The sequence below is a fragment of the Actinospica acidithermotolerans genome, from assembly GCF_018139625.1.
Classification (GTDB): domain Bacteria; phylum Actinomycetota; class Actinomycetes; order Streptomycetales; family Catenulisporaceae; genus Actinospica; species Actinospica acidithermotolerans.
The window spans coordinates 1-52,364 of record NZ_JAGSOH010000042.1 but is presented as its reverse complement, the minus strand read 5'-3'; the positions used below and the strand labels follow the sequence as shown (position 1 = coordinate 52,364).

Sequence of the window (52,364 nt, the reverse complement as noted above, 5' to 3'; positions counted from 1 at the left end):
GGGTTAGTCGGGTTGTTCGGCGGTGGCGGTGGCGGTGGCGTTTTCGGTGAACGAGCCGATGCCGATCATCGAGAGGATCTCGGTGGTTTGGGTGCGGGTGGCGGTGACGGTCACGGTGTCGCCGTTGACGGTGGCGGTGCCGGTCTCGCCGTTGGCCGCGAGGTAGTTCTCGGCGGCGGTGACGGCGGCGGCGTTGTTCAAGATGGCGGCGCCGGTGGCGCGGAAGGTGGCCAGGTCGATCTGCTGGGCGCCGGTGCGGGCGGCCTCTTGGGCGTCGTCGAGGGCGGTGACCCGTGCGGCCAGTGCCCGTCCGCCGTCGAAGACGAGTCCGGCGAGCACGAGCAGGGCGACGACCATGATGACGGTGAAGGCGGTGACGAATCCGTCCTGTGCCGTGCCGGTCGCGATCGCCCGGGCGCGCAGCCGCCTGGCCAGGTCTCGTGTCAGGGTGTTCATCCGGTCGTCCCCGTGGTGGTGGATCCGTAGCGGTCTACGACGCTGGTGGAGGTGGCCGAGATCGTGTGTGCTCCGGGCAGGTCGATGCCGGACAGGTCCTGGTAGTCGACCGTGCAGGAGACGGTCACGCTGACCATCGAGCCGGGTGTGAGGTTGCCGACGTCGGCGGAGACGTTCATGGATCGGCAGGTGGTGCCGGATTCGGAGAGGGCTTGGGAGGCGGCCTGTTCGGCGGCGCCGTCGGCTGCACCCGGGTAGGTGGCGAGGGTTGCGGCGCGGGCTGCTGCGTGGGCGGCGTCGTGGACCTGGATGCTTGCGTCGGAGGCGCGGCCGAGCGCGACGATGAGCAGCATCAGCACGATGAAGATCGGCACGACGAGGACGAGTTCGACCACGACGCTGCCGCGCTCGCGTTCGGCCCGGACGTGCTCGAGTCGGCGCCGCGCGGCGCGCAGGAGGGTGTTCGACGGGTTCGTGTGGCGGGTCATGGCTGGGTGATGGTTTCGATCGGGGCGCTGATGTGCGCGGTGACCTGCGGGTGCCAGCCGGGGATGAGCGATTGGGGGTGGCCGGTGACCACGACGGTCGCGGTGGTGCCGGTGTAGGTGACCGAGACGCTCGCGTCCGGCAGTTCGGCGCCGGCGATCTGCTTGAGGGTCGCCTGGCCTTGTGATTGTCCGAGTCCGGGGTTCGCGCCTTGGGCGCGGGCGGCGTTGACGGCGGAAGAGGCGGCGGTCTGCGCGCACTGCTGGGCGAGCCAGATCAGCCCGAACTGGACGATGAACAGCAGCAGCAGGATCAGGGCCGGGACGGCGATGACGAGTTCGACGGTGGCCGCGCCGCGTTCGCGGCCGAGCGCGCGCACGCGTGTGGTCAGCGCGGCGCGTGCTGCGCGGAGCGTGGGCGTGGCGTGTGGCACGACAGGCTCCTTACTCGGGTAGGGCGTGTGGGATGGGACAGTGCGCGGGGCCCGGAGCACGGGCGGGCGTGCTGAGGCGGGTGTGGCCGGGCCCCGCGGCGCGGCGGGAAGCGATCGACAAGCCTTTTAGCTTCCCATCTGGATGTTGTTGGCGGCGCTCGTGGTCTTGTTCACGATGATCGCGACGATGGCGATGGCGGCGGCGGCCATCAGGCCGACGACGATGACGTATTCGACGATGCCTCCGGCTTCCTTGTCCTCGCGCAGGGCCGCGAAGCGGTCCTTCAGGACGCGGAGCATGAAGGCCAGGGGGTGGATCTCAGAGAACATGGGGTGGTGCCTTTCTCGTGGTGCGGCCCCGTTCGGCACAATCGCGCCGTGGGTTTCCCGCCTGGACGCTTAGGCCCGGGGGAAGCTGGTGTCCGCGCACATCCGGCGCGGGGAGGTCCGAAGTCCGGGATGCCGGCGGCGTTCGCATCGCCTCCTGCGAACCCGGACCAGTTCTTAGAGTGCTGACATGGCGTGGCTCATGGCGGGGTAGGCGATGAAGAGCATGAACCCGGCGAACATGCAGATGACCGGCAGGCTCATGCGTTCGGTGGCCTGCTGGCTGGCGGCGTCGGCGTCGGCCAGGGCCTGGGCGCGCAGTCCTTGGGCTTTGGAGGCGAGCGAGGCGCGGACCTTCGCGCCTTCGGCCCCGGCCAGTGCCATCGTGGCCGCGATCTCCTGCAGGGTCGCGACCTCGAGTTCGTCGCCGAGCTGGCGCAGCGTGGTCCACGGCGCGGTGCGCGAGAGCCGGGCTGCGGCAAGGGCCCGGCGCAGGGCGGAGAACGCCCAGCCTTCGCCGGTGCGCGCGGCTTCGGCGAGTGCCGCCTCGACGCCGGAGCCGCCGGACAGGGAGATCACGACCAGGTCGAGGTAGGCCGTCAGGGCGTGGCGGAACTCCTCGCGGCGGGCCCGGGCCTCGGACTTGACGACCAGGTCGGGCAGGTAGAACCCGGCTGCGGCGAGCCCGAGCGCGCCCCAGACCGGGATCACCCACGGCAGTTGCACACCGAGCAGGGCCAGCACGGTCCAGATCACCGGGGCGAACAGCAGCCCGAAGACGGCGAGCACGGCCTTTTCGGCGAGGTGGCGTTGCGGGGCGCGCTCGAGGACCGCGAGGTCCTTGGCGATGTTCGCGCCGGGCAGGTTCGCCGCGGCGAGCCATCCGGCCATCGGAGCGCCGAACCTGGTGGCCCACCCGCCCGTGTCCGCGCCCAGGATCGCCGGGGCCGCGGGGGGCCGGTTGAGCGCGTCGAGTGCCTCGGCCAGCGTGGGGGCCGGCGGGAACGCCCAGCGGCCGATCAGGGCGATCCCGAGGCCGAAGGCGGCTCCGAACAGCATCAGGTACACGGTCATGACACGCCCCTTCGTTCGGTCTCGGGCTGGGTCTCGACGCGGGTGAAGAACCGTGCCGGTGGCTTGCCGCGGGAGATCTTCGCCAGCCACACCGTGGCGGTACCGAAGAATCCGGCCACCATTACCAGCACCAGCTGCCCCTCGGGTGTGGCGTAGGGGCTCAGGTAGGCGCGGTTGAACAGGATGAGCCCGACCGCGAAGGTCACGACGGTGCCGATGATGATGCGCACGCTCGTGCGGGTGCGGGCGCGTTCGGCGGTGGCGCGCATGTGCAGCCCGGCCTGGGCTCGGGTGGCGGCGGCCATCTCGCCGAGCATCTCGGCGAGGTTGCCGGCCTGCTGGCGCGAGGCCTGGATGAGGGAGACGACGATCACATCCGCGTTCGGGTCGGCCAGATCGTGCTGGAACCGGGCGAGCGCCGAGTCCAGGCGCTCGCCGCGCCCGATCGCCTCGGCCAGGGCCGCGACCTCCTCGCGGATCGGGCCAGGCGCGGCGGCCGCGCTCGCCAGAATCGTCTGCTCGAGACCCGCCGCAGCCGAGAGCGTGTCGCGCATCATCTCCGCCCACGTCGCGATCGCCTCGATCCGCGCGATCCGCGTCTTGGCCCCGGCGTCCCGTCCGACCAGGGCCGGCAGGAACCAGGCACCGGCCGCGGCCAGCAGCGCGGCTACCGGCCAGCCGGTGAACAACCCCGCGAGCACCCCGGCGCCGAACGCGATACCGCCGCGGCGCCACACGCTCCGGTCGTACAGGTAGGAGGCGAACACCTCGGCCCGCGACGGGCCGTCGCTAGGCCCCGTGTCGTTCGCGACATCGCCGAGGGCGCGCAGGATCAGCAGCAGCCCGGCGGCGACAGCGAGCGCCGCGACCGCCAGGGCGATCATCGACGGGCTCATGCCGTCCACCCCCGCTGGAACGAGGCCGGATCGGCGCCCGCGTCGATCAGCTTCTCGACGGTCTCGGCGCGCCACCCGTAGGCGTACTCGGCGCGCCCGTCCGGGCCCGGCCGATACACCTCGTTGCTGGTGACCTGGGCGCCGTTGCACCCGGTGACCTCGCGCACCCCGGTGACGAACCGCTTGCCGTCCTTGCCCTTGGCCACGTGCACGATCACGTCCACGGCCCCGGCCACCAGCAGGTTGATCGCCTCCAGGCCGAGCTTCTCCGGCGCCTGGGCGGCATAGGCCTGGAAGCGCTGGAAGACGCCGGCGGTGGAGTTGGCGTGGACGGTGGTCATCGACCCGTCGTTGCCCTGGGACATCGCGTTGAGCATCGGCAGGATCTCATCGCCGCGCACCTCGCCGACGATCACCCGGTCCGGGGACATGCGCAAACCCATCCGTACACAGGCGGCCTGCGAGATCTCCCCGACCCCCTCGAGGTTGGCCTCGCGCGCCTGCAGCGGCACGACGTTCGGATGCGCCACAGGATCCTTATGCAGCCCGAGCTCGAAGGTGTCCTCGATGGTGACCAGCCGCTCGGACGGCGGTATCTCGCCCGCGAGCGCGTTCAGCAGCGTCGTCTTGCCCGCGTTGGTGCCGCCCGCGATCACGATGTTCAGCCGGGCGCGCACCGCCGCGGCGAGCTGATCGGCCAGCTCCGTCGGCAGCGTGCCGAACTCGACGAGCTTGCCCAGCGGCACGTTCGAGTAGCGGTGGCGGCGGATCGAGACCGAGGGACGCTCGGAGATGCCCATCACCGCGAACAGCCTTGAACCGTCCTTCAGCGCGAGGTTCAGGTGCGGCGAGCCGCGGTCGAACCTGCGCTCCTCGGTCCCGGCGCGCGCCGCGACCATCCGGATCATCTCGACGAGCTCCTCGTCGCTGGCCGCGACCGGCCCGACCTTTTTGCCCTTCTCACCGGTGGTGTCGATGAACACCACGTCGCAGCCGTTGGCGTAGATGTTCTCCACATCCGGGCGATCCAGCAGTTCCTGGAATCCGCCGAGGCCGAACAGGGCGTCGAACACGGCCTTGGCCACGCGCTGCTCGGCGGCGGAACTGAGTACCTGCGTGTTGGTGTTGATCGCCTCCGAGGTGCGCTCGGCGAGCGCGGCGTTGATCAGCTCGCGGCCCTTCTCCTCGCGTTCGCGCGCGGAGTAGGCCGCATCCCCCGCCCACCCGGCGAGCCGGTCGCCGACCTTGCCGCGCAGCTCGGCAATCACCTGCGCCTCGAGCGTGCTCGCGGTCGCCTGGTCGAATATCGCGGTCATGCGGCGCTCCTCACACGGTGCGGTGCCGGGCCTTTCGCGGCCTCCGGCATGTCTTCGGCAGGCGGCTCGGCGTCGTCGGCCCGGGCGTGGTGGGCGGCCAGTTCCGCACCCAGCGAACGGGCGGCCTTCGGCAGCGCCAGCGCGGCAAGGTGGCGCCGCTTGCCGGTCGCGCCGCCCAGCAACGCGGCCGCCTTCCGGTCGTGCGGTAGCTGCGCCCACACCCGCATCCGCATGTTCGCCTGCACCTGGTCGCGGTCGAATCCGGGCCCGGCGAGCACCAGGCCGAGTTCGGTGTTCGTCGCCTCGGCGCGGATCGCGAGCGCGTCCAGCGACTTGGCGAGCCGGTCGCACTCCTCCAGCGTGGGGCGGGCGAGGAGCAACGCGATGTCCGCGGCGGCGATGATGCGGTGGGCGTGCGAGCCTGCGTCCAGGCGCCCGCAGTCGACCACGGCGACGACCTCCGGGTCGCGCGCGAGGTTCGACCACAACGGCAACCCGTCCCCGGTCAGCAGTTCGAGCGCGCCATCGGCCTGCTCAGCCGCGGCGGGAGCGGCGATCACCGACAGCCCGCCGGGAAGCTGCTGCGCGTGCTCGAAGGCGACCTGCACGCGATGCTCCCGGCGCGCCGCGGCCGAGAGCGAGACCAGGCCCGGCTTCGGCTCCATGCCGAAACGTGCGGCCAGATCGCCGCCGGCCGGATCGGCCTCGACCACCAGCACCTGCTGCCCGCCCGGCCACAGCGCCGCGAGCGCGAGCGCAGCCGTGGTCACCCCCGGGCTGGCCTTGAGCGAGGCGAGAGCGATCAGCATCACTGACCCCCGGCCGACAGCACGATCAACTCGGCGCCGTCCGCGGGGATCGCGGCGATCTGCCCGGCCGCGGACTGCACGGCCTGCAGCGAGACCTCCACATCACCCGAGGAGTTCGCCGCCGCGGCCACCGACAGCACGGTCGCGGTCGGCAGACTCGCCACCTCGATCGAGGTCCCGCTCTGCCCGCTGGCCGTCACCGGCGCCACCGCCACCGTGGCGCCCGCCGCGAGCTGAGACGGATAGGAGCCGGGTTTCACCTCGAGCGCGACCAGCGCCTGCCCCGCCGCCGGTATCGACCCGGACCCCAAGTCGGCGGCCGAGAGCAGCGTCCCGGCCGGAAGGCTCACCCCGGCCCGGTGACCGATCACCTTCGAGGCGTCCGAGACCGGAATCAACGGGACCGAAGAGTCCGCGGCCACCTGCGCGCTGCGCAGATCGCTGAGGCTGATCACCTGCCCGGCGGTCACCGCCGAGCGCAGCTCGATCACCGACGTGCGTCCGCCCAGGTGCGAGTACGCCACCGCGAACGCTCCCGCGCCGGCTAGCACGAGGACGGCGCCGACGGCGAGGAACGGCCTAGTCCGCTTGCGCGGCGCGACCGCCAGCCGGGAGGCTCCCGGAGCGCGGTTGGGGCTCCGGGGGATGCGGCCGAGCCTTGTCGGGCGGGGTGAAGAGATGGGTGTAGCCATGTGCGTGCCTAACGGGTTGTCGTGCGGGATGGACGCGGATTCGGGGCGGCGGATCTAGCCCCCGGTCACTAGCGCGCGGGACTGCTCCACATGAACCGCCTCGGTCGCGGTGGTGGTCATGCCGTTGAACGCGCCGCTTTGACCGCTGCCTGCCCAGGTGACGTTCCAGGTGATCGTGGCGCTGACCGTGAAGTCACCTCTGCCAGAGTCCTTGGTGTAGGTGTGCCCGCAGGTTGGAGACGCAGTGTTCGCCGCGTCGGAGTTGGAGTACGGGGTGCCGGGACCGGAACAGGTTGTGCTCGTTTCATCGCCCCAGGACCAGGTCACCGAGACCGGTTTGGCTGTCGCGGTCACTGATTCCCCGGGCACCGATGCGGTCGCCGACTGCGCGGTGAACTGGCTGGTCGGCACCCAACTCCACATCGGCACTGACACCAACTGTGGATGGCCCGGAGCCGGGTTCGACTCGATCATTGGATCCGGCAGCTTCAGCTTCCGCTGCGCCTCGGCGGCCAGGACCGCAGGGGCCGGCAGCGCGGGAGCGGTCGGCAAGGTGCCGTTCGGCACCCACACCACCTGCGTTGTCGTGGACGCGATGTTGTTGGAGTTGATCGCATCTGGGCAGGTCATCAAATACCATGCGCCCGGCTTCTTACCGGGCGTCACCCCAGCTGGAGGCTGATAGCTCGGATCCGCCTGATATGTGCACGCTCCATTGACGATCGTCAACGTCGGCGATGCGGCGGCACCTCCAGATCCGGAACCCAAGGACGAGCCCGACCCGCCGCCGGCGTCACCGCTCTGAGGGGACGGTGAGGGGGTCTGGCCGGGTGATCCAGGAGAGGACGCGGTGATGGTGCACGATTCGACGGTGGGGTCACACTGTGTGCCGCCGCCGCTGTTGGCGAACGCGGCCTGGGTGCAGCTTGCTATGAGCGCGATCACGATCGCGACGAACAGGAAGCGACGGGTCATCAGCAGGTCCCAACGACTTCCATGACGAGCTTGCTCACCTTCCAGGTGCCGCCGTTCAAGGTGACCAGAGCCTGAGTCTTCTCGCGACCGCCTGGCACGTTGTTGTAGAGATGACCGTCAGTGGTGTACAGGAGCCAGGCGTTCGTTTGGACACAGTCATTGATCACGACTTGCGTCGGGTTGCTCGCCGGGACGGCTTGACTGACCGTGGGATTCAGTAGTACTGGCTTGCCATGTGCCACCGCGCCGTCGACGTTCGTGTTTACGTAGACCGCGCCGGTCACGTAGGAGAGAGCTGCGCCTGTCAGGTGGTTGGCGAGCTGCGGATTCTGATAGTCGGCCTTGTTGGGGATCGCCTCAACTGCCGTCCAGTCCGCGAATGCGCCGCGGTAAGCAGCCAGGGCCTTGGTTGCGGCCAGCGACGACGCCAATGCGGCTGTACCGGTGGGCGACGGCGCGCCAGACGCCGCTGGCGGTGTCGTTGATCCTTCGGGGCTCGTAGGGAGCGAGCTCGCCCCGCCCTGGCTGCCGCAGGCGGCCACCGACGCGATGATCGCACTGGCCAAAAACGCCGCTGCGACACATCGCCTGCTTCGAACGTGAATCATCGCCAACCTCAATGGTCTCTGTGCTGTGGGTGCTGCTGGGCCGCCCGACCTGACTGTGGGCCGTTCTCTAGGTCGCCGCTGTGAGATGGCTGCGGCGCGACGCCCAACGATCGCTACGGAATCGACCTTTGATCAGGCTTGATCCCGACGGGGCTGTGGGCGGCTTGCCCAGGACATGTCCCTCTGCGCGCCCGTATGCGCGTGGCCCCTGAGGCACCAGCAGGAGCGTCTAGGCACCGCTGCACGTGAACACGCGGCATGACAAAATCCCCCCAAGCTAGGGCTTAGAGTGCTCTCGTGAGCAAATGATCTCTTGCCCTAGATTTCTACATGATCACCCCCCGTAGTGGGCAAGAGGCGCGGCGTGGCTCATGTCCGATTGTTGCCGTATGATCAGCAAGCCGTTGTCATTCGGTTATAAATTCGGAGGCTAAGTAAGCGCGTAAGATGCGCGATTTCGGCCCGGGCAGCTGTGTGATCGTATGGAATACGGGCAGGTCAGAGGTATGATCGGATGAGTATGTGGATGGCCGTGGCTGCAGGAGGGGGCATCGGAGCAGCCTCCGGTATGTACGCGGCCCATCCGCTGGCCGGCCATTGCCGTAGGCGCGGCACGACAATGGCCGCTCTGTCGACGGTAGGCGCGGCGCTAGGGGTGGCGATCGCCGGCCGGATGCATCCGTCGGCACTGGCCGTAGCCTGCCTCGTTCTGCTCGCCGTCGCGCTGCCACTCTCGACGATCGACGTGGCCACCCGCAGGCTGCCCGACAAGGTGGTGCTGCCAGCCCTCGCCGGATGCGCCGGACTGCTCGCGATCGCGGCCGGTACCGCCGGAGCGTACGGACAGCTCTGGCGAGCCCTGGCCGCGGCGGCCGTCGTCTTCCTCGCCTTCACTGCTCTGGCGCTGATCATCATGGGAGGGCTCGGGTTCGGCGACTGCAAGGTGGCAGCCCTGTGCGCGCTGCCGCTCGGCTACCTGGGCTGGACTCACGTGCTGCACGGCGTTATCGCCGCGTACCTTCTCGCAGCGCTCTACGTCCTCGGTCGGCGCCTGGCAGGCAGAACGTCACGACATATTGCGTTCGGTCCGTTTTTGTTCTCCGGGGCTCTGCTCGTCCTCGCGGCCGTGTAGCACGCCACGCGTTTACGGCGGACGAACGGGGGACCCAGGTCGAACGTCGCGCCGAAGCAGTGCCTACGTAACGGCGAAGCGCACAGAGCGCATCACGCCGGGTCGCCTTCGGACCGTTCCTGTTCGCCGGCGCTCTGCTCGTGCTGCTGGCCGCGTAGTACGCGGCGCACCCACCGGGCAGCCTGGGTGGTGGCCACGGCGCAACAGAATCTCGGTGGACGGGGGACGGTCCGAACTGGCTGCCGCTGCGCCCCGCTGAGGTCTGGGATATGGCCGAGTCGACGCGCGGTCAAGAGGGCAGAGGATCAGGGGTGTCCTGGATGTGCCTGATCCAGCAGCGTCGTAGGGGCTTTCCGCTGGTGCCGGTTCAGGAGCGGAAGTGTCGTCTCGAAGTCCCGTTGGTCTTTGGGGCGGACGTCCTTCGCCTTGAGCAGCAGGACCGACTCGGGCCGCAGATACCGGATGCCTCGCGGTGTGCCGGATGATGTCGGTGTAGGATACGCGGATCGCTGGCTTACGCCGGTAGATCCGGCTGTCGCCGTCGTGCGGTTCGCGGAAACCCCGGCTGGCTTCACGAAGACCGAGGGCGGACGGTTGCCTACTACGCCGCGCTCGCGAATGGCGTCCAGGACGCCAGCCCGTCGGTGCCGTCCATCAGCGAAGCGAGCCGCTGGTTGAACTCCGAGCGGATGCCGGGGCTGGAGTCGAGAACCGGCAGGACTCCAGTGAGCACCATAATCTCGCGGACGGACTGAAGCACTGCCGCGCCGACCCAGGAGCGCGGGTCGAATCCGTAGGCCTCAACCAGCTGCTGGTACCCGGGTCGACCATATCGGACGGCTGCGACTAGCTCGGGGATTAGGTCCCATTCGGGCGGCCCGATGCACATCCCATCGAGATCACACAGGACGATGTGCCCCTCAGGGGCCCGTAGCAGATTGCCGACGTAGGCGTCTCCGTGGATGACGGATTGAGGGAGCGCGTACTCGAGGCTCGACAACTCCTCCTCGAGTTGGTCGAGGCGATCCGCGAACCATTCGTACTGCGCTGGGTCGAGAGCTGATCCATGCAGGTCGATGCGCATTCGACCCGTGTCGATAGGGGCGAAGTGCGGCAGTTCGAAAGGCGGCGGGCTCAATGAGTGCAGGCGTCGGAGCGGGGCGGCGAGCTCGGCACTGGACGGCTTCGGCGGTGTGGTCGGAATGTAATTCCAGAACGTGACGACGTGGTCGGATTCCTCGATCGGCAGCGGCTGGTCGATGTCGGCAGGCACCACAGCGGGTACAGAGTGCCTCTTGAGCCAGCGCGCGAGCGCGAGGACGCGGTCGACCTGAGGGAGTAGCGAGCGTGATCGCGCGATGCGAATGATCACTTCGGGCTGCCGTGTCTGGAACGTGGCGTTCACCGTTGTGTGGATCAGCTTGGCACCGGATGGGTCGAGATTAGCGTGCTCGCACGCTGCGGCGAGAGATCTGGCCAAGCGGGCACGGCTGAACGGGCCGTGCTCGGTCGTGGAGAGCATGGAGCCATTGTCTCCCACCTGGCCGCCTCGGTCACGTGCGTGGTCTTGGCAGAGCACTGCGGACGCGCTCCGCGAGGTCGTCGGCGCGCCGAGATGGGTGTCCTTGAATTTCCGAGATAAGCCTGCTGAGGCGCGCCTGGATTGTCGCGACGTGTTGGCTTCGGGGCAGCGCGAGCACTGGCGCGAGTGCCGCCTCGGCGCCGTCGTATTCGCCTAGGCGAATCTGCGCGGTTGCCACATCGATGCGGGCGCCGGCTAGATCCCCGAACCCGCGGGCCTGCACGACCTTGGTGTCGGTGTAGAGCGCGACAGCGAGTTGGGCATGGGAGAGTGCCTGCTGTGCGTCTTCGCCGGCGCCGAGCAGGCCCGAGGCCACATAGAGGTTTTGCTTCGCCTCGCTGAATCCGAATACCCCCACCATCAGCTCGCTGGTGGGGAGTTCCGCGACGTGTCTGCCGGTGTCGATTGCCTTGCGCATGTGTGCGAGATCGCCGAGTCGTCCGGCGGCGCGGGCGCGCAGTCCCGCGATGTAGAGCTCAGCTGCGCCGTCTCGGCTGAGCTGCTGTGCAGATGCGGCTAGTCGGGCGGACTGTCGCTCGTTGCCGGACCAGTAGGCGTTGCTGGACTGCAGGCCGCGAAGCCAGGCGACTGTGGGGTTGTGGCCGGCTACGGCTGCGAGGGCTGCCGCGGCGTCGGCGTGCTGGTGGGCGGCGGGATGCGCTCCCGTGTCCATGGCGGCGTTGGCCAATAGGGCGAGGCTGCGTGCCGCGGCCAAGAGAGCGTCCGAGCGTCTCGGACCTGGCGGCGTGAATTTTAGGAGGGTGCGTGCGTGGTCGAGCGCGTCCTGTGCCCGCGGGACGATTTTGGTGAGCGGCAGATCCAGGTAGTCCTTCGCCAGGCAAGACAGCTGGTGGTTGAGGTCCTCGGCGTTTGCGTTGCCGAGTAAGAGGTCGGAGGCGAGGCTGGTTGCGCGGTGGGCCGAACTGTTGAAGTATCCCGGTGTCAGCGAACTCAAGGCGTCGGAAGTTTCGAGATCGCGGTCTGAGCCGTCGACCGGTTCGGGTGTTTCAGCCGCGGTGAGGGCGCGTTCGAGTTCGTCCGGTGTCCAGTTAAGCTCGTTCGCGAGTTTCGGCCGCAGGTACGGGACGGGTGCTGAGTGCCCAGACTCCCACCGTCTGACCGTTCGCGCATCGACAGCAAGCTTCTCGGCGAGGCTCTCCTGGCTGTGCCCCACCGTGGCACGCCGTCGTGCGATCGCTTCCCTCCGTGACATGGGTAGCACCATGTCAGAACTCTCGGAATTGCGGAAGCGGATTGCGGTCGGTGGGCCCAATCTGACGCCGCCGAGGCACGGCGGCTGGCCGAGCTGCTGCGGCTGCGCTGCGAGGAGATGTTCCTGCCGATCTGAGCCGGGCGAACACCCGATCCGAGTTCCTCTCGAGTAGCGGTATACGGGGACGTTGAAGCGGTTCGGTCGCCGGAGTCCGCGGCGGACCCTGCCGTCTACATGCGCACGCTCCCGAGTGCCGGTCGGCGGGGTGCAGGCGGGCGATCTTGCGCATCAGATGAGCGTCTGACGGTTGACGTACATGGCCAACTGGGCCTCGTACATGCGCTGATACAGCCCGCCTTGGGCGACGAGCTCAGTGTGGGTTCCGGCTTCGACGATGCGCCCTTGGTCGAATACCGCGATATGGTCGGCGCCGACGACCGCGCCCAAGCGGTGCGAAACCAAGATGATCGCGACATCTCCGCGGTCACGAAGGCTCATGACGGTCCGGTAGGTCTCGGCCTCGGCCAACGGGTCCAGATTCGCGGTCGGCTCGTCGAGGATGATCATCGCGACGTCGGTGCGGTAGAGCGCGCGGGCGATCGCCGCCTTCGCGCGCTGGCCGCCGGACAGCTCGACCCCGCCGCGGAACCGGCCCGACAAGACGGTCTCCCAGCCGCGCGGCAACTCCTCGATCATCTCGGTGGCGCCGGCGAGCGTCACGGCGCTGCGAGCGCGCACCCGGTCGATGTGTTGCGGGTCGGGCTCGCTCACGGCGATGTTGCCGAGCGCGGTGATCGGGTAGAGCGTGGCGTCCTGCGGGCACATCGCGACCCGCGCGATCACGGACTCGGAGTCGAACTCGCCCGTCTCGCGCCCGTCCCACGCCACGCGGCCGGAATCCGGTTCGATCAGCCCGGCGAGGATCTTCACCAGTGTGGACTTGCCCGCGCCGTTCGAGCCGACCAGGGCGGTTACCTCACCCGCCTTGATCACCAGGTCCACGCCGGTGAGCGCGGGGCGCGGCGCGGCTTCGTTCTCGTCGTCGTCGCGGGCGCGCGGGTAGGTGTATTCGACCCCGGTCAGCTCCAGCACGGAGAACTGCTCGGGGCAGGAGACGCCGGTGGTGCGCGGCAGGCGGGCGCGGGCGGCGGTGATCGCATCGGTCAGGTCCTGGACCCACAGCGCCTGCTCGAAGAGCCCGTGCACCGAGAGCACGAGGGCGAGCAGCGAGGACTGGACGCTGCGCAGCGCCATCGCCGCCCCCAGCCCGCGGCTAAGCGGCAGCCATCCGGCGGTGAGCATCCACGCCAGCGCCCCGTAGACGACTCCTGTGCCCACCCCGGTCACGGCCCTTCCCGCCAGGGCGGTGGCGGCCTGCTCGCGGCCGAGCCGGATCCGCTCGTCGCGCACCGCGTCCGCGAGCAGCGCGTGCTCGCCGAACAGCCGCGGGCCTGCCGCACACGCCCGCAGTTCGCCTGCCTGCTCGGGGTCGATCAGGATCCACGCGAGAATCCATAGCCGCCGACTGATGCTGGAAAACCGCAGCCGGGAACGGAATTCCGCGCGCGCGGAGCGGACCGAGGCCAAACCGGTCGGCAGCACCGCCAGCAACAGCAACGGCAGCAGCACCGGATGCAGATAGGCGAGTACCCCGGCGGAGGAGACCATCGACAGGATCGAGGAGACCACCGCGATGCATCCGGGGACCGACTGCTGCAGGTAGCCGATGCCGTTGTCCGCGGCACGCTGGAGGTCGTCAGCCAGGTCCGCGTCGGCGAACGCGTCCGCCTTCACCTGGGCCATCAGCCCGTACAACTCGATCTCGGCGTTGCGTTTGATCCGGGGGGCTAGTTGCGCCTGGCCGTAGTTGATCGCGGTGTCGCTGCACGCCCGCACCGAGTACAGAGCCACGAGAACGAGCACCGACGGCAGCGCGGAACGGATGCGCGCGGCGGAGGCACCGGGCCCGAACAGCACCGCGAGCACGTGCACGCTCTCGACCAGCGCGAGGCCAGCCAGCACAGCGGACAGGACCGTGCACGCCACCACCGTAAACAGTGCGCGCGGGCTCGCCCGCCAGCCGAGCCGGGCAATCTGCCCGATCACCACCGGAATCCGCTTGGCGATCACCCAGATCGATACCTTCCCGGCCTCGCCAAGGTGCCGCAGCCAACTCGCCTCCTTCATCGCCTCATCCAGCAACTGCGCGCCGAGCTCCGCTTGGGCCGCGGCGGGCGTGCTCGGCCCGCGCCCGGCTACCGTTCTCCTGGCGGACCGGTTCCCGCCGCGTCCGACTCTCCTGACCATCTCTCCCCCTCGCATCGTGATGCCCGTCTACTGGCTGAGTGCCCTCGTATGTCATGTGTGTCAGCGCACGAAGTAGTGTTTCCCCGATCCGGACTCACTGCTGCGGTCTGTGAGTCCCGGCACGCCTGGCCCGCATCGGATGCCTGAACCTGGGCTCGGCAGGTCGCTTCTGAGGTTTTACGGGCTGTGGTAGCTCGCGGCGGGTGCCGGCGCGGGTATCGTCGCAAGGCTCTGCGACGCGGCGGCCGGCGCGGATTGCGCGTAGCACGAGGATGCCGTGAACCAGATCGAGGTGTCTTCGACCGACGTCGACGAGAGCCGGTAGGAGCCGCTGGTGGCGATGACCTGGTCGTCGGGCGTCGAGGCGTAGGCGGGGCCGGTCTCGAACGTGCCGGTCGTCACGGTGTATCTGTCCACGCTCCAGGCCTTGTGCGCCGCGCCGAGCACGGCTTGGGCTGCGGCGGGGGTGACCGGGTCGAGTTAGAGCTCGAGGGTGAGCTGTCCGTGCGCGCCGTCTGTGTTGCCGCACGCCGCCTCAATCCACGTGGCCGAATGCGCGCCGGACTGGTGGGCGTCGGCGAGCACCTGGTTGACCAGGCGCACCAGCGTGTTGCGCACGTCGCTGCGGGACGGGTACCCGCTCCCGCCCGTCGCTGCCGCCGCCAGTGCGCCGGCCACGGCGATGACGGCTGCCGCCGCGGCGATCCACAGCGCGCGCCGCCGCGTCGCCGGGCGCCGTTCCCGGCGCTCGGCGGGACGCGGACGGGCATCATTCAAGATCCTCACCATCGCAGACCCCGCAACTCGTCGACCGGCAGCGGCTGTGCGGCCATGCCGCAGCCAGGTCGATCGTTCGTGTGCTGGTTCATCCGCGCCCCTTCAGATGTCTGTTGCGTCGGCTGGGGCCGTGTCGACGGCGGCCTCGGATGCGGCGTGCTCGGGTGGAGGTTGTGCCTGGGAGAGCTGCTCGATGTGTCGGCGGGTGCGCTCTGCGCGCAGGTCGTCGCCGAGTTCGTCGTAGATGGCGCGCGCTTCGTGCAGTAGGGCGAGCGCGCCGCCCGCCTCGCCGTGGGCGGCGAGGATGTGTGCGTGCTCGATCAGCGGTCCGGGCAGGAACATCGGCACCTGCGCTTTGGTGGCCGTCTTGATCGCCTCGATGGCGGTTTGCTCGGCACGTTCGAGATCGCTTGCGTGCCGGTAGGCGGCGGCGAGATTCTCGAGGGCGTTGGCGAGGTAGGCTGTGCGTCCGCTGGCTCGTAGTGCGGTGATCGCGGCGTGCAGTTCTTTGACCGCGAGCGGGAGCGGGCCGGTGCGTGCGTGCACTGCGCCGAGGTTCATCAATGCGAAGGTCGCGAATTCCTGGTAGCCGGTCGTGCGGGCCAGATCGAGCGCCCAGGTGAACAGTTCGCCGGCCTCGCGTAGTGCCCCTTCGCGCAGGAAGGTCACGCCGATGGTGTTGAGCGAGCGCACTAGGCCGCGGCTGTCGCGGTCGGCGGCGCGGAGGGACAGCACGTGATGCTGGTGCTCGCGCGCGGCCGCGGGATTCCCACTGGTCAGTTCGAGTTTGCCGGCGGCTTCGGCGAGCGTCGCCTCCGCCGCGCGGTCTCGGTCTGCTCGTGCCGCGGTGATGCCGCGCTGGTAGACCTGCCGCCAGGTGGGCCAGGGGCCGGTGAAGCAGCCGATGCCCAGCATCAGCAGCGCCAGTTGCCACGTGTGCGTGTGCTCGCCGCGCTGGTCGGCGTGTTCGAGTTCGCGCTCGAGATGGTCGTGCTCGGCTGTGAACCAGGCCAGCGCCACGCCCGGGTTGGCCGGGGTGCGCGGCGGGCGGGCGGGGTCGGGCGTGATCCGTGTTCCCGCGGGCAGTGCGAGTGCGCCGAGCACGCGCGCGGCTTCGTACACGCACGCGATGTGCCAGGAGACGGCTGCGGCGTGACCGGCCGGTGTGAGCGTCGCCGGGTGCAATGGCGCGTGCCCGGGCGCCGCCGCGTACCTGTCCGGATCGGCCTTTCCCGCCTGTGCCAGCCCACAGCGGGTTAGATGTTGCAGGTGGCGCAGCGCGGTCGGGCTCGGCAGGTCCGCGTGGGCGGCGATCACAGCGACCTGCGCCTCCTTCTCGAGTGCCGCCAGGACCGCCGGGATCCGCCTGGCCGGCGCCAGCAGCGGGACGGTTCCTGCAGCATCGGTCCCGTTGTCCCGCGCCGGCATCGGCTCGGATTTCTTTGCGTGCTCGTTCACGGCCTGCTCGTGCCTCTCCTTGCTCTTCTCGTACGGTTCGCTGGTGCGGGTCGCGCGGTCATTGGGCGGGTACCTCTGCTTCCCACGGTGTGCGGGGCCGCGGTGCCGGTCGCCTGGGCGCGGCGCGCCCGGCGGCGCACTCGAGGCTGGGCAGGTCGTGCCAGCACCCAGCTTTCGCGCCGTCGGCCAGCAGGCGGGTGAAGATCTCGGTGGTGAGTTCGACGTCTGCCATGGCGCGGTGCCTGTCGGGCTGCGGCGGGATGCGGTAGTGCGCTCGGACGGTGTCGAGCTTGTAGGAGCTCAGGTGGGGGATGACGGCGCGGGCCATGGCGATGGTGTCGATCAGCGGGGTCGAAGCCAGGTTCGGGCAGTGCTCTGCCTGGTTGCGGATCAGGCTGCCCTCGGTTGCAGCGTTGTGCGCGACCAGCCGGTAGGGCGGTGCGGACAGGCGACGGTCGAGCTCGCCGAGAACCTGCCGCGCGCTGGGTTCGCCGGTGAGCATCGCTGCGGTGATGCCGGTGAGTGTGGTGAATCTGGCGGTCACCGGAACATCGTCGGGCGGGCGGATCAGGGCGCTGAAGCGTGCCTGCTCGCGCCAGCGCCCGCCGGTATGACGTAGGGCGAGGGCGGCGACCTCGACCGGCTCCATGGGCCGGCCGGCGGGGGTGAGCGCTTCGAAGTCGATCACGATGATCCCGCAGTCCAACGCAGGGCCGGAAGGCTGAGTGCGACCCCCAGTTTTAGTTGGCGGTTCCCAGTTGTTGTTGGCGGTTTGGTTCACGAGATAGCTCCGGTGGTTGTTGCCTGGAGCCCGATGCGTCGTGGCCAGCTACGGCTGCGCCCGCGGCCGTCAAGAAGACCTCGGATCGTCCACCGTGAACACCTGGGGGAGCGCGCGTATCCAAAGGTCTCAATGCCTGCTCCCGTCACCCGTGGCTGGGAGTCACACGCGCGCGGCTCGGAAGCGTCCTGCACGACCTGTCGCGTCTGTGTCATGTTTGGCGCCTTTCTTGACGATCTGACCTGGCGGGATTCAACGTGTGGGAACGAGTCGGGGCCGTGGCCGGTGGCGCGATGCTCCCGGGGCCTGGCCGTGCGGCGACGGCGCGCCCGTGTGCTGGGCGCCTCGAGGCCCACGTCGCGCGCGCCAGCCTGCGGGAGCGTGGGTGTGTTATCTCGCTGAGCGGCGGTCATAACAGCACGTTCCAGGTCGCGGGCATCTCGGCGAGCTCGGGGTCGCCGTGGTCGCGGTAGTCATCGCCCGCCGGCCGGTCGACGGGAAGCCCGATCTCCAACGCGGCTTGCTCGGCCGCGCGGATCTGGGCGTCGGCGTGCGGCCCCCAGCCGAGAAGGCGGGCGGCATGCCGCAGGTCGGCGAGGTACCTGCGGTAGGCGGGCCGGGCTGCGGTGAGTTTCGGGTCGGTGTCGGGGGCGATCGGCAGGTAGCCGAGGAGCGGGGCGACGAACCGGGCCTGAGCCAGCCCGTTTGGAAAGGCGGGGTCGGCGTAGGTGACCTGGAAGCCGATCAGGCGGGCGCGGGACTGGTCGATCAGGATCTGGCTTTCCTCGAACGCCTCGCGGGCGGCGGTGGCCAGCCAATCGCGATCGTCGGGTTCCGGGCTGCCGGCTGGAAGAGCGAACCTGCCCTGATCCACCCGATGCTGGAGCACGGACCGCCCGTCCCGGTCGATCGCCCACACTCCGGCCTGGGTGACCGGCACGCCCTGCGGCGGGGTGTCGGTCTCAAACCACTGCCATGTGGTGCGATGACCGGGCAGGTATCCGTCCTCGAGCACGAGCACCCCGGTCGCATCGCCGCGCGTGAGGTGCGCATCGATCACCCGTGCGGTCCACGGGTCGGCGCGAGTGGGCCCCTGCGCGGGAGAGGTGAACACCAGGCCGTGCTCCGACGCTGCTTCGCCAGCCGCCGCGGCGTCGAGGTGGCCGAGGTCGCACGCGTAGATCTGCGCGTCGCTGGTGATGCCGGAGACCTCGGTGTCGAGCGCGGCCAGGCGCACCGCCGGTTCTTGGCCGCCGAACAGGTCGCGTGCGAGCTGCTCGGCGGCCTGTGCGGGGTGCTGGCGTGGCGCGAGTCGCCGGTTGGGAAGCTCGAGCCGGCCCACGGACCCGGGCGTCAACGCGACCTCGCCTGCTTCGTTGCGGGCGAGCAGGCGCACCGCGCCCGGCCGGCGCGGTGCGACCGGATGGGCCAGTTCGCCCAGTTCGGCGACGAACTCGAGTTCGAGCGCGGTGAACGGCTGATCGTCCTCGCCGGGGTATTCGCGGTCGAGGTGTGCGAGAAGGTCGTCGACGTCCATGCCGGCGCGCACCCGCGCCGTATCGAGGGCGACGGCCGCCTGCATGCGTCCGGGAAAGCCCAGCACCTGCCCGATGCGGAACCAGGCGCACCGTCCGCGACCGTCCTTGGGGGCGAACACGCTGACGAGGCTTCCGCGGGTGAGACGGGCCGGGAACTGGGATGCGGGGCGTACCTCGATCGACGCGGTCCGCGAGACCAGTTCCTCGTAGGTTGCGGGATCGGTTTCGAGCTCGACCGCGTCGTCGGCCAGGTGCACCGGTGTGCCCAGGCGCAGCGCGTGGGCGATCTCGCTGGCGGTGCCCGCCCCGGTGTACCCGCCGCTGTTGGCCACCACCACGGCGTCGGCGGCCTCGATCTTGCGTAGGTGCAGCGCCGCCAGGCTCGCGCGTTCGATCGGGCTCAGCTCGCGCCCGGCCGGGGCCGGGGCGAGTACGCTCGCGCCGGCCAGGGCGAGTCTGAGTTCCAGATCGGCGACCTGCCAGCTGGCGCGGGCCGGCGCGCAGATGCACACAGTGGCGCCGTCGAGCGCCTCGTATCTGATCATGTTTCACTCCCGTGGGTGGACGCCGAGACCGGCGCGCTCGCGCACGCTCCGGCGCTGGTGGACTGGCTTGCCGACAGGCCTCCGGCTGTGGCGGCTACCAGCACCGCCCGGTTGCAGAAGGCGGCGGCGTCGATCGGCAGGGCGATCTGGTAGGAGGTGTGGCCGGCCGCGGTGCGCGTGCTCGTGCCGGTGGTCGGCTCGCCCACGGCGCGGTAGCTGATCGCCACGGTGACCGGGGCGGTGCTCGCGGTGTCGAGGTAGACGATCACGTCGATGCGTGGGGTGGCGGTGCTGGCGCCGAGCAGCTGGATCTGCAGCGAGGTGACGATTCCGGCGGCTGCGGGCAGGCTCGCTGCACCGGGTGTGGACGGCGGTGTCCGGCGGCTCGGTGCCGGGCTGGGTGTGCGCGCCGCGCGTATACCGGCGGCCTGGGTGGTCGGGGAGGCGTTACCGGGCGGGGTGCGGTCGAAGGCCTCGAAGCAGACCGCGGACACGATCAACGTGGCGGCGACGATCCCGGCCGCCTGCACCAGCATCCGCGAAGCGGCATTTGGGAGCCTGCGTCGTGCAGTCAGGCTGGTTTCGCCGATGGGCGAGACTGAGCCCGTCCGGGTCCGGCCGCTGTGGCCGCGGTGGCGCGCTCGGCCTGCGGCCAGTCGCGGCCCGGTGTCGGCGGACGGAGCGGCGTTTGGGATACCGGCTGGGTTCGCCTCGCCTCTTTGGGTGCTGGCGAGTTTGAGGGCGAGCGCGCCGCTCGAGGCGATCTCCCGCAGGTCGCGGTCGAGCGACTGGGCGTGCTCCGGGCCCCAGCCGCCTGTTTCGAGGGCGGCGAGTTCGCTCTCCCAGTGGTGCAGGACGAACCCGATGCGTGTGTGCAACGCGCTGACGGCTCGGGTTAGTGGAGCGGACCCGGGAATCGGGGCGGTGTGGGCGGCCAGTTCCGCCCGGGTCCGGGCCAACCGCTCGACCGCGTCTTGTGCGAGCTGGTACGAGGTCGGGCTTATCCAGGACAGGCCGAGCAGCACCTGCTCGAGACCGGGCGGTCCAGCGGTCGCGGCCGGCCGGGTCTCGTGGACGGCGGCGAACCGCTGCCCGAACTCGGACGCGGCGCCGAGTGCCTGGAACTCGTGGGCTGGTTCGGTCACTGCCGCCTCCTTCGCGGGCTCGATGCTGGCTGGAATCGGAGAAAGTGAATCAGGAGTCGAATACTCGTGGCAGTTGAGTTTCGGGTTGCCCCGGGGCGCAAGAGTCAGCGGGTGGCACACCGGGTGGCGGGATGGGTCAGCCCCAGGCGAGTGAGGCGGTCGAGTAGCTGTGGGAGAGCGCGGTCGGCCGGACCGGGTGGGAGTACATGCGTATGGTGTGCGAGGCGCGCGACAGGCCGCGCTCGCGGGCCAGCTCGCGCCCGCCGGGGTTCGGTTCGGGGCAGTTGAGCACCACCTGCTCGCCGGGGTGCGGGGCGGTCAGGGCGTCGAACAAGACGCTCGCCGCCTGCGGGTGGGTGGCGATCAGGGGTCCGATGCGGTAGCCGGCGCGGCTGGGCCGGATCGCGCCGAAGCCGGTGACCTGCCCGTCGCGCTCCTGGTAGACGAGCGTGCGGGTGCTGTCGGCGGCGATCCACACCGTCAGGAAACCGGAGCGTTCGAACGGCGAGCAGGCCGCATCGAGCGCGACGATCGCGGCGCGGTCGCCCGGTTCGGGCGGTCGCACCCGTGGATGGGCGCGGGTGCGCCCGCCGTGGATGGTGCCGTGGTAGCCGATCGTGGTGTGCGAGGCGGTGAACCCCGCGCGTTCATAGGTGCCGATCCGCTCCGGGACCGCGTCCAGGGCGATGACCCGTCCGTCCGCGTGCGGGAGCGCTGCGCGCCAGGTCGCCAGCCCGAACCCGCGGCCGCGGTAGGCGCGGTGGACGAGGTAGTTGCCGATCACGGCGTACAGGCCGCTCACGCGCAGTACGGAGATCGCGGAGACCGGGGTGTCGTCGAGTAGGCCGATCACCAGGGCGCCGGGGTCGAGGGCTGTTATGGTCTGGGCGTCGCCGAAGCCCGGGTCCCAGCCCTCGTCGATCATCCAGGATTCGATCTCGTGCCAGTCCTCGCGGCTCGGGTGGAGCTGGAGGGTGAACCGGCCGGCTGCGATCGCTTCGTCGGCGTTCAAGCATGCGTGGTCCGCGCTGGTCGGGAAGGTGGTGGTGGGCATTGGGGGTTGCTCGCTCTCCTGGGGCTGGGGCACACGCGGGTACGGGTTCGGGGGGCCCGCCCCGCCGAGGGGGGATGCTCGGCGGGGCGGGGTGCGCCGAGTCGGGGGCCCGGCCGTCCCACTTACGGCCGGTCTCGGCGCCCGCCGCGGGCCCGGCACGCGACGGGGCGCGCGCACGGCCGGGCCTTGCGGGGTCTCGGGGTGGCTAGAGGTCGGCTTCGATCTCGGCGATCTGCTCGGCGGTGAACTGGCGGGTTCCGGTGTAGCTGCGCCGCCCGCCGATCGCGTACCAGGCCAGAACGAGCAGGAGCACGCCGCCGAGTCCGACCGGCGCCCAGTTGAAGTCGTGCAGCGTGATCGGCCAGGTGGTCGGCAGCAGCGCCACGAGCCCGAAGACGGTGACGAACGCGACCGAGACCGTCCCGACGAGCTTGGGTCGGCGGAGTTTGAACGGGCCCGGGGTGAACTGGTCGCCGGCCTTCAGCCGCAGGAACACCGGGATGATGTACGCGCCGAACAGCCCGGCGGAGGCCAGCGCGGTCAGCCCGAGGAACGCGTAGTAGGACCAGAAGGTCGCCAACCCCAGCACCGCCATCCAGAAGATCGCGAACCAGGTCGCGAACACCGGGGACCGGAAGCGCCGCCACGTCGAGTGCAGGTACTTGCTCATGGGGTAGACCGAGTCGCGTCCGGCGCCGAAGAACTGACGGCTGGTGGCGGTCACACAGGCGAACAGGCAGAACCCGGTACCGACCAGCAGGCCCGGGATCAGGATCGTCGCGAGCCAGTTCGGCAGCGCGTCCACCATGATCGATGCCGGGGCCACGCCGAACGATCCGGCCGCCTCGCCGTTGTAGTTCTGGATCGCGAACAACAGCGCCAGGATCAGGGCGAGTCCGAGCAGCCAGGTCCACAGCGCCGAGCGCACCATCGCCTTCGGCGCGTTCACGGTCGCCTGCTGCGTCTCCTCCGACATGTGGCCGGGGGCGTCGAGACCGGTCATGGTGTAGAGCAGGGTGAGCGGGGCCAGCGCCAGCGCGTAGCCCATGTACGGCTGCCCGGTGTCGTTGACCAGCTTCGTGGTCACGAACGAGACCGACTGGTGGTGCGCGGGCACGAACGCCAGGGCGATGACGATCGCGGCCGTGACCACGACGTGCACCCACACCGAGATCTCGTTGAGCCACATCACGAAGCGCACCGCGAAGCTGTTGACCAGCCCGGCGAGCACCAGCAGACCGAGGAACATCGCGAAGGTCTCGTGCAGCGTCGGGGCCCAGCCGGTCTTGAACCCGATATAGGCGCCGAGGAACAGCGCCATGCTGTAGGCCGCGCCGGACGTGCCGGCGACCTGCCCGATGCCGTTGACCCACGCGGTGATCCACGAGGCGATCCGGTGGTGCTTGGTCGCGAGCTTGTCGCTCCAGAAGTACAAGGCGCCGGATGCCGGATAGGCCGAGCAGATCTCAGCCATCGAGTACGGCACGCACAGCAACAGCGGGCCGCCGATCACCCACGCCCACACGAGGGCGGCGGGGCCGCCGGTAACCATGGAAAAGGCGAACATGGCCGGGATACCGGTGAGAACCGAGGTGGTAGACAGCGGGACGGCGAACGCCCCGAACCCGGTCATGCGCCGGTTGAGCTCCTGGGGGATGCCGAGCTCGTGCAGTGTCTCCCTGTCCGCGGCGGCGATCTCCGCCGGCGCACCGGCGGTTTCTATCGATGTTGACATAGCTGGTTCCTCGAAGAGTCGGTGGGGCACAGTGGGTTATTGCTGGTCCGGCTCGGGCGGCGCGGTTTCCGGGCCGGCTCGAGGCGAGGTCGGCCGCACGGCCGGAGCGCGCAGGTCGACCGGGAGGTGGCTCTCGGCCGAGCATTCGGCGATCGCATCGCGGAGCACCTCGCCCGGATCGCCGTCGAGCTTCCACGGGTAGGCCGAGGCGTACGGCAGCAGATACCGCAGCACCGCGCCTGCCCGGCTGTACTCGCCGCCGAGTTGAAGTCCGCGGGCCAGCAGCGACACATCCGCGATCGTCGCGCCCTCCTGCTCGGGGCCGGAGCGGTACGTGAACCAGGCTGCGTGCAGGTCCACGAGGTCGCGCGTCATCGCCGCTCGCACGACACGCGGCGCGGCTTCCGCGGCCAGGGTCTCCTTCTCGAGGGCGCGCACGAGCCGGTCGCGCCGCTCCTGCAGGTCATCGCGGGAGGTGTAGCCGTCGATCCCCGCGCCCGTGCGCAACTGCTCGTCGAGGTCCGCGACCATCTTCCGCAGGCTATTGATCCGCTGGAACTGGTCGAGGTCGGCGGCCTCGGCGTCCTTGCCCTCAAGCGGGTACTCAAGAAGCGCGGCCAACGGCAGTAACCGCAGCGGGCTCGCCGCTGGGCTGCGCGCCGCCACACTCAAGGCCACCCGCGCGGGTGCCGCGCCTTCGAACTTCGACCCGAAATAGGCCAGCAGATGCCGGCCCGTCTCCCTGTTGAACGGGTCCCGCGGCCAGATCTCCTGCTCCACCAGCCGCCACGGACCTGGAAGACCGCCGAGTTCCGGAAGCGCGTCGGACGGCTCCGAATCCTGGCACTCGAACCGGGCCAGCCCGAGCGTGACCACGTACGGGGTGGGATCGTCTGGCCAGGCCAGCGCGCTGCGCCCGGCCAGGTCGAGCGCCTGCGTCAGCAGGTCCCGCGCCCGGCGATGCCGCTTCCGGTACGCGGCGGCGGCGTGGACCGCCGCCACCCGCGCCCCCAGCAGGAGCGCGTCAGGATCTTTCGGCTCCTCCTTCAGCCACTGCTCGGCCAGATCCGTGCGCGCGGCCATCGATCCAAGCACGGCGCTGGCGTAACCGCGGCGCGCGAACGCCCACGCCCCCCGGGTCTCGCCCAGCACCAGCCGCGCCGCGCCGAGCAGCCCTGCCTGCACGTCCGTGCACGCCGAATCCAGCCGGTGATCGCGCCACGCCAGACTCCACAGGAAGTCAGACACAGCCGACCGCCACGGGTGCGACGGCGAAAGGGGAACGGCCGAGCGGGTAACGAGAGTGGAGTAAGGCGCCGCCCGCGGCCTGACGCGCAGGCCCACGCGCCCTTGATCTTGATCGAATCGCCACGCGCGGGCTCGAACGCGCGGACGGCGGCTCCTGGTGGGCATCGCCCTGAAGCGATCGGGAATAGACCCCGCGATCGGCCCTGCCCAGCCCAAGGGGCCGGCCGCGATCGCGCTGACCTTCGGCCGTGCACGCCGCGGCAGGGAAGCCTTCCGTGCGCCGGGCCGTCGTCGCCGCCGGAAAGCTCGGGTCGAGACCACCCACGGCGCTGCACTGCAATGCGAGGGTGCACAGGCACGGGATGAACGTGAGCGCGGCGCTCCCGCGTCGGGGCCGTTCGCCGGGCGAATCGATGGAGGGAGCCGAGTCGGCGTGAAGCCATGCCGTGAGCAGGGTTCCGCCAGCGCCGAGCAACTCGTCGCACGCCTCGGCGAGATCGCGGGGCAGCAGCCGTACGCCCGTCTCGGCGCGGCTGAGGGTCGACTTCGACGTGTAGAGCTTCGCCGAGAGTTCGGGCTGCGAGAATCCGGCCTCAATCCGCAGCCGGCGCAGCAGCGCTCCGAACCGGTGCACCGCGGAGCGCTCCGGCGTCAAAGGTTTAAGCCGAGCGCTCATCTGGCACCTGACCGCATCGCCGCAGCGGTCGGCGCCGGTGCGGCCAGGCACACCACGGTCACGCTGACCCCAAGGCCGTCAGGATCCGCCGCGATGCTCACCGACTCCGCGAGCGCCCGAACAATCTCCAGCCCTCGGCCGCTCTCGGCATCGACATCGGGCTGCGCCTCGGGATCGCGCCACGGGGCCGGAGTGGAGACCTTCAACGTCATCCGCTGACTGCTGATCCTCGCGCGCACCCGAACACGGCCACCGCCGTAACGGCAGCCGTTGGTGAGTACCTCCGAGGCCACCAGTGTGGCTTCCTCGGCCGCCGGGCCATCGCCCCACGCCGACCCGAGCAGATCGGCGACGCGGTGCCTCGCCTGAGCAACGTGCACCGGCTCGGCGGCGAAACTGAAACCCAACCGGCGTACGGGCACGGTGCTTGCGCGCCCCGACGCGGCATCGTAAATCCGGGCCGAGGCACGGCGGCGGTCTTGAATCGTCGGTCCGCTCATCGCGAAACTCCCCTACGACGATCTGCCAAGTCAATCTGGTAAGCAGGCGACGCTCGGCTGACTTGTGGGCGCCGAATCGCCGCACAGAAAATCCAACCGGACAATGCCGCACCAACCCAGGGCATTGACCGGACAGGTTTCGGACATCCATCGGACGCCGACCCGGACGACCTGCGCGAATGCATGTCGCATGATTGACGGTCAGATGTCCGGCCGTCGCGAGCAGAACGCGCCGGCCCGATCTGGACGGAGGCGGGGGCATCCGGGGGCGGGAGAAGCGAGATGCCATCGGCAGCGAGTGGCTGCCGGGAGGCGACGCGCACGGCTATCGATGTGCACGAAGGCCCCGGAACTTGATCTGCCGCTGACCTCACCGGCGCTCCTTCTCGCCAGCGAGTGAGCGCGACGTTTCCGAGCGCTGCTGTCCCTGGGGGATGGTGTCCGCCGGTCCGGTCGAGATCATCGCGGACACGGTCTTCGAGTCGTCGTCGTGCTGAACGACGTCCCATAAGGTCGCGAACGCGTCGACGATCCGTGCGAGAGATCCGGTGCCGTCCGTGCTGGCGGCCGGCAACGCCGGCCCGTGGTCCGTCACCTCGATGGTCACGAACGCGGAGACGCTGATTTCGATCTTGACCGGAGGGGCACCGTGACGCTGGGCATTGTCCACGAGTGCTTCGGCCACCTGCCCTGCGCGTATGACCGTGACGCTGGGGAGGCGCGAGTCGAGGACCACGGCCGTCCGCTTGACCCACGCGGCGATCGATGCGGGGTCATCGTGCTTGGTGAGCGTCCGGCCCTTTGTGGCATGGGTGTTGCCGTGCATCGGGTCCTCCAGGAGCGGATGACAGGTTCATCACGCACCGTAGGAGGTTCGACACACCGGAATACCAGTCCGGCTGGTATGAGGTTCGCGGAGTCAGTTCACATCGAGCCGGTCCGCCATCGTCCGAAGGCGTTCCCTGGTCGAGCGGCGCTCGGCCCGCAGCAACGAGCGCACGGTGGCCTGGGCCATCGGATGGTGGCGTACCAACTGCGGCGCGATCCTGTAGGCGCGTTCGAGCGCGGACAGTCCCCGCTCTATCTCGTTCACCCACACGAAGCCGCGCGCGGTATCGAGGTAGTGGTGGGCCAGGCGGGAGTTCGGAAGACCTTTCGGGATGATCAGACCCTTGGAGCGCCGGACCGCCTCGACACCGTCGCCCAACTCGACGGCGACCGCGACACGGTGAAGGTTCACGTTCCCGATCGAGAACCAGTTCAGGTACGGGTCGGCGCCCTTCGCCAGTTGCGCTTGGATCGCAGCTTCCTCGAGGCGGGCGTACGCGCCGTCCCCGTCGTTGGAGCGCGCCGAGGTGATGGCGCCGCGAAGGTGTAGGGCGCCGGTCAGACTCGCGGCGCGCTTGGACTCGGCGTGGGCGTCGGCCACCGTGTCGATCGCGCGATCGACCAGCAGCATCGCGTCACGCCAATCTGCCGTGGTCCAAGCGTCCCGTGCGGCCATGTAGTCGGCGAGCGCCGGCAGCAGGGGGTCGTCGGAACGTTCGGCGCACCACCGGGCACGAGAGGTCGCCAGCTCGATCAGATGAGGATGGCCAAGTCCGTAGCCGAAACTGTGTGCCTCTTTGCACGCGTGCGTGAGGATCCGGAAGGCACGCTCACGGTCGCGCTGGCTCGGGGCTGCGGACGCGGCATGTAGTTCAGCGATGAGCGCGACCGTGCGGGCGCCGAGCTGCGCGTATTTCGCTTCGCCGCGCAGCACGACGAGTTCTTCGAGGTCAGCCTCGAGCTCGGGCAACGCTCGGTGAGCTGCGAGATCGGGGGGAAGATCGAGGCGCCGGAGTTGCCGGACGAGGTCATCTGCCGCGTCGTTCGCCCTCTCGGCCGGGGTCGCGAAGTTGGGGGTGCCGAGGATCTCGCGGGGATGGCAGCGCAGGGCGCGGGCGAGTTCGTTGACGACGGAGACCTTGTCGAGTTCGATGTCCCCCCGCTCGACCTGCGACACCCACTGTTGGCCGTGACCGGCGCGCTGGCCGAGTTCACGCTGGCTCAAGCCCGCGCGCCTGCGCAGCATCCTGACCCGGTCGCCAGGAGTTTCGTGGATCGGGACTTCTGACATCACTGGACTCTCACTCGCAGGGGGCGTCTAGGGTGATGATGACACGCCCGGGCCGGAAGCGAAGCGTTCTCGAGGAGGAACTTGTGGTGGAGAGTCCGTGTCTGTACGTGGTGGCGTGCGGTGCGCGTCCCGCCGGGGATGTGCTGCGCGCGGTCGAGCTCGGGCAAGCGGCCGGATTCACGGTGGCAGTCGTGCCAACACCGATGGCGCTGCGCTTCATCGCGGATGTGCCCGCGGTCGAGAAGGCGACCGGGCTCCCGGTCCGCTCTTACTACAAGCGGCCCCAGGACCCGGACGTGCTCCCACTTCCGGACGCGTTCCTCGTCTCACCGCTCACCTTCAACTCACTCAACAAGTGGGCACAGGGCAACAGCGACACACTGGCGATGGGGCTGCTCAACGAGGCGATCGGGCTCGGCGTACAGATCGCCGCGGTGCCATGGGTGAACGCGCAGCTCGCAAAGCACCCCGCGGCCGAGGAGAGCCTGAAGCGGCTGCGTATGGCGGGCGTCGAGTTCACGGCAGGGTTCGGGCATCCCTCCACTCGAATTCCCGGTCCGGATGGGAGCGTGGGGCAGCCCCGCTACCCGTGGGACGAGATCGAGATTGCACTGGCTCGCATGGCGAGTCAACTTGGGTGAGCCGGCCACACAGGGCTGGCCTTGGCCCGACCCAGCTGTGGCCGCGCCTCGCCTCTGGAGAGATTTCGCTCCTTCGCTGGACTCCCGCCGCCGCACATCAGGGTTCTTTCACTACCGCTTGAAGCCGCGGCGTGGCGGCTGTGCGGTGATGGCGCAGAAGCGGGCAGTAACCTGAAGCGTGGGGCACTGGTCCCACGTCGACAGGGTGATGCGAGGGAAGGTCTAGCGAGGTCGGAGGATGGTCAAGGCGCGAAGGACCGGGCTCACGCGGCGGCGGCGTGCCGTTGGCCTTTCCCAGCAGGATCTCGCGGACCGCCTGCGTGTGGACGTCCGGTCGGTCGGCCGTTGGGATGCCGGCACTGGCGAACCCCAGCCCTGGCTACGCGTCAGTCTGGCGCGTGCACTGGAAATTACGGCCGTTGAACTCGAAGTCCTGCTGTGCGGCGACCATACTGCAGCGCTGGACCAGGCCCCGGCCCAGGCGATCGGACGATCCGCCGACGCAGCAGGGGCGTGGGCACAGCGGGATCGACGTGTCGGCTGCCGGCCAGGGACTGACCGGTCTTCGCCTTGCCCTCGCTGACTCAGTGCAATCAAGCCTGAAAGCAGAACCGCAGAAACTGCATGACTTAATAGTCTGATCCGCTCGTGCACCACGGTCGCCCGCCTGCCACCGGGACGGCGGCATCCTTCCCGCGGCCCGGGACTGTGTAGGACGTTGTGGGTGGAGCCGGTGGAATAGCAATTAGTTGTTGATGGTGATCCGGTCCTCGTAGTACAGCTTGAGGGTGTTGATCACGCTCTTCCAGCCCTGGTTCCGGTGGCCGAGTTGGCGCTCCCGGCTCCGGCGAGCGCGGTACTGGCCGCAATCCCCCCGGTGACCACGAGCCGTGCGGCGAGTTGGGCGACGATCTGTTCGGCTCCTGGACCGCGGCAGCCTCGGCTTACTCTGTGTTGTGAACGCGATCGAGCGAAGTGCCGTGCTAAGTGATGGATAGCGCGGCGCATGCTCGGGTTAGAAGCTCGTGGCTTCTGGCTGCGCGGTCGGGGAGCTGGTCCAGGGAGTCTTGGATGGGGTCGACGAATCGTTGGAGTGCGTCGCTCTGCCGATCCGGGAGTTCGGTGTCGAACGCGCAGAGCGGGGTTGCCACAACGCCGGAAGCGCCCGAGCGCACTGATGCCTCAATCCTTCTGGAGGAACCGTCCCAGAGGTCGAATGCTCTACCCGCCTCTCGGCGAACATACGCGATCTCATCGGGGGCGATCTTGGCTAGCTTGCCGCCGCGCGGCAGAGCGTCAGCGTCGCGCGCAGTGGCGGCGAGGGTGGAGTCGAAAACGGCCTTACCGTACATGGGGTGGGAGTAGACGAACGCTCCGTCCGGCAGATTCTGGAGGTATTCGAGCGCGGCGGCCGGATCGTCGAGGCCGCGCATGACGCCCATCGGCGCGATGTGCCGCGCTGCTGCGGCTTCGAGGTCTTCGGGTACCCAGCTGCACGCTAGGAGCCGATCCGGGGTGGTGACTTCGAGCCACAGGTCGAGCAGATCGGCCCGCTGTTCGCAGGTAAGACGGTCACCGCGTGTCGTCGAGCCAGAGACGATGAACCGGTCTACCCATGTGGATGCCGCCCTCTCGGCGTAGCGGCGCGTCAGCTGGAGGTCGACGTCGCCGCTCGCTGTCGAAAGGTGCAGCGCGGGAACGACGATGGCGAATTCGGCGGCCGTCACAGCGGACTCCTCTGAGGTTGAGTCTGATCCGGCGCCGCGGCGACGAGTGCGTTGATGACGGTCGCGGCTTCGTCCGGGCGGATGAGCTCGGTGTCGATGCGGTGGGAGAAGTCGGTGTCCGAGGCTTGTCCGAGGTCGGCAAGCGTCTCGTCCCAAACACCGAGGCGGACATCGAGGTCGCTGGCGCCGCGGTTCCGAAGACGGTCGGCAGTGGTGGGCCTGGAGCACCAGAGAAGTACGGTGATCCACCGAATCGGGTAGCGCCTTACTGCATGGATGCCGGCGATCTGTCCGAGGTGGATGACGGGGATGGTGCCAGCCGATAGTAGGCCGGTGAGGTGGGATCGGTCGACCACGTAGGTGGCCTCGTAGCGCTCGTTCTCATAGAGGACCTGGTCAGAGGCCCGTAGAGCGTCGAGCTGCGCTGGTGTGGCCATCCTGTATCCGGTGGTCCGGCCAGGTCCGACCTTCAGGCGTTGGAACTGCATGTAGCTGGAGCTGAGCTGATGGAGCGCTTGGGCGACGGTGTCCTTGCCCGATGCAGGGGGCCCGTAGAGGATGATGCCCGTATTCATCGGCCGATCCGTTCGGACACTGCGCACGCTTCGTCGGCGAGCTTGACGGCAGCGTTGAGCGAGTTGTCGACGTAGAAGTGCGGTATCTGAGGGCGCAGCGCCAGGTCGATGGAACCGAGGTATTCGTCCCAGCGGTTGAGTTTCCAGCTGTCGCGTGCGGCGTCCCGCCTGTGGATGTACGTGTGCATGGTGTCGGTGTCGGCGCCGACCCAGACGACTTCGAGATGTACGTCCGACTCGGCGCATCGGTGAAGGAGCCAGCGCAGCCAGTGGATGTCCGCGACTTCGGCAAGGAAGGGAGCGGTTACCACTGTGGATACGCCGTTGTCGATGTTCGCGAACGTGGCATTGATCAGGCATCGGTACTCAACCGGTCGGACTTCGGTCCGGTAGAGCTCGGTGTGGCGGTCGTTGGGGTCGCCCCCCATCGAGGTCAGCATGCTCTCGACGAGCGGGCGGGTCAGTACGTCCTTGTCCAGCAGGGCCCAACTGGTGATCGCGCTCAGGAACCGGGCGAATTCGGTCTTGCCCGAACCGGCGAATCCCGCGACCAGGACGAGATTGGTGCCCCGGTGGCCGACTGCGCGTCGGTCGAGCCAAGCCTGCATGATCTGTGACTCGAACAGCTCACTCTCTGGCTGCGCGTCGTCCTCAGCGCCAGGCTTCTCGGCGAGTCCGAAAGCGCCGCGCAAGGATGCGGTGAACTCCGCGGCCTGCGTTTGTGGAACGACGGCGGGCGCGAAGGCGGCAGATGCTGGCTGAGTGAGCGGTCTGAGGCCGACGCCCAGGTAGTCGCGGGGAATCTGGAGGCCGCTGGCGATACGCACGTACACGTCGTAGTTCTCGATCCGCCGCCTGCCATTGGCGATCTCGCGGATGCGCTGCTCGCCAATATCAGTTGCCTGAGCTATCGCCGCCCAGCTCCAACCACGATTGTGCAGAAACTTGAACACAGTGCCGATATCGCGATCAGCCAGGATCTGCCGCATGCCGACACCGTTGACCTGCTCGTGGTCCCACCAGGCCGGATCGACGGATTGCCTCGCGATCAAAGGCCCCCCCGTGGCTAGGCTGGTTGACTGGGGTAATCCTATCGGCGCGCTCCGTGTATAGTCGAACCCTTTCACACAGGCAGCCGTCGATGATCCGGCGGTCACTCGTGAGCACGCGATAGGTCGATGCGCACTGACGGATCTGAGGAGGTGAGCACTGTGGATTCGGCGGTGCCGCCGCAGAATCGGCGCAGCAAGTCGAGCACCTGGGCCATGGCGCCCGCGAGATCGTCGTCAGGGACGGCGCTCAAGGCGTCGACGTTTATGACAGCGACTCGTGTGGCGTCCACGACCAGCGTGTGGTTGGCCTGCCGCCATGCCCACCGGCGGGTGAGCACGGTGTCGCCTTCGGCGAGGATGACCTCGCCGGGCCTCGGGGTCTCCGATTCGGTGGAGCCGAAGGCAGTGAAGTGCTCTCGGCCGGAAGCGATACGGAGCTCGATATCCCCGGTGACCTCGTCGAGCGAGTGGGCGCCGATGGGCATGAGATTGTGCAGACAGGCGAGCGTGCCGAGATCCACCAGCGAGCTGACGGAAGGCAGCTGATCGCCTCGGGCTGCCCGCCGGGCCAGCGCCTCAACCGAGGGCCGGAAGTCGGAGGGCTTGGAGCCGAAGGCGCGGAAGGCGTCGCGCCACGGTTCGATCCGCGGGTGCTGAGCGATCGTGGCCGCGTCGAGTTCCTTGTGCAGTCGCTCCTCCTCGGCGCGAAGCTCAGCGAGGAGTTCGGGGGCGGCCGGCCCGTTGCGCAGACCGCGCGCGATCACGACGCCACGCCGGTAGCCCGGGAAGCGCTCGAAGACCTCGTCGGAGACCGCGTAGCTGATGGTGGGGGGCATGCGACGCCTTCCTTGTGCCTGGGAGTTCTCTAGCGAAGCTCGATCAGGGCCCGGCCGCAGCGCAGGAAGTTTCGAGCGCCATCGCGCTCGACGACCGAGGAGTTGGCGGCGAAGACCTCGGCCGCGGCCGTGTTCGCGTCCGCCTCGGTCAACGTGACGGTTTCCTGCCCGCCGTCCGGCGTCTCGCTCACTAGACGCAGCCCGCCCCCGCTGGCAGTGCGCCGCAGCTGGTTCTGGCTCGGCACGAGGCCAGCGACCTTGACGAACAACTCGCCGACGGTCGAGGTGCCGTGCTCGCTGACGTCGATCTGGGGCACGTCCGGGGTGTCAGAGTAGCGCTTCTGGGAGAATTGGGCAGTGAAGCCTGCTCGGGCTTCTTCGGCGGCGTCGAGGCCGTGGATGGTGCTGGTCATCTCGGCGGCCAGGAGGGTCTTGACGCCCATCGGGTGCAGCTCGCGGCTGGCCATCAGCTCTAGCAATAGCTCGATCTCGGGGTCAAGCAGTTCAGTCAGCGTGCGCAGGTAGTCGGGCAGCAGGCGGTCGGCGGCGGACATGAGCTTGCCGAACACGTCCTTGGGCTCGAAGGCCAGACCGACGTAGTTGCCCTTGCTCTTGCTCATCTTCGCGCCGGTGCCGTCGGTCCCCTCGATGAGGCCGGTGGCGATGATGATCTCGGCCTTCTGGCCGCTGTTCTCCATCACGCGGCGGCACATCTGCATGTTCAGCAACTGGTCGAGGCCGCCGAGTTCGATGTCTGCGGTGATCTCCACCGAGTCCAGGGCCATGACGACGGAGTAGACGAGCTCTGCCATGGACAACCCGCTGCCTTCGGCCAGGCGGGTGCGGAAGTCTTCTCGCTGGAGGGACACCGACAGCGGCAGCTTCTCCAGCACGCCGATGAACTGCGGCAGGGTGATCGGCGCGAGCCATTCGCTGTTGAAGCGGAAGTCGGCCCGCTCGAAGTCGAAGAAGGGGGTGACCTGCTGCCGGTAGGTCGCGAGGTTGTGCTGAATGTCCTCGTCAGTAAGCGGCGGTCGGTCGGCAGTGCGCCCGGTCGGGTCTCCGATCTTCGCCGTGATGTCGCCGATGATGAACACGACACGGTGTCCCATGCGCTGGAACCGGCTCGCGATGATCATCGGTACGGCGTGGCCCACGTGTACATCGGCGGCCGTCGGGTCGATGCCGAACTTGACGATCAGCTGGCGTCCCTCGTCGCCTGCGGCCTGGAGGGCTTCGGCCAGCTGCGGAACGGAGGGAAGCAGTTGGGCGGTGCGCGCGGCGATCAGCTCGGCCTGCTCGGCCGGTGTGAGGTCCGAGAGGTCCATCGCTCGCCGCTCGGCCAGGATTTCGAGGATCGCGCGCAGGTCCGGGCCGGTGCGCAGGTCGGGCGCGGTGCGAAGGATCTTCATGAGCGCCTCGGAAGACGCGCCGAGCCGCGTGCTGGCGTTAAGCATGGGTGCTCCTTTTCAGCTGTGGAGGTCGTCAGTCGCGCCGGTCGGTGACGTAGACGGTCTTCAAGCCGCTGCCGCGCTCGATCGCGGGCGGTCTGGGATCGTCGAGAGACCAGCGGGGAGTGGAACTGATGATCGGCTCGAAATCGCCTGGCGCGGCAGCCAGCAGGGACAGCGCCGAGGCGAAATCGTCCCGGTCAGGACCGGCCCGGTACGCCTTGCTGCCGCGCAGCATCGACTCCTTTTCCAGGAGTGCGCGCACGGGAATGTCGGCGGTGGTCTGCTGGGCGTACACACCGAGAGCGACTACATGGCCCAGGGGTGCGACGGCTCTCGCCGCTACTAATATCGGTTCACTGCTTACGCCTCCTGCCGACTCCACTACGACATCGTAGTGGTTCGCGGGCAGATCTCGGGCCGTGACGACGCTGTTGCCGAAGGCGGCGAGCCGGGAGGCGCGGTCGCGGGACTTCACGGACACGGTTACGTGCCTCGCACCGGTGCTCCGGGCGACGGTGGCGGAGAGTGCCGCCATCGGGCCGTCCCCGATGACCAGCACGTTCGCGGCGCTCACGGGCAAGCCGTGGAGTGCGTGCAGGATGCACGCGAGTGGGTCGGCCAGGGTAGCCACGGGTGTGGAGACGTGGCCGGGGACGGCGTAGATCTGATCGGGGTATGCGCTCACGGTGCCGCTAAAGCCCCCGGTGCCGTCATCGTGCCGCCCGATGCTGCGGTCGGCCGGGCACTGCTCGGTCCATCCTCGCCGGCACATCGGACAGGTGCGGCATGGGTTCAGGGGCCGCACTGCGGCGCGCGTACCGTCGAGGGTGTGTCCGACGATCTCGTGCCCGAGCGACGCGACGGCGTAGCCAGCACGCCGCCGCGTCGTGTCGGACCCGCATACCCCGACCGCGACGACGCGGAGGGACTGCGGCGTGGTCACAGCCACCTTCCGAGGGCGCCGCGGTCTCCGCCGCTGCGCTGAACCAGCTGGGTCAGCGTGTTCAAGGCCGCTCCGCTGGTGAGAGCTTCGCAGGCGATCTCGAAGGCCGCGGGCACCGTCAGCGTGGTCGACCCCAGGAAGATCAGCGTTGCCGCGTTCACGGCGACCATGTCGGCCAGCGCACGGGTGGAGCGACCCGCGAGAATGTCGACCACAGTGCGGGCCTGGTCCGTAGCTGTCCCGTGCGCCGCTATCTCAGCGGTGCGGTACGGGCCCACGCCAAGGATCTCGGCCATGGCCAGGCGACGGGTCTGGCCCCGCTGCCCTCCTCGGACCCCGACGACGGAGGTTTCCCCGATGATGCCGACCTCGTCGATCCAGCGGATATTGTCCGGCGTTGACGAGACCACCAGCATGTCACCGGCATGGTAGCGGCGCAGGACTTCCACGGACAGGTCCACATCCGGGTGCGCGATGCCGTAAAGCAGATTGTCCGTCTTGATCGGCAGCAGCAACGCGGGGAAGCCCAGGGACAGCACGTGGGGAGCGAAGAAGAGCCCGCCGTAGGCCGCATCGAACCGGGGGATCATCTGCTCAATCTCGAACACGCCCAGATTGCAGCTGGCCATGACGTCCAGGGTTCGCGGAACCTCCGAGGTCAGATGGACGCCGAGGTTCTTGAGGGTGTCTGCAGACCCGGCGGCCGAGGATGTGGCGCTGGAGGCGCACTTGGCGACCTTGATCCCGGCCGCCGCCGCGACGATCGCCGCCGGAGTGGAGATGTTGGGCGTCTTGAGGCCCTTCTTGCCGCTCCCGGCGACTGCGACGACCTTCTCTCCGGTGAATGGGTGCTCCGGCCTGTCGGCGGGCCGCCGCAGATCCAGGTCGAACGCGGCGTCGATGACCCCAGTGGCCTCGTCGATGGTCGGATGCTTGGCCATGATGCCGTTGAGCAGCACGGCCAGCTGTGCGCTGCGCTGGCGGGGGTCCGCGATGGCCAGCACCTTCGTCATGTAGGCGCGGGCCTCGGTGTAGGTCAGGTTCTGCCCGGCGTTGAGCCGGTGCAGGAACGCGCCGAAATGCGGAGTGGCCTCCTGCGACGGTATGGATCCGATCAGATCCGCCAACACGGGCTCTCCCGGGGTCACCACTGTTCCACCACCGCAGTCAGATACTCGACCAAGTCGCGCTTGGCCCTCTTCCACCGCGCCGTGGCGCCAGCGCACTCGTGGACCAGCTCGATCGTCTCTTCGTACGAGTATCGAAACAGCTGGCACATCAGCTGGTAGCTGGGCGAGGTGTCGGGCGTGGAGGCAGCGTCCGACGCGATCAGATCGGCGATCTCCTGCCGGCTTGAGGCCACGCTGATCGAGGAGCCCGGGATGCTCTTGGACATCTTGGGATGCCCACCGAATCCACGTGCCAGTCTCGTGTAGAGGGACGAGAGGGTGAAGTCCGAGCGCAAGATGGTGTGCCCGTCCAGCCGCGACGCCACCTCGCGGGCGAAGCGGACGTACTGGTGCTCGTCGATGCCCAGCATGACGAGGACCGCGTCGAAGCGCTGCCCGAGGGTCACGAAGTCGGCAGCCATCAACACCAGCGACGCCTTGCGGCGGAAGGTCATCTCCTTCTCAACGATCCCCAACGAGGCGTAGTAGCCGTGGTTGTCCTCCTCGGCGGCTGTGAAGTCGCCATCCGAGATGTAGTGGCTCAGCAGGTACTGGTTTCGCAGCACCTCGGCCTCCGCGTACTGGCGGCGAATAACGCCAGCCTCCCCGTCAAAGCCCAGCGCGCGGCAGAACCCCTCGAAGCGTTCCGCCAGCTCAGCAGTCTCGCCGAGTGCCCTCCCCTTGCCGTTGTGCGCGTCGAGATCGCCGAGCACGATCTGACAGCGCTCTCCGGCCGCCTGGAGACGGCTGATCGCGAGAACCTGGGCGACCGTCCCCATGTGAGGGGGGCCGGACATCCCAAACCCGGTGGTGACGATCCTCGACGCCGCCGGCGCCTTGAGGTAGGCGTCGCAGCGGCGGTGGCAGAGAAACCGGGCATTGAGTTCCGCGGCCTCCATGCCGGCCGCGGCGAACGCGAACTGCTCCAGCTCGAACGAGTCGTAGCCGAACTCGCGGACTACGTCGCGGTAGTACTCCTCCGAAAAGATCACCGGTACCGTGCTGGTGGACATGGGGTCGTCCCGGGTTGAATCGCGCGCGGCCGTCATCATCGCTTCCCCTTCGTCGCTCGCTCAACGATTCCGATCAGCCTCGCTCACCGCGCATATACGGAACCAGACCACTGCGAACGCTCACCGTGACCGGGGCGCACCCGCGCACACCGGCGCCAAGGAGGGCGCACTCGCTCGGGAGCCAGCACCGTGAGGGGTCACAGTGCTCTGACGGCAGCCGGTCGCCCCGCCCTAGCTTGTGGATGTGATGCAACGGCAAACAGTGCGAGGGGAGGGCCCGCTCACCGAGCCCGAACTCCCGATCGTGCACGTCATCCTGAACACCGACTGCAACGCCTGGAGCATGAACCCGACCCCAGGCTCACCAGGCGTATGCCGGTTCTGCTACCGGGAGCGCAACCGCGTTGCGACCAACGCCGAAACCGTGACCCGCGTGCTGGATGTGATTGCGCATGAGTCGGCTGCCCGCAGGATGGTGTTCACCGGTGGCGACCCGCTCATGCCCTACGACAACCATCTCGAAGTCGCCCTGCGCCATGCGTCCGAACTGGGCTTTGAGATCAACGTCCACACGAACGGCCTGCTGCTGCGCGAGCGCTACGGGCGGATCCGAGAGTGGGTCGATGTCTACTCCTTGGCCATCGACGGCCCCGACGCCGCCACAGCAGACTGGTTCCGCGGTGACGGGTACTTCGCAACCTTCACTGACAACATCGCCCTCCTGGAGTCCGAACGGCGCACGGTCGCGTTCAACACGTTCACCTCCTCAACAAGCATCAACGAGCTGGACCGAATCGCCACGATGATTTTAGATGTGGCGTCGCGCACACCCGTGGAGTACTGGCTGATCTCGCAGTACCGCCCGATCGGCCGCGCAGACGCCCGCAAAGCTGCCCTGTACGGCTTCACCCCGGAGGACTTCAGCGCCGCCGTGGACTCCATCCGCGAACGCATGGGCCAGATCGCGGTGTTCGACCAGCCGACCCGCGCACCGGCCGACGCCTATCCGTTCCGCGTCTGGGTGCTGGCCGACGGCACCGTGACCGTGGACCTCGGCAGCGTCGCCGCCCCACGCAACGACGTTCTGGGCAACGCACTGGCCGACGGGTTCGCCCCGCTCGTGCGCCGGGCGCTGAGTCTGCGCAGCGCGCCCTACCACTCCGGGGACACCCAGTGACGAGCGGAGCCGCCTTGCTCGCGAAACGCACCGGGCTGGCAATCGTCGACATCGACGGCACGGTCTCCGACTCTCGCCCACGACAGGTCTACCTCGACAGGCCCGAGCCGGATTGGGCGGCATTCTTCGCCGCATCCGGCTCGGATGAACCGCTGCCCGAAGGTATCGCCTTTGCCCTGGAACTGGCAGCGACCGGCCCCATGATGTGGTTGACCGGAAGACCGGATCTGTACAGAGGGATCACAGACGAATGGCTGCGTGGTCAGGGCCTGCCACCCAAACCGTTGGACATGCGGCCGGACGGCGACATGCGACCCGCCGCGATATTCAAAGCCGAACGCATCGGCCAAATAGCAGCCGACAACGAGATAGGACTCATCGTGGACGACGATGACGAAGTGGTCGCGACCTTACAGGCTGCCGGATGGCCGGTGCATCACGCGACCTGGATGCACAGGTGAGCCCGGCGCTGCGCGTCGTGCACCTGCCAGCGCGCACCCCGTACGTCCGCAAGATCGTTTCGCCGGAGTTCTCCATACTCAACGGTGTCGGCACCGCACACGGCGTGGTCCCGGACGCGGTCACCGCGCAATGGCTCTTGGACCGTCGGCCGCTGGACTGGTTCGATGTCCTGCACCTGCACCACGTGGAGTTCGACGACCTCCCAGTCCTCGAACGGCTGCTGGCGGCGTGTGCCGACTCGGCAGTGCGAGTGGTGTACACCGCACACGATGTGACCCCGATGTTCTGCACCGCCGAAGACTTCGGCGCCCGCCTCGCCCTGCTCGCCTCCGCCAAGGTCGCATGGATCGGCCTGACCGCTGGTTCGGTATCCGCGCTGGGCGACCAATTGTGCGGCCTCCCGCCAGTCACGGTCATACCCCACGGGTACGTGGTCCCCCCGGACGAGGTGGCAGGGAAGGTACGCACCCGCGGGGACTTCGCGCCTCATTACCTGCTCTACGGCGCCCTGCGCCGGAATCGCGATCACCTTGCGACGATTGCCAACTGGAGCCTGAGCATCACCGATTCTGACGCCCGTCTCAGTATCCTGCTGCGCGCGCTCAGTCCCGCAGACTTCGAGCGACACGACGTATCCGCCCTGCTTGCGATCACGAAGTCCGATCCGCGCATTCACACGGCCATGCGCGCTTACCCTTCTGATGGCGAGATCGTCGATGCCGGCATCCAGGCCGACGCGCTGCTCCTGCCTTACCTCTTCGGAAGCCACTCCGGTCAACTCGAACTCGCCTTCGACCTGAACCTCACGCCCGTCTGCTCGTCGGTCGGCTTCCTCAAGGAACAGCACCGAAAGCACCGTGGACTGGTGAACGACCCCATCTGGTTCGACTGGGCGGAGGGGCATCCCTTCCTGTTCGGCGAGAAGTTCGTCGCGGCCCTCGAAACCGCCCACCCCCGCCTCGTCCACGGCCCGCGGAAGGACCCGGACCCCGACTTCCTCGACTACCGACGCGAAGAGCACCGCGACTTCCTCGCGGCCCACGCCGAGATCTATGCCCAGTGACGTGCAGCAACCCATCGAACCGATGACCAGCGCAAAGCCGGCCACCAAGGGAATGCTCCACTGACCGCCCCGCCGAAGATGAAGAAGGAAGATGAACACCGACCTCAACGGCAGCGACTCGATCGCACCGCAGCACTTCGGTCTACCCTCCGACTATCGCCAGCGCGCCCGCCCCGAGTACTTCGACGACGTCGACGATGGGGTGACCTGGCAGCCCGACGTCTACCCGTATGCGGCCGACCTCGCCCGCCAGCAGGGGCGCAACAGCATCATCGACATCGGCTGCGGGCGCGCCGCAAAACTCGCGGCCCTCGCCGAAGTGGAACCGACGTGGAACTTTACCGGGGTCGACTTCGGGCCCAACATCCAGTGGTGCTCCGCCAACCACACCTTCGGGCGATGGATCGAAGCCGACCTTGAGACGCAACAGGAACTGGCCATTCCCGCAGACCAGCTCGCCAGATCAGTCATCGTGTGCTGTGACGTTCTCGAACACCTGGTCAGGCCTGATAACGCGCTCGCACTCATGGCTGCGATGGCCCGCGCCGGGGGCTGCCAGATCGTGCTTTCAACGCCCGCGCGCGAGCATCGGGCAGGAGCGGGCTACATCGGGGAGCCCAGAAACCCGGCGCACATCCGCGAATGGACGAGCCGCGAGTTCGCCACGTTTCTCGCGATGCAGTCTTTCGAGATCCTGGACCACCAACTCACCCGAAGCGACGACGGCGGCGGCGGACTTACCACGCAACTGGTCACGGTCATCCCCTCAGGCTGGTGAACCGTGGCGTTGCCCTCCATCAGCATATGCATACTGAATTACAACTACGGGAGATACCTGGCCCACGCGATCGATAGCGCTTTGGACCAGCGGCCCGGCGACTACCTGCTTAAGGAAGTCCTCGTGATCGACGACGGCTCGACGGACGAGTCCCTGGAGGTCTGCGAGCGTTACGGTGGCAAGATCACCGTCCTGCGGCGCCCGCACGAGGGATTCGGCGCCGTCCTGAGCTCAGCGCTCCGCGCTGCACGCGGGCAGTGGATTGCGCCGCTCGACGCCGACGACTCGTTCACTACGGACAAGCTCGCCGCTATCGCGCCGGCGCTCACCGACGACCGTTTTCTCGTCCAGCACTGGGAACACGTCGTTGACGCTAACGAACGGCCGCTACTGACGAAGCCCCATCCAGGCGGCAACACCAGCACACTCCTGGTTAGACGAGAGCCCGCGCTGGACCTTCTCCCAGTCAGCAACGAGGCGTTCTTCCACGTCTTCGACTACCTCGGCTACGGCGCGAAGGTCACCGAGCCGCTGACGTACTACCGCGTTCACGATGCAAACATGACGGACCGTGCCAACCCCGGTGTCTTCCAGGACTACCTTCAGGGCGTCAATCTGGAGATCGCCACTCGCCTCCGAGAACTCGGCAGAGCAGCGCCGCCCTGGGCCGACCACCGGACGCTCAGGCGGCTAAGCTGGCATTTCACCGCCCTCGCCTGGGGGAATGCCCGCGAATCGGCGGTGCAACGCGGCCAGCGAGGAGTTGCGCTTGCGGCGCTTTCCAGCGAGGTTCGCGCGGCGCTCATGGCCCGTCGCGCCGCACACACGCACTGGCTCGGCGCGAAGAGCGCTGCCCGCATGCGCCCCACGGTAGTCGTGGGCCGACCGCCGCTGAGAGTCGAATCCGTCAACAGCAGTTCCGCGCCCTAGCTTGGTAGGCCAGCTTCACCTGCGGCCCTGGTGCTTCTCATCCTCGCGCCAATCGACATGGCGGCCGGCAACGACCACGAACCGGTGCATGCGGAGGTCACCCCACCCACGCCGACGCCCTCGACCTGCACAGTCAGGTTTCCGGCTGGCTTGATCACGTGGCCGAGCTCCTCGAGGGCCGCACGACGCTGGAACAGCGCAAGGAGTTCTTGGTGCGCTCCGGCTGGCTTTACCTGCTCGCGGGGTGCATCGAATACGACCTGGGCTGGCGAGCCCTTGCCGAGGCGAGCCGACAAGCTGTCCTCAGCCTGACCAGGGAGTCCGGAGACGGCCATGGTGCTGCGTGGGCTCACGAGATGGGAGCGTGGTTCGCGTTGACCCAAGGACGTCTGCGCGAGGTGATCGATGAGTGTGAGGCGGGCCGGTTGGCGGACTCGACCCACTCCGTCAGCGCGCAGTTCTACGCTCAGGAGGCCAAGGCACGTGCCCGGATGGGGGACAGACGCGCCGTGCTCGTCGCGCTCGAACAGGGCCGCAGGCATATAGACGGGCTCGCGCCCGACCGGGACACCCGCCATCACTTCGTCGTCGACCTCGCGAAGCAGGACCTCTATGCGATGGACAGCTTCCGCCTGCTCGGTGACGACGCGAACGCCGCCGTCCACGCCCGCGAGGTCATGCGGCTTAGCCGCGGGCCGGACGGGGCCGAGACGTCGCCGATGCGGGTGGCTGAGGCGAGGCTGCCCCTCGCGGTGGCCGCTTGCCGGTCCGGAGAGCTCGAGGAGGCAGCCGCCCTGGGCATCGAAGCCCTCGATGCTCCCCGGAAGTCGCTTCCGAGTCTCCTGTTGGTCGCGGGGGAGCTCTCCCGCGAGATGACCGTCCGATACCCGCCTGAATCCGCCGCGCGCCCTTACCGGGAACGGCTCGCGGAGATCATCCGCGCGGACCCGCCGGCCCCGGAATCGCTCGCCTGAAATCCCCGCTCACGCCTGTGGCCCGGCGGCGGTTGCTGTCGCGGCGCGCCGTCAATCTCGTACCCAGCCCTGTGCTGTATCTGCGAGGTTCCACCAGGAGACGAACCGCGCATCGGTCGACTCCAGGTGCCAGCGCGCGCTCAGCGCGTCGAAGAACGCGTCGTCACCGGTCTTGCCGCCCTTCGGCTCTCCGATGTAGACGAGCCTCGCACCGTCGGCTTGTTCGAACCGCGTGAGCGTGTCGGAGGCCATCGTGTTCCCCCAGCCGGGCGGCCAACAGAGAAACAGCACGTCCTGCGACCGGTTCTCGCCGTCAAGCGCGTCGAGGTGGCTCACGGGGTGCCACACGTCTTTCACGCCGGGCGTGTGCGGAAATGACACATTTTCGATCGCGTCCGGCGGCTCGAGGTCGAATGCGTCGATCGTCAGTCCTGCTCGGGAGAGCAGGGCTGCCCAGTAGCCCCTGCCCGCGCCGATCTCCACCATTGGTCGGCCGCCGCAGAATCCTGAGATCCATTCGATGGTCTCGGGGGACGGAACGGGGTAGGCGTATGCGGACTGCAGGTTCATCTGGGCGAGGGCGAGTTGCGCGCTTCCTGCGGGGTTGCCGCCGTTCACGACCCTGCGGCCGTTGTGCTCGGTCACGGACGGCGCGACGATCTCCCAGTACGGATTGGAACTCGCGCTCGGGCCGGAGGTCATGTAGTGCAACAGGCGCACGTCGAACGCGAAGGCTTCTGCGTCCCCGAATGTATGAGGCATTCTGGCGGCCGCGGTGAAGTACTCGGCCACGCTGGGGAACTCGCGGCGAAGCAGGCTCTCGTCTTCGAGCCACGCGATCAGCTGATCACGACGATCCGGAGTCAGTCCCAGCTCGTTCACGAGGTCCACAGCGACCTAATCTAGCGTGCCCGGGTGCGGTCGTCGCGGAGGACGTCCCCGTCTGGCCGCAGCCCTCCACGCAGGGTGAAGCCGTGGGGAAAGGGCTGGCGCGTTGCCGATCGGCGGGATGCGATGGAGCCCCGGCCGCCGGTGGGAACGGTCGTCTGCGCTTACAGCCGCGACGAGGAGGAATGGCCGGCGAGGGGGCGACCGAATTGTAGATACTGCGGATGGCCTGCTTTGACCGCTTGGACGCATGCCGCGAGGCGCCGGTGGAACGAGGGCTTGACCCGCGGTTCGATCTGTTCAAGCGTCAGGAACCAGCAGGCCGAGATCTCCCCGTCCCGGAGTTCGATGCGCGACTGGTGCTCTTCGGGCAGGATCCCGCCGTCGAAGACGAGCATCAGCCCGTCGGGCCACGGTCCGTGCGCCGGAACCCAGTCCGCCACCAGCAGGTCGCCGATCGCAGGCTCGATGCCGAGTTCCTCGCGTACCTCCCGCGTGCACGCGTCGTAGGGCGACTCACCGTTCTCGGCGAGCCCGCCGGGGATCTCCAGCGTCGGTTTGTAGGTTGTCTCCACCATCAACAGCCGGCCGTCGGTATCGCGGAAGAGCGCGCCGGCGGCGACTCGTTTGCGCGGTAGCCGCGCGGCGATCCCCGGATTGAACTCGCGCTCCGGCTCACCCTCGGCCAGAAGGTCGTCGATCAGCGACACGGCCACCCGCCTTCGCGCTCGAGGATCGCCACCGATCCAGCGTTCCATACGATCGGTGCGGCGGGTAGCCGGTCATCGGCTGGTTGCCTGAAGGAACCAGGTGACGGTTTCAGGTCGGCCCATCACGGTTGAGGAGAACATCGGCGTGGCCGCCGACAGCAACGGCGGGCCGAGCGGAAGCTGGGCGCCCGTCTCGTCGCAGTCGCGCAGGCCGCAGGCGCGTCCAAGCGCGAGTCCGGCCGCGCCGTCCCACAGTTTCTGCTCGCGTCGGGCGAACAAGGCGAACCCCGACAGCGACGGATCGGTCAGTCTCGACAGATCGACGGCTGTGCGGAGCATATCGAGCGTTTGGGAGGTCGTCCGGGTCTTGAGCCGGTATCCGGCGGCCCGGGCGATCGGGTCCACCGGGTGCGCGGGTGCACCTGTACTTCGGGTGACCGACAGCCACCGCTCGTCGCACGAGGTGGCTAGTAGCGTGCCGGGATCGCCGTTGACCGTGATGCGCGAGCCTGCGACATCGGCCGTGACCAGGTTCGGTGTCCGGTCGCGGCCGAGTTCGGGAGCGAGAACGAACGCCGCCGAGGGCTGCCAGTCCTCCAGCAGGCACACGACGCTGCAGAACTCGATCCCCTCTGTCCGAACGAATTCCGCGGTGCCGTCGATCGGATCCACCACCCACACCCGGGCCACTGGCTGCTAGGACCTCCGTGCGTGCACGGCTGCGCTGGTCCTCTTCCGCGATGACGACGGCGGACGGCTCCATGGCCCGGATGGCTCCGATGATCGAGCTCTGGATCTCGATATCCGCCTCTGTCAACAGGGTCTTGTCGGCCTTGACCGCGATGGGAAGCTCTGCGATGCGCTCACGGAACCGGATGAAGGCGGGCATCAGGAGCGCGTTCAGGTGCGTCCAAAGCTCGTCGGGCGCGGTCACGCGCGCACGCTGATCGGCCGTGCTCATCCCCTATCCTCGCTCTCGCAGCGGTGTTGCGGAGTGCTGAGAAGACACTGGCGGTGGCCGCGGACAGGCGTTTCCGGTGACGTGCGCCGGGCCGACGCCCGGCGATCAGCGTGTCGCGAACGGGGCGGAAGCGCGTGCCTGCTGCCTGACTGCTACGACGTGGAGGTTCCCAGCGGGTCGCAGTTGTTATCGACGGTGTCGATGTCATTTTGGAACGTGTTGAGCTCAGCGTCGAATGCCGCAGGGGCGGGCTTGCTCATGTGCGGGTTCGCCTTGACGTAGGCCACGATCGTGTTGAGGTCGTTCGCGACGGTTTGAATCTGGGTCTGGAACGCTCCCGGCGGCGTGCTGGCCGCGAGGGAATTGAACTTCGGCTGGAATGCCGTGAAGACGCGCAGGCCGTCCGCTTCGTTTTGGATCTGGCCCATCTGGCTGATCAGGGGCTGCTCGATGGCGAGGAAGGCGGGGCAGACCTGGTTCGTCGTCAGGAGGTCGCTGGAGTCTCCCGCGGTGGCCGAGGAGGTCTGTGCGCCTGCTGCCGGGGCCGACTGGCCGGTGGCAGTCGGCGATATGCCGGCTGTGCTCGCGGTGCGGACGCTCTGGCTCGATCCGCTTGGTTTCACGGCGAAGTAGATACCGAGTGCGCCGCCGATGACCGCGAGTGCCGCGATGCCGCCGATGATGACGGGCCGCTTTCGCGTGTTGCTCGGCGCGGGTGCGGCGGCGAAGTGCTGATGGGCGTAAGGGCCCGGTGGCTGCTGTACCTGCCCTGGGTGGGCCATCGGCTGGGTGGGTCCGGGCTGGCCCTGGTAGTACGGCTGTTGGCCGGGCGCGCCCTGCTGCGGAGGCTGCCCCCACTGATCAGACATGATGATTCCCCCGGTGTCGAGTTCATGCTCTGACTCGATGCGTCGAGCCGACACTCTACCGCTATCGCGGCCGCGCCTTCGAGCCGGTGCTGCGGCTCAGGCTAGGGATGCGAGCTGCAGGTCGGGTGAGAGTTCCTTGTGCTGGATGCAGTACCCGGATCCTCGGCTTTATCCGAGATGTTGGCCGCCGGAGGCCAGGTAGATCTCGTATTGGGCCAGGCGCAGACGCATCGAGCGGTCCATTTGGAGTCCGGGCAGTTGATGCAGTTCGGTCCACTGCACCTCGCTCGATTCGCTGCTCGTGGCTGGCTCGCCGCCGACGGGGCGGGCCGAGAGCACGATGGAGAACTCTTGACGCACCTCGTCGTTGCTCGTGTAGTGGATCAGGTGGCGTGGATCGGTGTAGATGCCGATAAGGCCGGTGATCTGGCAGTCGATACCGCTTTCTTCGCGTGTCTCGCGGACCGCGGCGTCGATCATGGATTCGCCGAGGTCGATCGCGCCGCCGGGCACGGCCCAGTTGCCGTTGTCGGTGCGGCGGATGAGCAGGATCCGTCCGGCATCGTCGGCGACGACGACGTTGACGGACGGGACCATGCTGGTGGCTGCGGGGGCGGTCGGGTCGTCGAAGTAGTCGATCCTTGTCGCCGTCACGGTGGTCTCCCTAGGGTTCGCCTTGCCCGATGCATGAACAAAGTTCGCGGTCGTGCGGAGGACAATCTCACACCACCTGCTCGGCGCGGGCAAACGAGGCGCGCGTGGGCCTGAGCGAACCGGAGATCGATGCGTTAGGGCACGATGTTCTTCGGCGCGGGCGCACGGCCTGGCCGCGAGTCGCTCAGCGCGGGCTCGGGACCGCTCCACGTTCGGCGGTCCCGGACACTTCTGGCCTGCTCGATGAGCCCACGCGGCAAGTACGGTGGGAGCGAGGTCGGCACCGAGTCTTGCAGGGAAGGCGCTCTTGCTGGATCGCCGGTAAGGCCGGTGCGCCGACGCACCCTGAGCCGCACGGCACCGAAAGGTTCTTCCGGCGTGAATCGCCCTGGCTCACGCGACCGGCCGGGGCGCCGCGTGCCGGTCGGTAGGCTCGGTCTCGGCGGTGACCGAAAGGGGCACGAGTCGCGTCCCCCAAGTTGAAAGGCCGGCAATGCCCGATCAAGATCCGAAGCGGGTGGCCGTGTTCAGCCTCGGCGGCACGATCTCGATGACGACCCAGGCTGACGGGACCGTGGCGCCGGCGCTCTCGGCCGAGGAACTTCTCGCGGCCGTGCCGCAGCTTGCCGGGCTCGGTCTTGACCTGGAGGTAGACAGCTTCCGCCAGTTGCCCGGCGCGTCGCTCACATACGCGGATCTGTTCGCCTTGGCGGACGCCGTCAACGAGGCGATCGAGCGGGGCACGTGCGGGGTGGTCGTGACCCAGGGCACGGACACGATCGAGGAGACGGCGTACTTCCTCGAACTCGTGCACTGCGGCCTGGCTCCGGTCGTGGTCACCGGTGCGATGCGCCACCCGGCCATGGCCGGTGCCGACGGCCCGGCGAACCTTCTGGCCGCCCTGCAGGTCGCTGCTTCGCCGGTCACGCCGAAGCGCGCGCTGGTGGTGTTCGCCGACGAAGTTCTGCCGCGTCCGCGGTGAGCAAGACGCACAGCACCAGCGTGACGGCGTTCGTCTCCGCGCCGGGCCCGATCGGCTATCTCGCCGAGGGCGAGCCAGTCTTCCACGGCTCGCCGGCTAACGCACCGAAGCTGTTGGATCCGGTGCGCCGAGATGTGCACACCGCGCTGGTCACGGCGAGCGTCGGCGACGACGGCCGTCTCCTGCCCGTCATCGGTGCGCACGTCGACGGCCTGGTCGTGGCCGGCTTCGGCGCTGGGCACGTGCCCGGCGGCTACGTCGACGAGCTCGAGAAGCTGGCCTCGCGCATTCCCGTGGTTCTGGCCACCCGTACCGGCCGCGGTCCGGTGCTGCGCCGGACCTACGGCTTCCGCGGCTCCGAGTCCGACCCGATCTCCCGCGGCGTGATTCCCGCCGGCACCCTGACCCCCATCAAGGCCAAGGTGCTGCTCCACACCGCGCTGGCAATCGGTACGAGCAGCGCGGACATCCGCGCACTGTTCGAGGAAGGATGCTCCCGTTGAAAGCCGCTGAACTGACCGTCGGGCGCACGTTCGGCGTCACCTTCGAGCACGGCGAGGACTTCTTCGAGAGCCTGGCCGCGTTCTGCCGCGAGCACGGCGTGCGCCAGGGCTACATTCCGAGTTTCATCGCCGGTCTGGCCGAAGCGCCCGGGCAGACGGCTCGCATCGTGGTACCCGAGGCCGTAGTACGCGGCGGCGACCGGGTCGCCCTTGCGCACGCCCACGTGGAAGATCTCAGAGCGCGGCGTTTCCTTGATCGCGGCGAGGCACGCGTCGCGGGCCTCTGGATCGGGGCGCTGGGATTCAAACATCTCAGTAAAGCGCCGAGTGGCCTGCGACGGGACCGGATACGTGTAGCCGGGCTGGGCCGTGAGCAGTTCGCACCGGTCCATCTCCTGCCACCAGTCGAGCCCTGAGTCCGCGGGCAGCGGCTCGAACTCCGCGGCCGGCACGGTGGTGCGCAGCCGGTCGACGGTCACGGGCGCGGCGGTGCCGACGATCCAGTATCCGGTCGAGCTCATACCGCGTCCCCCGAACGGCAACCGGCAGCGGCATGTATCAGGCAACGACGCACGCCGCCGCCGGGAGGGCCCGGGGGAGAGAGCAGTGTTGGGTACCTGCGGATGATCTCGCGCAGGCCCGGGTCAGCTGGCTCATTGCCGTCAACCGTCGCGCTGAGCGTCTCCCGGCGGCGCAGCCGCTTGCCGTTGGCCGGCGCAGGCGCACCCGTCTCGTGCGTGCGCTTCCGGGCGGTCGCCGATGGCATGGTTGAGCGCCGCATCCGACCCGGTTGCGTCAAAGGAAACCCCTCCTGCCCCGATGGAACCCGCGGTTACTCTAGAGCCACGAGATGTGATCTTACGGCAGGATGACAACGAACGGCTCAGTCAGGCGGCTGTTGCTGCGGGGAACCATCGCGGCGAATTCTGGCCGTCTCCGTGCCCAGCGCCTTTGGGCGCCAGAGGTCCGGATCACCCGATGGTGCCGAACCAGGCGGTTACCGTGGAGACTCGGCGATGTGGAGGGGGCAGATGGTGAGTAGGGACCGCTCGGCGAGCCTGCGGCGCGATGCTGCGCGGGTTCATCTTCGCCGTCTGACAGGCGACGGCGCGGGCGAGATCGAGCACTGGTTCGACCATCCCTTCGCCCGCGCCTACCTGGGCGATCGATCATGGATTCACCGCGAGGTCGTCCTGCTCGCACAGCGCCCGGGTACCGTCCATCGCGGCGCGCGCGTGCTGCGCTCGTATGGCTGGATCGTACTGGATCACGCCGAGGTGCCCGTTGCCTACATCGGCGGCGACGTCTATGACCGGTGGGTGCGCTACCACGGCGAGAGCGCAGACGGTCCGATTCTCTCCGGCGCCGAGCACCGCGCGGCCATGGCGCTAACATACCTGGTCGACCCCGCCCGGTGGCGACGCGGCTACGGCCGGGCCGCCCTTGGCGCCGTGCTCGATCACCCGGAGGTCGCTGATGTCGAGATCTTCTTCCTCGGCATCGACGTCGCCAACCACGCAAGCCGCGCGCTGGCCGAAGCCGCCGGATTCACCCTGGACGAGCCCGCACCGGACTTCGAGGACATGCTCTACTACCGCCGCGATCGGCAATCCGCGCCGCTCGCAGCGCATCGACGTGCACCGACCGCATCGTGACCCGACTACCGTGCGACCGGCGACGCGCGGTCGGCGCCCGCCCAGCCAGGAACTGAGATGAACGCTCCCATGTCGCCCGCCGGATTCGACTCGGCCACCCACGTCACCATCGAGGAGAACCAAGACGCGTTCACGCTTGCCCTGTCCCAGGACGAGACCGGCGAACGCGGCTATCTCATCCTCCAATGCTCCATCAACCCGCCGAGCTCCGCCGACACGGCGGCGGGCCTCGACACCTACTGTCTGCTCGATCAGGACGGGGCCGTCCAGTACGGCGGCGTCACCCGTGCCGTGCTCGAAGACGGCCTGCTGACCTTATCCCTGATGAGCGAAGCCTCAGGCGAACTCGGCGTTGACGACGGCACGGACACCATCGTGCTGGCCGTGCCGCCGCTCGATGCCGACCGCGTCGCCGAAGCGCTGCGGCGCATCTTCACCTATGGAAACCCCGGAAGGCGCCCGGACCTTACCGGCATCTGAAACCGTGCGGCACCGCGCGCCCCCGGGCCACGTCAGCACGACTGCATGATCGCGCGGGCGGCCGTGAGATCGCCTGCGGCGAAAGCGCCGGCCGGGATCGTGAAGTAGAGCGTGGCCGCATCTCCCCAGCTCCAGCCGAGCCTGGCATCCTGCGAGAGCTGGAGCAGGTGGACGGCGGGGCCTTCCGCATCTCGAGCGGTGACCGTGTTCCCGTAGGAGGTGTCCGGCCAGCCGAAGGCGGTGTGCCGTCCGCCGGTGTTCCCGTCGTGCCCGCGCATCACCTCCAAGATGACCGCGGGCGCGCCCCAGTACATGTCGGTGTCGAACTCGATGTCCCCGTCCTGGACATCCCAGCTGTCGGGCAGCATCGCGACTGCGGACGCGTGTACAGGCGTGGGCGGATAGGCGCGTGCCGGAGCGGGCGCGGCCACCTCCACAGCCAGCGCGGGGTCGGCCGCGACGACGCGGGCAGCGTGCGGGCTGGAGAAGTCCAACTGCCGCCAGGTCTCGAACGGCACGTCCGGGTCGGCGTAGAAGAAGTTGAGCAGTCCCCGAGCAGTTTCCGGCAGCGGAGCGTCGAGCCGGTCCGCAAGGATGCCGGTGTCCAGGACGGCGAGCAGCGAGAGCGCGAACCCGTCGATGCGCGGCCACGCGGTGCCGGGCTCGAGCAGCGCGGGCCCGCCTAGCCGGCACGCTCCGCTGGCAGCGGCGTGTTCGGTCGGCTCCTCCAGTAGGAAGCCGCGACGGGCCAAATCCGCGAACTGTGGCCTGGCGCGCTTGCCGAGCCGTTCCACACTCAATCGCAGCACGGCGTCGTCGTCGAAGTACACGTCCAGATCCTCTCACGCTGCTCGTACGGTCCATCCACGCCGACCGCCTCCGCCTGCGTCGGTACTCGACGACGCGGCTGGGTCGGCCGCAGTGAACTCGCTGTTTCGCATAGGGTCGGTATTGCGCCTCGGAGTCCGCGTCGGTGTGCGTGGAACTTTGGATCGGCGACCCCCTCGCTGGACTCATCGCCCGGCGAGTGTGCTGCGGGCGAGCGTGGCAGCGTCCTTGCGGTCCATAGATCTTCAAGCCGGAGCTCGTGTGCGCGTGGTTACCGCACTCGCGCACGGCGGGGCCCTCCATCGGGCGATCAGTGAGCACTGCCTGCGTGCGATGGCGGGGCCGGGTCGTGGTCGCGGAGGAACTGCGTGAAAGCGCGCAGGGCCGTGTCTCGGTTCACCAGGTCGCGGCGGGCGAATTCGGCGCGTTGGCCGCCGCACACCATGACGACGGACCCCTCGGGCGCGTCGGGATCGGTCACCTGGAAGATCTCTTCGTCGATGGTTTCGCCGGTCACCAGGTAGAGTTCTGGGCCGCCCGCGGCGGCGATATACGCGAACGGCTCGTTGTGAGTGAGGGTGACCTCGGTGCAGGTTTCGCCGTCCAGGCGCGCGATCGCGGCGCGGACGGTCTCGAGGCAAGGCCCGTTGATCTCGTCGCAGTCGGCGAACGGGCCGTTCCACGTACAGACGGTCAATATCACGGCAGCTCCGCGGTTCGAGGACGGCGACGAGATCTTAGGGCCGGACTCCCCTGGGGGATGACCTCGGGTTCATTCGAACTGGTTCCCTCTCAAGCCAGACCGCGCGCAGGATACGCGTGTGCCTGGCGGTGCGGGAACCGGGCGCCTCGTGACTGCGGAGGTCGTCTCGGAGCGTATGGGAGGCTGAGGTGGCGATGTGTTAGCGGGTGGGGAGGTTGATGGGCATGCCTGGTGATCCGTGCGCGGCGCAGTGCCGGAGGGTGTCGGTGCACGCGCTCGTGCTTGCCGTGGCGGCGGTCTTGCTGGTTCCGGTTGAGCTGGTCACCGATGTCAACGGCGGCTGAAAACTGACCCCCTGGCGCCGGTCGAATCTTGACCCCCTCGTGTGAATGTTCGTTACTGCTGGTGGCCGGCTGAGGCGGGGGTGGCCCGGCCGAGGTCGCGGTTTCTGGTGC

56 protein-coding genes are annotated in these 52,364 nt (G+C 68.6%); 14 read left to right on the top strand and 42 right to left on the bottom strand.

Annotation, left to right across the window (positions count from 1 at the left end):
- Positions 1-3 precede the first annotated feature (3 nt).
- The 11 genes from KDK95_RS16045 to KDK95_RS15995 form a co-directional block, all read right to left on the bottom strand.
- Positions 4-456, bottom strand: coding sequence for a pilus assembly protein TadG-related protein (locus tag KDK95_RS16045; protein WP_249161375.1), 453 nt, complete (start codon positions 454-456; stop codon positions 4-6).
- Complete coding sequence (locus KDK95_RS16040; protein WP_212518977.1) at positions 453-944, bottom strand: TadE/TadG family type IV pilus assembly protein; 492 nt, start codon at positions 942-944, stop codon at positions 453-455. The genes KDK95_RS16045 and KDK95_RS16040 overlap by 4 nt, the downstream gene beginning before the upstream one ends.
- Positions 941-1,375 carry a TadE/TadG family type IV pilus assembly protein gene (locus KDK95_RS16035; protein WP_212518976.1) on the bottom strand — a complete coding sequence of 145 codons (435 nt, stop codon included), beginning with the start codon at positions 1,373-1,375 and terminating at the stop codon, positions 941-943. Before KDK95_RS16035 ends, KDK95_RS16040 begins: the two co-directional genes overlap by 4 nt.
- A 126-nt stretch (positions 1,376-1,501) precedes the next feature.
- A complete protein-coding gene (locus KDK95_RS16030; protein WP_212518975.1) occupies positions 1,502-1,705 on the bottom strand; it encodes a hypothetical protein in 204 nt (67 codons plus the stop codon).
- A gap of 174 nt (positions 1,706-1,879) precedes the next feature.
- Positions 1,880-2,776, bottom strand: a complete 897-nt coding sequence (locus KDK95_RS16025) for a type II secretion system F family protein (protein ID WP_212518974.1) — start codon at positions 2,774-2,776, stop codon at positions 1,880-1,882.
- Positions 2,773-3,672 (bottom strand): type II secretion system F family protein, encoded by a 900-nt coding sequence (locus tag KDK95_RS16020; protein WP_212518973.1) that lies wholly within the window; start codon positions 3,670-3,672, stop codon positions 2,773-2,775. Before KDK95_RS16020 ends, KDK95_RS16025 begins: the two co-directional genes overlap by 4 nt.
- Positions 3,669-4,988: a TadA family conjugal transfer-associated ATPase gene (locus tag KDK95_RS16015; protein ID WP_212518972.1), complete on the bottom strand. Its 1,320-nt coding sequence runs from the start codon at positions 4,986-4,988 to the stop codon at positions 3,669-3,671. Before KDK95_RS16015 ends, KDK95_RS16020 begins: the two co-directional genes overlap by 4 nt.
- The gene (locus KDK95_RS16010) at positions 4,985-5,797 is read right to left on the bottom strand and encodes a hypothetical protein (RefSeq protein ID WP_212518971.1); all 813 of its coding nucleotides are present in this window, start codon (positions 5,795-5,797) and stop codon (positions 4,985-4,987) included. Before KDK95_RS16010 ends, KDK95_RS16015 begins: the two co-directional genes overlap by 4 nt.
- On the bottom strand, positions 5,797-6,489 hold the full coding sequence (locus KDK95_RS16005; RefSeq protein ID WP_212518970.1) for an SAF domain-containing protein: 693 nt from the start codon (positions 6,487-6,489) through the stop codon (positions 5,797-5,799). Before KDK95_RS16005 ends, KDK95_RS16010 begins: the two co-directional genes overlap by 1 nt.
- 54 nt (positions 6,490-6,543) lie before the next feature.
- Complete coding sequence (locus KDK95_RS16000) at positions 6,544-7,464, bottom strand: hypothetical protein (RefSeq protein WP_212518969.1); 921 nt, start codon at positions 7,462-7,464, stop codon at positions 6,544-6,546.
- Positions 7,464-8,078: a hypothetical protein gene (locus KDK95_RS15995; RefSeq protein ID WP_212518968.1), complete on the bottom strand. Its 615-nt coding sequence runs from the start codon at positions 8,076-8,078 to the stop codon at positions 7,464-7,466. The genes KDK95_RS16000 and KDK95_RS15995 overlap by 1 nt, the downstream gene beginning before the upstream one ends.
- Positions 8,079-8,691: 613 nt before the next feature.
- Between KDK95_RS15995 and KDK95_RS15990 the strand changes: the two genes are divergently transcribed.
- Positions 8,692-9,204: a prepilin peptidase gene (locus KDK95_RS15990; protein WP_212518967.1), complete on the top strand. Its 513-nt coding sequence runs from the start codon at positions 8,692-8,694 to the stop codon at positions 9,202-9,204.
- A 601-nt stretch (positions 9,205-9,805) separates the two neighbouring features.
- Here KDK95_RS15990 and KDK95_RS15985 read toward each other — a convergent pair.
- From KDK95_RS15985 to KDK95_RS15910, 16 genes are all read right to left on the bottom strand, one after another.
- Positions 9,806-10,726 (bottom strand): phosphotransferase family protein, encoded by a 921-nt coding sequence (locus tag KDK95_RS15985; protein WP_212518966.1) that lies wholly within the window; start codon positions 10,724-10,726, stop codon positions 9,806-9,808.
- A 31-nt stretch (positions 10,727-10,757) separates the two neighbouring features.
- Positions 10,758-12,011 (bottom strand): helix-turn-helix domain-containing protein, encoded by a 1,254-nt coding sequence (locus KDK95_RS15980; RefSeq protein WP_212518965.1) that lies wholly within the window; start codon positions 12,009-12,011, stop codon positions 10,758-10,760.
- Positions 12,012-12,287: 276 nt separating this feature from the next.
- Positions 12,288-14,306 (bottom strand): ATP-binding cassette domain-containing protein, encoded by a 2,019-nt coding sequence (locus KDK95_RS15975; protein WP_212518964.1) that lies wholly within the window; start codon positions 14,304-14,306, stop codon positions 12,288-12,290.
- A 177-nt stretch (positions 14,307-14,483) separates the two neighbouring features.
- The gene (locus tag KDK95_RS15970) at positions 14,484-14,723 is read right to left on the bottom strand and encodes a hypothetical protein (RefSeq protein ID WP_212518963.1); all 240 of its coding nucleotides are present in this window, start codon (positions 14,721-14,723) and stop codon (positions 14,484-14,486) included.
- Positions 14,724-14,786: 63 nt separating this feature from the next.
- Entirely contained in the window at positions 14,787-15,083 is a 297-nt protein-coding gene (locus KDK95_RS15965) for a hypothetical protein (RefSeq protein ID WP_212518962.1), read from the bottom strand.
- Positions 15,084-15,185: 102 nt separating this feature from the next.
- The gene (locus KDK95_RS37720) at positions 15,186-16,541 is read right to left on the bottom strand and encodes a helix-turn-helix domain-containing protein (RefSeq protein ID WP_212518961.1); all 1,356 of its coding nucleotides are present in this window, start codon (positions 16,539-16,541) and stop codon (positions 15,186-15,188) included.
- Between the two features lie 58 nt (positions 16,542-16,599).
- Positions 16,600-17,229: a 3'-5' exonuclease gene (locus KDK95_RS15955; RefSeq protein ID WP_212518960.1), complete on the bottom strand. Its 630-nt coding sequence runs from the start codon at positions 17,227-17,229 to the stop codon at positions 16,600-16,602.
- A gap of 502 nt (positions 17,230-17,731) precedes the next feature.
- Positions 17,732-19,405 carry an NUDIX hydrolase gene (locus tag KDK95_RS15950; protein ID WP_212518959.1) on the bottom strand — a complete coding sequence of 558 codons (1,674 nt, stop codon included), beginning with the start codon at positions 19,403-19,405 and terminating at the stop codon, positions 17,732-17,734.
- Entirely contained in the window at positions 19,402-20,550 is a 1,149-nt protein-coding gene (locus tag KDK95_RS15945) for a hypothetical protein (protein ID WP_212518958.1), read from the bottom strand. The genes KDK95_RS15950 and KDK95_RS15945 overlap by 4 nt, the downstream gene beginning before the upstream one ends.
- 136 nt (positions 20,551-20,686) lie before the next feature.
- Positions 20,687-21,604, bottom strand: a complete 918-nt coding sequence (locus tag KDK95_RS15940) for a GNAT family N-acetyltransferase (protein ID WP_212518957.1) — start codon at positions 21,602-21,604, stop codon at positions 20,687-20,689.
- A 205-nt stretch (positions 21,605-21,809) separates the two neighbouring features.
- On the bottom strand, positions 21,810-23,339 hold the full coding sequence (locus KDK95_RS15935; RefSeq protein ID WP_212518956.1) for an amino acid permease: 1,530 nt from the start codon (positions 23,337-23,339) through the stop codon (positions 21,810-21,812).
- Between the two features lie 36 nt (positions 23,340-23,375).
- Positions 23,376-24,587: a hypothetical protein gene (locus tag KDK95_RS15930; protein ID WP_212518955.1), complete on the bottom strand. Its 1,212-nt coding sequence runs from the start codon at positions 24,585-24,587 to the stop codon at positions 23,376-23,378.
- Positions 24,580-25,263, bottom strand: a complete 684-nt coding sequence (locus KDK95_RS15925; protein WP_212518954.1) for a helix-turn-helix domain-containing protein — start codon at positions 25,261-25,263, stop codon at positions 24,580-24,582. The genes KDK95_RS15930 and KDK95_RS15925 overlap by 8 nt, the downstream gene beginning before the upstream one ends.
- A complete protein-coding gene (locus KDK95_RS15920; RefSeq protein ID WP_212518953.1) occupies positions 25,260-25,763 on the bottom strand; it encodes an ATP-binding protein in 504 nt (167 codons plus the stop codon). The genes KDK95_RS15925 and KDK95_RS15920 overlap by 4 nt, the downstream gene beginning before the upstream one ends.
- 370 nt (positions 25,764-26,133) lie before the next feature.
- Positions 26,134-26,589, bottom strand: a complete 456-nt coding sequence (locus KDK95_RS15915; protein WP_212518952.1) for an ATP-binding protein — start codon at positions 26,587-26,589, stop codon at positions 26,134-26,136.
- 93 nt (positions 26,590-26,682) lie between these two features.
- The gene (locus KDK95_RS15910; protein ID WP_212518951.1) at positions 26,683-27,882 is read right to left on the bottom strand and encodes a helix-turn-helix domain-containing protein; all 1,200 of its coding nucleotides are present in this window, start codon (positions 27,880-27,882) and stop codon (positions 26,683-26,685) included.
- Positions 27,883-27,968: 86 nt separating this feature from the next.
- On the opposite strand from KDK95_RS15910, the gene KDK95_RS15905 reads away from it, so the two are divergent.
- Together KDK95_RS15905 and KDK95_RS38220 are read left to right on the top strand one after the other, a co-directional pair.
- Positions 27,969-28,523 (top strand): flavoprotein, encoded by a 555-nt coding sequence (locus KDK95_RS15905; RefSeq protein WP_212518950.1) that lies wholly within the window; start codon positions 27,969-27,971, stop codon positions 28,521-28,523.
- A 238-nt stretch (positions 28,524-28,761) separates the two neighbouring features.
- A complete protein-coding gene (locus KDK95_RS38220) occupies positions 28,762-29,106 on the top strand; it encodes a helix-turn-helix transcriptional regulator (protein ID WP_212518949.1) in 345 nt (114 codons plus the stop codon).
- Positions 29,107-29,506: 400 nt separating this feature from the next.
- Here the strand turns inward: KDK95_RS38220 and KDK95_RS15895 are convergent, their stop codons facing one another.
- The 8 genes from KDK95_RS15895 to KDK95_RS15860 form a co-directional block, all read right to left on the bottom strand.
- Complete coding sequence (locus KDK95_RS15895; RefSeq protein ID WP_212518948.1) at positions 29,507-30,250, bottom strand: hypothetical protein; 744 nt, start codon at positions 30,248-30,250, stop codon at positions 29,507-29,509.
- A complete protein-coding gene (locus tag KDK95_RS15890; RefSeq protein WP_212518947.1) occupies positions 30,247-30,825 on the bottom strand; it encodes a DEAD/DEAH box helicase family protein in 579 nt (192 codons plus the stop codon). The genes KDK95_RS15895 and KDK95_RS15890 overlap by 4 nt, the downstream gene beginning before the upstream one ends.
- The gene (locus KDK95_RS15885; protein ID WP_212518946.1) at positions 30,822-31,877 is read right to left on the bottom strand and encodes an AAA family ATPase; all 1,056 of its coding nucleotides are present in this window, start codon (positions 31,875-31,877) and stop codon (positions 30,822-30,824) included. Before KDK95_RS15885 ends, KDK95_RS15890 begins: the two co-directional genes overlap by 4 nt.
- A 101-nt stretch (positions 31,878-31,978) precedes the next feature.
- The gene (locus KDK95_RS15880; RefSeq protein ID WP_212518945.1) at positions 31,979-32,713 is read right to left on the bottom strand and encodes a B3/B4 domain-containing protein; all 735 of its coding nucleotides are present in this window, start codon (positions 32,711-32,713) and stop codon (positions 31,979-31,981) included.
- A 29-nt stretch (positions 32,714-32,742) separates the two neighbouring features.
- Positions 32,743-34,170: a tyrosine--tRNA ligase gene (tyrS, locus tag KDK95_RS15875; RefSeq protein ID WP_212518944.1), complete on the bottom strand. Its 1,428-nt coding sequence runs from the start codon at positions 34,168-34,170 to the stop codon at positions 32,743-32,745.
- A gap of 28 nt (positions 34,171-34,198) precedes the next feature.
- Positions 34,199-35,110 (bottom strand): alcohol dehydrogenase catalytic domain-containing protein, encoded by a 912-nt coding sequence (locus KDK95_RS15870; RefSeq protein ID WP_212518943.1) that lies wholly within the window; start codon positions 35,108-35,110, stop codon positions 34,199-34,201.
- Entirely contained in the window at positions 35,107-36,237 is a 1,131-nt protein-coding gene (locus KDK95_RS15865; RefSeq protein WP_212518942.1) for a hypothetical protein, read from the bottom strand. The genes KDK95_RS15870 and KDK95_RS15865 overlap by 4 nt, the downstream gene beginning before the upstream one ends.
- 17 nt (positions 36,238-36,254) lie before the next feature.
- Positions 36,255-37,292: a nucleotidyl transferase family protein gene (locus tag KDK95_RS15860; RefSeq protein WP_212518941.1), complete on the bottom strand. Its 1,038-nt coding sequence runs from the start codon at positions 37,290-37,292 to the stop codon at positions 36,255-36,257.
- Between the two features lie 304 nt (positions 37,293-37,596).
- On the opposite strand from KDK95_RS15860, the gene KDK95_RS15855 reads away from it, so the two are divergent.
- The 6 genes from KDK95_RS15855 to KDK95_RS15830 all read left to right on the top strand — a co-directional run bounded on the left by KDK95_RS15855 (position 37,597) and on the right by KDK95_RS15830 (position 42,676).
- Positions 37,597-38,469 carry a radical SAM protein gene (locus tag KDK95_RS15855; RefSeq protein WP_212518940.1) on the top strand — a complete coding sequence of 291 codons (873 nt, stop codon included), beginning with the start codon at positions 37,597-37,599 and terminating at the stop codon, positions 38,467-38,469.
- Complete coding sequence (locus KDK95_RS15850) at positions 38,466-38,930, top strand: phosphatase domain-containing protein (protein WP_212518939.1); 465 nt, start codon at positions 38,466-38,468, stop codon at positions 38,928-38,930. Before KDK95_RS15855 ends, KDK95_RS15850 begins: the two co-directional genes overlap by 4 nt.
- On the top strand, positions 38,894-39,994 hold the full coding sequence (locus KDK95_RS15845) for a leucine-rich repeat domain-containing protein (RefSeq protein ID WP_212518938.1): 1,101 nt from the start codon (positions 38,894-38,896) through the stop codon (positions 39,992-39,994). Before KDK95_RS15850 ends, KDK95_RS15845 begins: the two co-directional genes overlap by 37 nt.
- Before the next feature lie 91 nt (positions 39,995-40,085).
- Entirely contained in the window at positions 40,086-40,772 is a 687-nt protein-coding gene (locus KDK95_RS15840) for a class I SAM-dependent methyltransferase (RefSeq protein WP_212518937.1), read from the top strand.
- Positions 40,773-40,775: 3 nt separating this feature from the next.
- Positions 40,776-41,702 carry a glycosyltransferase family 2 protein gene (locus tag KDK95_RS15835; protein WP_212518936.1) on the top strand — a complete coding sequence of 309 codons (927 nt, stop codon included), beginning with the start codon at positions 40,776-40,778 and terminating at the stop codon, positions 41,700-41,702.
- A gap of 158 nt (positions 41,703-41,860) precedes the next feature.
- Complete coding sequence (locus tag KDK95_RS15830) at positions 41,861-42,676, top strand: hypothetical protein (RefSeq protein WP_212518935.1); 816 nt, start codon at positions 41,861-41,863, stop codon at positions 42,674-42,676.
- A 51-nt stretch (positions 42,677-42,727) separates the two neighbouring features.
- Here the strand turns inward: KDK95_RS15830 and KDK95_RS15825 are convergent, their stop codons facing one another.
- The 5 genes from KDK95_RS15825 to KDK95_RS15805 form a co-directional block, all read right to left on the bottom strand.
- Positions 42,728-43,567 carry a hypothetical protein gene (locus KDK95_RS15825; RefSeq protein ID WP_212518934.1) on the bottom strand — a complete coding sequence of 280 codons (840 nt, stop codon included), beginning with the start codon at positions 43,565-43,567 and terminating at the stop codon, positions 42,728-42,730.
- A gap of 161 nt (positions 43,568-43,728) precedes the next feature.
- The gene (locus tag KDK95_RS15820) at positions 43,729-44,274 is read right to left on the bottom strand and encodes an NUDIX domain-containing protein (protein WP_212518933.1); all 546 of its coding nucleotides are present in this window, start codon (positions 44,272-44,274) and stop codon (positions 43,729-43,731) included.
- Positions 44,275-44,346: 72 nt separating this feature from the next.
- Positions 44,347-44,946, bottom strand: a complete 600-nt coding sequence (locus KDK95_RS15815) for an inositol monophosphatase family protein (RefSeq protein WP_212518932.1) — start codon at positions 44,944-44,946, stop codon at positions 44,347-44,349.
- A gap of 441 nt (positions 44,947-45,387) precedes the next feature.
- Complete coding sequence (locus tag KDK95_RS15810) at positions 45,388-46,158, bottom strand: hypothetical protein (RefSeq protein ID WP_212518931.1); 771 nt, start codon at positions 46,156-46,158, stop codon at positions 45,388-45,390.
- Between the two features lie 114 nt (positions 46,159-46,272).
- Positions 46,273-46,701, bottom strand: a complete 429-nt coding sequence (locus KDK95_RS15805; RefSeq protein ID WP_249161379.1) for an NUDIX domain-containing protein — start codon at positions 46,699-46,701, stop codon at positions 46,273-46,275.
- Positions 46,702-47,251: 550 nt separating this feature from the next.
- Between KDK95_RS15805 and KDK95_RS15800 the strand changes: the two genes are divergently transcribed.
- The 5 genes from KDK95_RS15800 to KDK95_RS15780 all read left to right on the top strand — a co-directional run bounded on the left by KDK95_RS15800 (position 47,252) and on the right by KDK95_RS15780 (position 50,378).
- Positions 47,252-47,740: an asparaginase domain-containing protein gene (locus KDK95_RS15800; RefSeq protein WP_212518929.1), complete on the top strand. Its 489-nt coding sequence runs from the start codon at positions 47,252-47,254 to the stop codon at positions 47,738-47,740.
- Positions 47,737-48,243, top strand: a complete 507-nt coding sequence (locus KDK95_RS15795) for an L-asparaginase family protein (RefSeq protein ID WP_212518928.1) — start codon at positions 47,737-47,739, stop codon at positions 48,241-48,243. Before KDK95_RS15800 ends, KDK95_RS15795 begins: the two co-directional genes overlap by 4 nt.
- Positions 48,240-48,659, top strand: a complete 420-nt coding sequence (locus KDK95_RS15790) for a PCC domain-containing protein (RefSeq protein ID WP_212518927.1) — start codon at positions 48,240-48,242, stop codon at positions 48,657-48,659. The genes KDK95_RS15795 and KDK95_RS15790 overlap by 4 nt, the downstream gene beginning before the upstream one ends.
- A 615-nt stretch (positions 48,660-49,274) precedes the next feature.
- Complete coding sequence (locus KDK95_RS15785; RefSeq protein ID WP_212518926.1) at positions 49,275-49,898, top strand: GNAT family N-acetyltransferase; 624 nt, start codon at positions 49,275-49,277, stop codon at positions 49,896-49,898.
- A gap of 69 nt (positions 49,899-49,967) precedes the next feature.
- Entirely contained in the window at positions 49,968-50,378 is a 411-nt protein-coding gene (locus KDK95_RS15780; protein ID WP_212518925.1) for an Imm10 family immunity protein, read from the top strand.
- A gap of 32 nt (positions 50,379-50,410) precedes the next feature.
- Here the strand turns inward: KDK95_RS15780 and KDK95_RS15775 are convergent, their stop codons facing one another.
- Together KDK95_RS15775 and KDK95_RS15770 are read right to left on the bottom strand one after the other, a co-directional pair.
- Positions 50,411-51,208, bottom strand: a complete 798-nt coding sequence (locus tag KDK95_RS15775) for a DUF1963 domain-containing protein (protein ID WP_212518924.1) — start codon at positions 51,206-51,208, stop codon at positions 50,411-50,413.
- Between the two features lie 308 nt (positions 51,209-51,516).
- The gene (locus KDK95_RS15770) at positions 51,517-51,909 is read right to left on the bottom strand and encodes an Imm1 family immunity protein (RefSeq protein ID WP_212518923.1); all 393 of its coding nucleotides are present in this window, start codon (positions 51,907-51,909) and stop codon (positions 51,517-51,519) included.
- Positions 51,910-52,364: the final 455 nt, after the last annotated feature.

What these genes read in the sequence shown, in the direction of transcription:
- KDK95_RS15890 (WP_212518947.1), bottom strand. Translation starts at nt 30,825, where the DNA reads ATGAATACGGGCATCATCCTCTACGGGCCCCCTGCATCGGGCAAGGAC.
- KDK95_RS16025 (WP_212518974.1), bottom strand. Translation starts at nt 2,776, where the DNA reads ATGACCGTGTACCTGATGCTGTTCGGAGCCGCCTTCGGCCTCGGGATC.
- KDK95_RS15860 (WP_212518941.1), bottom strand. Translation starts at nt 37,292, where the DNA reads ATGTCCACCAGCACGGTACCGGTGATCTTTTCGGAGGAGTACTACCGC.
- KDK95_RS15805 (WP_249161379.1), bottom strand. Translation starts at nt 46,701, where the DNA reads ATGGTCCCGTCCGTCAACGTCGTCGTCGCCGACGATGCCGGACGGATC.
- KDK95_RS16045 (WP_249161375.1), bottom strand. Translation starts at nt 456, where the DNA reads ATGAACACCCTGACACGAGACCTGGCCAGGCGGCTGCGCGCCCGGGCG.
- KDK95_RS16020 (WP_212518973.1), bottom strand. Translation starts at nt 3,672, where the DNA reads ATGAGCCCGTCGATGATCGCCCTGGCGGTCGCGGCGCTCGCTGTCGCC.
- KDK95_RS15785 (WP_212518926.1), top strand. Translation starts at nt 49,275, where the DNA reads ATGGTGAGTAGGGACCGCTCGGCGAGCCTGCGGCGCGATGCTGCGCGG.
- KDK95_RS15780 (WP_212518925.1), top strand. Translation starts at nt 49,968, where the DNA reads ATGTCGCCCGCCGGATTCGACTCGGCCACCCACGTCACCATCGAGGAG.
- KDK95_RS15940 (WP_212518957.1), bottom strand. Translation starts at nt 21,604, where the DNA reads ATGCCCACCACCACCTTCCCGACCAGCGCGGACCACGCATGCTTGAAC.
- KDK95_RS15975 (WP_212518964.1), bottom strand. Translation starts at nt 14,306, where the DNA reads ATGGTCAGGAGAGTCGGACGCGGCGGGAACCGGTCCGCCAGGAGAACG.
- KDK95_RS15990 (WP_212518967.1), top strand. Translation starts at nt 8,692, where the DNA reads ATGGCCGCTCTGTCGACGGTAGGCGCGGCGCTAGGGGTGGCGATCGCC.
- KDK95_RS15845 (WP_212518938.1), top strand. Translation starts at nt 38,894, where the DNA reads ATGGCCGGTGCATCACGCGACCTGGATGCACAGGTGAGCCCGGCGCTG.
- KDK95_RS15880 (WP_212518945.1), bottom strand. Translation starts at nt 32,713, where the DNA reads ATGCCCCCCACCATCAGCTACGCGGTCTCCGACGAGGTCTTCGAGCGC.
- KDK95_RS15915 (WP_212518952.1), bottom strand. Translation starts at nt 26,589, where the DNA reads ATGCACGGCAACACCCATGCCACAAAGGGCCGGACGCTCACCAAGCAC.
- KDK95_RS16010 (WP_212518971.1), bottom strand. Translation starts at nt 5,797, where the DNA reads ATGCTGATCGCTCTCGCCTCGCTCAAGGCCAGCCCGGGGGTGACCACG.
- KDK95_RS15980 (WP_212518965.1), bottom strand. Translation starts at nt 12,011, where the DNA reads ATGGTGCTACCCATGTCACGGAGGGAAGCGATCGCACGACGGCGTGCC.
- KDK95_RS16015 (WP_212518972.1), bottom strand. Translation starts at nt 4,988, where the DNA reads ATGACCGCGATATTCGACCAGGCGACCGCGAGCACGCTCGAGGCGCAG.
- KDK95_RS16040 (WP_212518977.1), bottom strand. Translation starts at nt 944, where the DNA reads ATGACCCGCCACACGAACCCGTCGAACACCCTCCTGCGCGCCGCGCGG.
- KDK95_RS38220 (WP_212518949.1), top strand. Translation starts at nt 28,762, where the DNA reads ATGGTCAAGGCGCGAAGGACCGGGCTCACGCGGCGGCGGCGTGCCGTT.
- KDK95_RS15910 (WP_212518951.1), bottom strand. Translation starts at nt 27,882, where the DNA reads ATGTCAGAAGTCCCGATCCACGAAACTCCTGGCGACCGGGTCAGGATG.
- tyrS (WP_212518944.1), bottom strand. Translation starts at nt 34,170, where the DNA reads ATGCTTAACGCCAGCACGCGGCTCGGCGCGTCTTCCGAGGCGCTCATG.
- KDK95_RS15925 (WP_212518954.1), bottom strand. Translation starts at nt 25,263, where the DNA reads ATGAGCGCTCGGCTTAAACCTTTGACGCCGGAGCGCTCCGCGGTGCAC.
- KDK95_RS16030 (WP_212518975.1), bottom strand. Translation starts at nt 1,705, where the DNA reads ATGTTCTCTGAGATCCACCCCCTGGCCTTCATGCTCCGCGTCCTGAAG.
- KDK95_RS15840 (WP_212518937.1), top strand. Translation starts at nt 40,086, where the DNA reads ATGAACACCGACCTCAACGGCAGCGACTCGATCGCACCGCAGCACTTC.
- KDK95_RS15950 (WP_212518959.1), bottom strand. Translation starts at nt 19,405, where the DNA reads ATGATCAGATACGAGGCGCTCGACGGCGCCACTGTGTGCATCTGCGCG.
- KDK95_RS16005 (WP_212518970.1), bottom strand. Translation starts at nt 6,489, where the DNA reads ATGGCTACACCCATCTCTTCACCCCGCCCGACAAGGCTCGGCCGCATC.
- KDK95_RS15935 (WP_212518956.1), bottom strand. Translation starts at nt 23,339, where the DNA reads ATGTCAACATCGATAGAAACCGCCGGTGCGCCGGCGGAGATCGCCGCC.
- KDK95_RS15920 (WP_212518953.1), bottom strand. Translation starts at nt 25,763, where the DNA reads ATGAGCGGACCGACGATTCAAGACCGCCGCCGTGCCTCGGCCCGGATT.
- KDK95_RS15800 (WP_212518929.1), top strand. Translation starts at nt 47,252, where the DNA reads ATGCCCGATCAAGATCCGAAGCGGGTGGCCGTGTTCAGCCTCGGCGGC.
- KDK95_RS15985 (WP_212518966.1), bottom strand. Translation starts at nt 10,726, where the DNA reads ATGCTCTCCACGACCGAGCACGGCCCGTTCAGCCGTGCCCGCTTGGCC.
- KDK95_RS16000 (WP_212518969.1), bottom strand. Translation starts at nt 7,464, where the DNA reads ATGACCCGTCGCTTCCTGTTCGTCGCGATCGTGATCGCGCTCATAGCA.